The 56,913-nt window shown below is 70.8% G+C and carries 50 protein-coding genes (2 of these 50 only partly in view); 18 read left to right on the top strand and 32 right to left on the bottom strand.

What is annotated here, in order from left to right; all coding sequences use genetic code 11:
- Both ACGH52_RS25980 and ACGH52_RS25975 read left to right on the top strand, forming a co-directional pair.
- Positions 1-561, top strand: the 3' end of a protein-coding gene (locus ACGH52_RS25980; RefSeq protein ID WP_059301382.1) for a cell wall metabolism sensor histidine kinase WalK. It extends 564 nt beyond the left edge of the window; 561 of the gene's 1,125 nt are visible here — the last part of the coding sequence; its start codon lies beyond the left edge, outside the window; it ends in the stop codon at positions 559-561.
- A gap of 283 nt (positions 562-844) precedes the next feature.
- On the top strand, positions 845-4,666 hold the full coding sequence (locus ACGH52_RS25975; RefSeq protein WP_210974696.1) for a multifunctional oxoglutarate decarboxylase/oxoglutarate dehydrogenase thiamine pyrophosphate-binding subunit/dihydrolipoyllysine-residue succinyltransferase subunit: 3,822 nt from the start codon (positions 845-847) through the stop codon (positions 4,664-4,666).
- 77 nt (positions 4,667-4,743) lie between these two features.
- Here the strand turns inward: ACGH52_RS25975 and fxsT are convergent, their stop codons facing one another.
- The 9 genes from fxsT to ACGH52_RS25930 all read right to left on the bottom strand — a co-directional run bounded on the left by fxsT (position 4,744) and on the right by ACGH52_RS25930 (position 17,646).
- Positions 4,744-7,743 (bottom strand): FxSxx-COOH system tetratricopeptide repeat protein, encoded by a 3,000-nt coding sequence (fxsT, locus tag ACGH52_RS25970; protein WP_399942722.1) that lies wholly within the window; start codon positions 7,741-7,743, stop codon positions 4,744-4,746.
- Positions 7,744-7,818: 75 nt separating this feature from the next.
- Positions 7,819-9,108, bottom strand: a complete 1,290-nt coding sequence (locus tag ACGH52_RS25965; RefSeq protein WP_399942719.1) for an aKG-HExxH-type peptide beta-hydroxylase — start codon at positions 9,106-9,108, stop codon at positions 7,819-7,821.
- The gene (locus tag ACGH52_RS25960; protein ID WP_210974699.1) at positions 9,105-9,389 is read right to left on the bottom strand and encodes a hypothetical protein; all 285 of its coding nucleotides are present in this window, start codon (positions 9,387-9,389) and stop codon (positions 9,105-9,107) included. Before ACGH52_RS25960 ends, ACGH52_RS25965 begins: the two co-directional genes overlap by 4 nt.
- An 89-nt stretch (positions 9,390-9,478) precedes the next feature.
- Complete coding sequence (locus tag ACGH52_RS25955) at positions 9,479-12,766, bottom strand: SAV_2336 N-terminal domain-related protein (protein WP_399942716.1); 3,288 nt, start codon at positions 12,764-12,766, stop codon at positions 9,479-9,481.
- A 7-nt stretch (positions 12,767-12,773) separates the two neighbouring features.
- Positions 12,774-13,838: a MoxR family ATPase gene (locus ACGH52_RS25950; protein WP_210974742.1), complete on the bottom strand. Its 1,065-nt coding sequence runs from the start codon at positions 13,836-13,838 to the stop codon at positions 12,774-12,776.
- Positions 13,839-13,989: 151 nt separating this feature from the next.
- Positions 13,990-16,098: a trypsin-like peptidase domain-containing protein gene (locus ACGH52_RS25945; protein ID WP_121701146.1), complete on the bottom strand. Its 2,109-nt coding sequence runs from the start codon at positions 16,096-16,098 to the stop codon at positions 13,990-13,992.
- A complete protein-coding gene (locus ACGH52_RS25940) occupies positions 16,095-16,502 on the bottom strand; it encodes a CU044_2847 family protein (protein ID WP_238696653.1) in 408 nt (135 codons plus the stop codon). The genes ACGH52_RS25945 and ACGH52_RS25940 overlap by 4 nt, the downstream gene beginning before the upstream one ends.
- A 98-nt stretch (positions 16,503-16,600) precedes the next feature.
- Positions 16,601-16,786: a DUF6104 family protein gene (locus ACGH52_RS25935; RefSeq protein WP_030190019.1), complete on the bottom strand. Its 186-nt coding sequence runs from the start codon at positions 16,784-16,786 to the stop codon at positions 16,601-16,603.
- 47 nt (positions 16,787-16,833) lie between these two features.
- Positions 16,834-17,646 (bottom strand): hypothetical protein, encoded by an 813-nt coding sequence (locus ACGH52_RS25930; protein ID WP_121701147.1) that lies wholly within the window; start codon positions 17,644-17,646, stop codon positions 16,834-16,836.
- Between the two features lie 137 nt (positions 17,647-17,783).
- On the opposite strand from ACGH52_RS25930, the gene ACGH52_RS25925 reads away from it, so the two are divergent.
- Together ACGH52_RS25925 and ACGH52_RS25920 are read left to right on the top strand one after the other, a co-directional pair.
- Positions 17,784-18,734, top strand: a complete 951-nt coding sequence (locus ACGH52_RS25925; RefSeq protein ID WP_210974701.1) for a DUF4097 family beta strand repeat-containing protein — start codon at positions 17,784-17,786, stop codon at positions 18,732-18,734.
- A 1-nt stretch (position 18,735) separates the two neighbouring features.
- Positions 18,736-19,800, top strand: coding sequence for a PadR family transcriptional regulator (locus ACGH52_RS25920; protein ID WP_121701149.1), 1,065 nt, complete (start codon positions 18,736-18,738; stop codon positions 19,798-19,800).
- A 66-nt stretch (positions 19,801-19,866) separates the two neighbouring features.
- On the opposite strand, the gene ACGH52_RS25915 is transcribed toward ACGH52_RS25920, so the two are convergent.
- The 4 genes from ACGH52_RS25915 to ACGH52_RS25900 all read right to left on the bottom strand — a co-directional run bounded on the left by ACGH52_RS25915 (position 19,867) and on the right by ACGH52_RS25900 (position 23,257).
- Complete coding sequence (locus ACGH52_RS25915) at positions 19,867-20,433, bottom strand: Clp protease N-terminal domain-containing protein (RefSeq protein ID WP_210974702.1); 567 nt, start codon at positions 20,431-20,433, stop codon at positions 19,867-19,869.
- On the bottom strand, positions 20,433-20,642 hold the full coding sequence (locus ACGH52_RS25910; RefSeq protein ID WP_059300758.1) for a helix-turn-helix domain-containing protein: 210 nt from the start codon (positions 20,640-20,642) through the stop codon (positions 20,433-20,435). The genes ACGH52_RS25915 and ACGH52_RS25910 overlap by 1 nt, the downstream gene beginning before the upstream one ends.
- Positions 20,643-20,758: 116 nt before the next feature.
- Entirely contained in the window at positions 20,759-21,724 is a 966-nt protein-coding gene (locus ACGH52_RS25905; RefSeq protein WP_399942709.1) for a zinc-binding dehydrogenase, read from the bottom strand.
- Between the two features lie 303 nt (positions 21,725-22,027).
- Positions 22,028-23,257 carry an NADP-dependent malic enzyme gene (locus ACGH52_RS25900; protein ID WP_076976229.1) on the bottom strand — a complete coding sequence of 410 codons (1,230 nt, stop codon included), beginning with the start codon at positions 23,255-23,257 and terminating at the stop codon, positions 22,028-22,030.
- 640 nt (positions 23,258-23,897) lie between these two features.
- On the opposite strand from ACGH52_RS25900, the gene ACGH52_RS25895 reads away from it, so the two are divergent.
- The 3 genes from ACGH52_RS25895 to ACGH52_RS25885 are packed head-to-tail and all read left to right on the top strand — an operon-like array spanning position 23,898 to position 26,596.
- Positions 23,898-24,857: an ABC transporter substrate-binding protein gene (locus ACGH52_RS25895; protein WP_399942706.1), complete on the top strand. Its 960-nt coding sequence runs from the start codon at positions 23,898-23,900 to the stop codon at positions 24,855-24,857.
- A 30-nt stretch (positions 24,858-24,887) separates the two neighbouring features.
- Positions 24,888-25,838 carry an amino acid ABC transporter permease gene (locus ACGH52_RS25890; RefSeq protein ID WP_399942703.1) on the top strand — a complete coding sequence of 317 codons (951 nt, stop codon included), beginning with the start codon at positions 24,888-24,890 and terminating at the stop codon, positions 25,836-25,838.
- Positions 25,835-26,596, top strand: coding sequence for an amino acid ABC transporter ATP-binding protein (locus ACGH52_RS25885; RefSeq protein WP_399942700.1), 762 nt, complete (start codon positions 25,835-25,837; stop codon positions 26,594-26,596). The genes ACGH52_RS25890 and ACGH52_RS25885 overlap by 4 nt, the downstream gene beginning before the upstream one ends.
- A 65-nt stretch (positions 26,597-26,661) precedes the next feature.
- Here ACGH52_RS25885 and ACGH52_RS25880 read toward each other — a convergent pair whose 3' ends face one another.
- Entirely contained in the window at positions 26,662-27,462 is an 801-nt protein-coding gene (locus tag ACGH52_RS25880; RefSeq protein WP_399942697.1) for a class I SAM-dependent methyltransferase, read from the bottom strand.
- A 98-nt stretch (positions 27,463-27,560) separates the two neighbouring features.
- Here ACGH52_RS25880 and ACGH52_RS25875 point away from each other — a divergent pair, with 98 nt between their 5' ends.
- A complete protein-coding gene (locus ACGH52_RS25875; protein ID WP_210974704.1) occupies positions 27,561-28,190 on the top strand; it encodes an ABATE domain-containing protein in 630 nt (209 codons plus the stop codon).
- On the opposite strand, the gene sodX is transcribed toward ACGH52_RS25875, so the two are convergent.
- Entirely contained in the window at positions 28,094-28,531 is a 438-nt protein-coding gene (gene sodX, locus ACGH52_RS25870; RefSeq protein WP_399942694.1) for a nickel-type superoxide dismutase maturation protease, read from the bottom strand. The genes ACGH52_RS25875 and sodX overlap by 97 nt on opposite strands.
- Positions 28,532-28,676: 145 nt before the next feature.
- On the opposite strand from sodX, the gene sodN reads away from it, so the two are divergent.
- The gene (sodN, locus tag ACGH52_RS25865) at positions 28,677-29,072 is read left to right on the top strand and encodes a superoxide dismutase, Ni (protein WP_003973716.1); all 396 of its coding nucleotides are present in this window, start codon (positions 28,677-28,679) and stop codon (positions 29,070-29,072) included.
- Positions 29,073-29,079: 7 nt separating this feature from the next.
- Here sodN and ACGH52_RS25860 read toward each other — a convergent pair whose 3' ends face one another.
- On the bottom strand, positions 29,080-30,234 hold the full coding sequence (locus tag ACGH52_RS25860) for a site-specific integrase (RefSeq protein WP_215210236.1): 1,155 nt from the start codon (positions 30,232-30,234) through the stop codon (positions 29,080-29,082).
- Between the two features lie 24 nt (positions 30,235-30,258).
- Positions 30,259-30,759 (bottom strand): helix-turn-helix transcriptional regulator, encoded by a 501-nt coding sequence (locus ACGH52_RS25855; protein ID WP_215210235.1) that lies wholly within the window; start codon positions 30,757-30,759, stop codon positions 30,259-30,261.
- Between the two features lie 121 nt (positions 30,760-30,880).
- On the opposite strand from ACGH52_RS25855, the gene ACGH52_RS25850 reads away from it, so the two are divergent.
- The 4 genes from ACGH52_RS25850 (at position 30,881) to ACGH52_RS25835 (ending at position 35,413) form a co-directional block, all read left to right on the top strand.
- Positions 30,881-31,075, top strand: coding sequence for an AlpA family transcriptional regulator (locus ACGH52_RS25850; RefSeq protein WP_030207232.1), 195 nt, complete (start codon positions 30,881-30,883; stop codon positions 31,073-31,075).
- A gap of 506 nt (positions 31,076-31,581) precedes the next feature.
- Positions 31,582-32,835, top strand: a complete 1,254-nt coding sequence (locus ACGH52_RS25845; protein WP_399942689.1) for a DUF3631 domain-containing protein — start codon at positions 31,582-31,584, stop codon at positions 32,833-32,835.
- A gap of 315 nt (positions 32,836-33,150) precedes the next feature.
- The gene (locus ACGH52_RS25840; RefSeq protein WP_215210258.1) at positions 33,151-33,726 is read left to right on the top strand and encodes a MobC family plasmid mobilization relaxosome protein; all 576 of its coding nucleotides are present in this window, start codon (positions 33,151-33,153) and stop codon (positions 33,724-33,726) included.
- Positions 33,716-35,413: a relaxase/mobilization nuclease domain-containing protein gene (locus ACGH52_RS25835; protein ID WP_215210233.1), complete on the top strand. Its 1,698-nt coding sequence runs from the start codon at positions 33,716-33,718 to the stop codon at positions 35,411-35,413. The genes ACGH52_RS25840 and ACGH52_RS25835 overlap by 11 nt, the downstream gene beginning before the upstream one ends.
- A gap of 134 nt (positions 35,414-35,547) precedes the next feature.
- Here ACGH52_RS25835 and ACGH52_RS25830 read toward each other — a convergent pair whose 3' ends face one another.
- The 5 genes from ACGH52_RS25830 to ACGH52_RS25810 all read right to left on the bottom strand — a co-directional run bounded on the left by ACGH52_RS25830 (position 35,548) and on the right by ACGH52_RS25810 (position 40,114).
- Complete coding sequence (locus ACGH52_RS25830) at positions 35,548-36,849, bottom strand: hypothetical protein (RefSeq protein ID WP_308293840.1); 1,302 nt, start codon at positions 36,847-36,849, stop codon at positions 35,548-35,550.
- A gap of 250 nt (positions 36,850-37,099) precedes the next feature.
- Positions 37,100-37,645 carry an HAD domain-containing protein gene (locus ACGH52_RS25825; protein WP_166629624.1) on the bottom strand — a complete coding sequence of 182 codons (546 nt, stop codon included), beginning with the start codon at positions 37,643-37,645 and terminating at the stop codon, positions 37,100-37,102.
- 35 nt (positions 37,646-37,680) lie between these two features.
- Positions 37,681-38,373, bottom strand: a complete 693-nt coding sequence (locus ACGH52_RS25820) for a class I SAM-dependent methyltransferase (RefSeq protein ID WP_371233155.1) — start codon at positions 38,371-38,373, stop codon at positions 37,681-37,683.
- Position 38,374: 1 nt separating this feature from the next.
- Positions 38,375-39,286 (bottom strand): phosphotransferase, encoded by a 912-nt coding sequence (locus ACGH52_RS25815; RefSeq protein ID WP_215210230.1) that lies wholly within the window; start codon positions 39,284-39,286, stop codon positions 38,375-38,377.
- Positions 39,287-39,364: 78 nt separating this feature from the next.
- Positions 39,365-40,114 carry a hypothetical protein gene (locus ACGH52_RS25810; RefSeq protein ID WP_215210229.1) on the bottom strand — a complete coding sequence of 250 codons (750 nt, stop codon included), beginning with the start codon at positions 40,112-40,114 and terminating at the stop codon, positions 39,365-39,367.
- A gap of 223 nt (positions 40,115-40,337) precedes the next feature.
- On the opposite strand from ACGH52_RS25810, the gene ACGH52_RS25805 reads away from it, so the two are divergent.
- On the top strand, positions 40,338-41,693 hold the full coding sequence (locus tag ACGH52_RS25805) for a tetratricopeptide repeat protein (RefSeq protein WP_215210228.1): 1,356 nt from the start codon (positions 40,338-40,340) through the stop codon (positions 41,691-41,693).
- A 1-nt stretch (position 41,694) separates the two neighbouring features.
- On the top strand, positions 41,695-42,225 hold the full coding sequence (locus ACGH52_RS25800; RefSeq protein ID WP_215210227.1) for an NUDIX domain-containing protein: 531 nt from the start codon (positions 41,695-41,697) through the stop codon (positions 42,223-42,225).
- A 294-nt stretch (positions 42,226-42,519) separates the two neighbouring features.
- On the opposite strand, the gene ACGH52_RS25795 is transcribed toward ACGH52_RS25800, so the two are convergent.
- From ACGH52_RS25795 to ACGH52_RS25755, 9 genes are all read right to left on the bottom strand, one after another.
- Positions 42,520-43,002, bottom strand: a complete 483-nt coding sequence (locus ACGH52_RS25795) for a hypothetical protein (protein WP_215210226.1) — start codon at positions 43,000-43,002, stop codon at positions 42,520-42,522.
- Positions 42,999-44,000 carry a caspase domain-containing protein gene (locus tag ACGH52_RS25790; RefSeq protein WP_215210225.1) on the bottom strand — a complete coding sequence of 334 codons (1,002 nt, stop codon included), beginning with the start codon at positions 43,998-44,000 and terminating at the stop codon, positions 42,999-43,001. The genes ACGH52_RS25795 and ACGH52_RS25790 overlap by 4 nt, the downstream gene beginning before the upstream one ends.
- Positions 43,997-44,410 (bottom strand): TIR domain-containing protein, encoded by a 414-nt coding sequence (locus tag ACGH52_RS25785; protein WP_215210224.1) that lies wholly within the window; start codon positions 44,408-44,410, stop codon positions 43,997-43,999. Before ACGH52_RS25785 ends, ACGH52_RS25790 begins: the two co-directional genes overlap by 4 nt.
- A 297-nt stretch (positions 44,411-44,707) precedes the next feature.
- Positions 44,708-45,391 (bottom strand): DUF6338 family protein, encoded by a 684-nt coding sequence (locus tag ACGH52_RS25780; protein ID WP_215210223.1) that lies wholly within the window; start codon positions 45,389-45,391, stop codon positions 44,708-44,710.
- Positions 45,392-45,669: 278 nt separating this feature from the next.
- Complete coding sequence (locus ACGH52_RS25775; protein WP_371233150.1) at positions 45,670-48,660, bottom strand: toll/interleukin-1 receptor domain-containing protein; 2,991 nt, start codon at positions 48,658-48,660, stop codon at positions 45,670-45,672.
- A gap of 406 nt (positions 48,661-49,066) precedes the next feature.
- Entirely contained in the window at positions 49,067-49,651 is a 585-nt protein-coding gene (locus ACGH52_RS25770) for a dihydrofolate reductase family protein (protein WP_399942679.1), read from the bottom strand.
- Positions 49,652-49,726: 75 nt separating this feature from the next.
- On the bottom strand, positions 49,727-50,323 hold the full coding sequence (locus ACGH52_RS25765; RefSeq protein WP_121701468.1) for a GNAT family N-acetyltransferase: 597 nt from the start codon (positions 50,321-50,323) through the stop codon (positions 49,727-49,729).
- A gap of 212 nt (positions 50,324-50,535) precedes the next feature.
- Positions 50,536-51,696: a family 2 encapsulin nanocompartment cargo protein polyprenyl transferase gene (locus tag ACGH52_RS25760; protein WP_399942676.1), complete on the bottom strand. Its 1,161-nt coding sequence runs from the start codon at positions 51,694-51,696 to the stop codon at positions 50,536-50,538.
- 85 nt (positions 51,697-51,781) lie between these two features.
- Positions 51,782-53,188, bottom strand: a complete 1,407-nt coding sequence (locus ACGH52_RS25755; protein ID WP_399942673.1) for a family 2B encapsulin nanocompartment shell protein — start codon at positions 53,186-53,188, stop codon at positions 51,782-51,784.
- A gap of 338 nt (positions 53,189-53,526) precedes the next feature.
- Between ACGH52_RS25755 and ACGH52_RS25750 the strand changes: the two genes are divergently transcribed.
- Positions 53,527-54,105, top strand: a complete 579-nt coding sequence (locus tag ACGH52_RS25750) for an N-acetylmuramoyl-L-alanine amidase (protein WP_059300641.1) — start codon at positions 53,527-53,529, stop codon at positions 54,103-54,105.
- 73 nt (positions 54,106-54,178) lie between these two features.
- Positions 54,179-55,087: a 1-aminocyclopropane-1-carboxylate deaminase/D-cysteine desulfhydrase gene (locus tag ACGH52_RS25745; protein ID WP_399942670.1), complete on the top strand. Its 909-nt coding sequence runs from the start codon at positions 54,179-54,181 to the stop codon at positions 55,085-55,087.
- A 31-nt stretch (positions 55,088-55,118) separates the two neighbouring features.
- Here ACGH52_RS25745 and ACGH52_RS25740 read toward each other — a convergent pair whose 3' ends face one another.
- Positions 55,119-56,711 carry a Na+/H+ antiporter gene (locus ACGH52_RS25740; protein ID WP_399942667.1) on the bottom strand — a complete coding sequence of 531 codons (1,593 nt, stop codon included), beginning with the start codon at positions 56,709-56,711 and terminating at the stop codon, positions 55,119-55,121.
- A 61-nt stretch (positions 56,712-56,772) separates the two neighbouring features.
- Here ACGH52_RS25740 and ACGH52_RS25735 point away from each other — a divergent pair, with 61 nt between their 5' ends.
- A protein-coding gene (locus tag ACGH52_RS25735) for a UBP-type zinc finger domain-containing protein (protein ID WP_059300643.1) crosses the window boundary here: on the top strand, positions 56,773-56,913 show its 5' portion. The gene runs 120 nt beyond the window's last position; 141 of the gene's 261 nt are visible here — the first part of the coding sequence; its start codon is at positions 56,773-56,775; the stop codon falls past the right edge of the window.

The raw sequence follows: 56,913 nt of genomic DNA, 5'->3' as shown, positions 1-56,913 counted from the left end.
CTCTCCCGCCTGGACAACGGCGTCATACCGCTGCGCAAGCGGCGCTTCGAGGTGTGGCCGTACCTGTCGGGCGTGCTGAAGGAGGCCAACATGGTCGCCTCCGCGCGCGCGGGCATCGCCTCCGGTTCCGGCAGCCACACCCGCACCGACGTGCACCTGGCACTGGACGTCTTCCCGCCGGAGCTGACCGCGCACGCCGACCCCGAGCGCATCCACCAGGTCGTCGCCAACCTCATCGACAACGCCGTCAAGCACAGCCCGCCGCACGGCCGGGTGACGGTCAGGGCGCGGCGCGGGGAACTGCCCGAGTCCCTGGAGCTGGAGGTGCTCGACGAGGGGCCCGGCATTCCGCGCTCGGAGTGGCGCCGGGTGTTCGAGCGGTTCAACCGGGGTTCGGTGTCCCGGCCGCACGGTCCGGGCAGCGACGGCGGCACCGGTCTGGGCCTCGCGATCGCACGCTGGGCGGTGGATCTGCACGGCGGCCGGATCGGCGTGGCCGAATCCGAGCGGGGCTGCCGGATCCTCATCACTCTTCCGGGCCTGCCGTCGACGACCGGTTGACGTAGGGTTCGAAGCGGAGCGTCAAGATCCACTGCATCCGCGCTGGCGGACACGTGTGATCAGGCACGGACCCGCGTTTTCGTGGCGCCGGGTCCCGGTCTCCCGATCCCTCACACAGCAGAACCTCGCTTGTTTCCCGCCATTTCCAGCGCCGAAACGCGGTCTGTGATGTGACTTACGCGACGATGAACGGGCCCAGCCTGACCTTCCGGGGCCGGTAGGCGTAGCCTTGATTCCCGCTGTCCACCATCTTGTGAAGAAGCGGAAGAGGGCGGTTCTCGCCGTGTCGCCACAGTCCCCCAGTAACTCGAGCATCTCGACCGACACCGACCAAGCGGGCAACGCGGGCAAGAACCCCGCGGCCGCGTTCGGTGCCAATGAGTGGCTCGTCGACGAGATTTATCAGCAGTACCTCCAGGATCCGAACTCCGTGGACCGAGCCTGGTGGGACTTCTTCGCCGACTACAAGCCCGGAGCGGCGGCGCAGCCCGCGCCCTCCGCCGTGACCACGGACTCCGGCAGCACGCCACCGGCCGCCCCCGCCCCACCGGCGCAGGCCCCCGCCCCGGCCCAGCCGAAGGCGGCGGCGCCCGCTCCCGCGCAGCCCGCCGCGCCCGCGCAGCCCGCACCCGCCGCTCCGGCGGCGAAGCCCGCCGCCGCGCCCGCGCCGGCCAAGCCCGCCGCCAAGCCTCAGGCCAAGGCCGCCGCGCCCGCCAAGGACGGCGACGCCGCCCCCGAGGGGCCCGAGCTGGTCACCCTGCGCGGCCCGGCCGCCGCGGTCGCGAAGAACATGAACGCCTCGCTGGAGCTGCCGACGGCCACGTCCGTGCGCGCCGTCCCGGTGAAGCTGCTGTTCGACAACCGCATCGTCATCAACAACCACCTCAAGCGCGCCCGGGGCGGGAAGATCTCCTTCACGCACCTGATCGGGTACGCGATGGTGCAGGCCATCAAGGCCATGCCGTCGATGAACCACTCGTTCGGCGAGAAGGACGGCAAGCCGACCCTGGTCAAGCCGGCCCACATCAACCTCGGCCTCGCCATCGACCTGGTCAAGCCCAACGGCGACCGCCAGCTGGTCGTCGCGGCGATCAAGAAGGCCGAGACGCTGAACTTCTTCGAGTTCTGGCAGGCCTACGAGGACATCGTCCGTCGCGCCCGCGACAACAAGCTGACGATGGACGACTTCACCGGCGTCACGGTCTCGCTGACCAACCCCGGCGGCCTCGGCACCGTCCACTCCGTGCCGCGCCTGATGCCCGGCCAGTCGGTCATCCTGGGCGTCGGCTCCATGGACTACCCCGCGGAGTTCCAGGGCACCAGCCAGGACACCCTGAACAAGCTCGGCATCTCGAAGGTCATGACGCTCACGTCGACCTACGACCACCGGGTCATCCAGGGCGCCGCCTCCGGCGAGTTCCTCCGCCAGGTCGCCAACCTGCTCCTGGGCGAGAACGGCTTCTACGACGAGATCTTCAAGGCGCTGCGCATCCCCTACGAGCCGGTCCGCTGGCTCAAGGACATCGACGCCTCGCACGACGACGACGTCACCAAGGCGGCCCGCGTCTTCGAGCTGATCCACTCCTACCGGGTCCGCGGCCACGTCATGGCCGACACCGACCCGCTGGAGTACCAGCAGCGCAAGCACCCCGACCTGGACATCACCGAGCACGGGCTCACCCTGTGGGACCTGGAGCGCGAGTTCGCGGTCGGCGGCTTCGCCGGCAAGTCCCTGATGAAGCTGCGCGACATCCTCGGCGTGCTGCGCGACTCGTACTGCCGCACCACCGGCATCGAGTTCATGCACATCCAGGACCCGAAGCAGCGCAAGTGGATCCAGGACCGCATCGAGCGCTCGCACACCAAGCCGGAGCGCGAGGAGCAGCTGCGCATCCTGCGCCGCCTGAACGCCGCCGAGGCGTTCGAGACGTTCCTGCAGACCAAGTACGTCGGCCAGAAGCGGTTCTCCCTGGAGGGCGGCGAGTCCGTCATCCCGCTGCTCGACGCGGTCATCGACTCCGCGGCCGAGTCCCGCCTGGACGAGGTCGTCATCGGCATGGCCCACCGCGGCCGGCTGAACGTGCTGGCCAACGTGGTCGGCAAGTCGTACGCGCAGATCTTCCGCGAGTTCGAGGGCAACCTCGACCCGAAGTCGATGCACGGCTCCGGCGACGTGAAGTACCACCTGGGCGCCGAGGGCACCTTCACCGGCCTGGACGGCGAGCAGATCGCGGTCTCGCTGGTCGCCAACCCCTCGCACCTGGAGGCGGTGGACCCGGTCCTGGAGGGCGTCTCGCGCGCCAAGCAGGACATCATCAACAAGGGCGGCACGGACTTCACCGTCCTGCCGGTGGCGATCCACGGCGACGCGGCCTTCGCGGGCCAGGGCGTGGTGGCCGAGACCCTGAACATGTCGCAGCTGCGCGGCTACCGCACCGGCGGCACGGTCCACGTCGTCATCAACAACCAGGTCGGCTTCACCGCCGCCCCCGAGTCCTCGCGCTCCTCGATGTACGCCACCGACGTGGCCCGCATGATCGAGGCCCCGATCTTCCACGTGAACGGCGACGACCCGGAGGCCTGCGTCCGCGTGGCGCGGCTCGCCTTCGAGTTCCGCCAGGCGTTCAACAAGGACGTGGTGATCGACCTCATCTGCTACCGCCGCCGCGGGCACAACGAGACCGACAACCCGGCCTTCACCCAGCCGCTGATGTACGACCTGATCGACAAGAAGCGCTCGGTGCGCAAGCTGTACACCGAGTCCCTCATCGGTCGCGGCGACATCACCCTGGAAGAGGCCGAGCAGGCGCTCCAGGACTACCAGGGCCAGCTGGAGAAGGTCTTCACCGAGGTCCGCGAGGCCGTCTCGCAGCCGGCGTCCGCGGAGCCCTCGGAGCCGCAGGCGGAGTTCCCGGTCGCCGTGAACACCGCGATCAGCGCGGAGACCGTCAAGCGCATCGCCGAGTCCCAGGTCAACATCCCCGACCACATCACCGTGCACCCGCGGCTGCTGCCGCAGCTGCAGCGCCGCGCGGCGATGGTCGAGGACGGCACGATCGACTGGGGCATGGGCGAGACCCTCGCCGTCGGCTCCCTCCTCCTGGACGGCGTCCCGGTCCGGCTGACCGGCCAGGACTCGCAGCGCGGCACCTTCGGCCAGCGTCACGCGGTCGTCATCGACCGTGAGACGGGCGACGAGTTCACCCCGCTGCTGTACCTGTCCGAGGACCAGGCCCGGTACAACGTCTACAACTCCCTGCTCTCCGAGTACGCGGTGATGGGCTTCGAGTACGGCTACTCGCTGGCCCGCCCGGACGCGCTGGTGATGTGGGAGGCGCAGTTCGGCGACTTCGTCAACGGCGCGCAGACGGTCGTGGACGAGTTCATCTCCTCGGCCGAGCAGAAGTGGAACCAGACGAGCGGCGTGACGCTCCTGCTCCCGCACGGCTACGAGGGCCAGGGCCCGGACCACTCCTCGGCCCGCCCGGAGCGCTTCCTCCAGCTCTGCGCGCAGAACAACATGACGGTCGCGATGCCGACCCTGCCGTCGAACTACTTCCACCTGCTGCGGTGGCAGGTGCACAACCCGCACCACAAGCCGCTGGTGGTCTTCACCCCGAAGTCGATGCTGCGCCTGAAGGCGGCGGCCTCGAAGGCGGAGGAGTTCACGACGGGCCAGTTCCGCCCGGTCATCGGCGACGACTCGGTCGAGGCGTCCGCGGTGAAGAAGGTCGTCTTCTGCGCCGGCAAGGTCTACTACGACCTCGACGCCGAGCGGAAGAAGCGCGGCGTGACGGATACGGCGATCATCCGCATCGAGCGCCTGTACCCGCTGCCGGGTGCCGAGCTCCAGGCGGAGATCGCCAAGTACCCGAACGCCGAGAAGTACCTGTGGGCCCAGGAGGAGCCGGCGAACCAGGGTGCCTGGCCGTTCATTGCGCTCAACCTGATCGACCACCTGGACCTGGCGGTCGGCGCCGACGTCCCGCACGGCGAGCGCCTGCGCCGCATCTCGCGGCCGCACGGCTCGTCCCCGGCCGTCGGCTCGGCCAAGCGGCACCAGGCCGAGCAGGAGCAGCTGGTGCGTGAGGTCTTCGAGGCCTGAGCCCCGCACCGCCCGACCGACCGAAGAGGCCGGCCCCCGTCCGCGGGGCCGGCCTCTTCGGGTGGTTGCCCGGCGTCTCAGCCGAGGTAGGGCTCGAAGTCCCAGTACGGGCGGGTGCGCTGACGGGCGGAGAGGGTGTGCGGATGCTGGGCGCCGAGCGTCCGGGTCAGGCCCAGCAGCCCGTCCTCCTCCAGCTTTCCGGCCTCCTCGTGCTCCCGGGCCGCCCGCAGGTCGGCGGCGAGGGCGACCTGGCATGACAGCGTCAGCGGATGCTCGGCGCCCAGTGAGCGCTGCGCCCGGCGCACCGTGTCCCGGCCCAGCTCCACCGCGTCGGCGATCCGCCCGTTGAAGTTGCGCGCGCCGGATGCGCACAGGGCGCAGCCGAGCACCCAGGGGTGGTCGGGGCCCAGGGTGGCGGTGAGTCCGGCCAGGGCCGACTCGAACATGGACATGGCCTCGGCCCGCTCACCGGCCGCCTGCATGATCAGCCCGGTGTTGGCGAGCATGCCGGTGGCGACGGGGTGGGCGGGCCCGAGCAGCGCCCGGTACCCGGCCTCGGCCTCCTCGATCAGCTCGCGGGCGTGGGCGAGGTCTCCGTGTTCGCGCAGGTAGTTGCCGTAGTTGGTGATGAAGTTCAGGGTGCGGTAGTGCTCGCGGCCGTGCACCTGGGCCAGCTCTTCGAGCAGGCTCTCCATCGAGGGGCCCACGTCCTGGTACCCGCCTTCGCGGCAGCGGCACATCACCAGGTGGGTGCGGGCGCCCAGGGTCTGCGGGTGCTGCGCGCCGAGCACCTGCACATGGAGTCGGACCACCGGTTCCTGCCGGGCCATCGCCTCGCGGTAGCGCCCCAGCAGCCGCAGGTCGTGCGTGACGGCGATGGCGGAGTTGAGCGTGCTGATGTGCCGGACCCGCAGGACGCTCTCCCGGCTGCCGAGGTTCTGCAGGTCGAGTTCGTAGGCGTCCGCGTACCGGCCCAGCAGGCGCAGGCTGACCCCGAGGTTGTGGCGGGCGCGCAGCGTGACGGGCTCGTGGGTGCCGAGCAGTCCCCCGGTGCCGTCCAGGACCTCCTGCTGGAGCTGGTACGCCTCGTCGTAGCGTCCCAGGCTGCGCAGCGAGCTGGCCATGGAGTCCTGGGCGGCCAGTTCGGCGAGCATGTTGGTGTTGGATGCGGCGCGCAGCCGCTCCAGCACGGACCGGTCGAGTTCGTACGCCTCCCGGAACCGGCCGCTGGCCTGCACCAGGTTGCTCTCCTGCGCCGTCAGGTCGAGCATCGGCTGGGACAGCGGCGGAAGCACCTTGGCCCAGCGGTCGCGGATCCGCTGGGCCAGGGCCAGGCCGGTGGTGTACTCGCCGCTGCGGACGCAGTAGCGCAGGCTGTTGAGCACCGCCTCCTGGACGCGTGGCCGGGTGCTGTCGAACGCCCCCGAGGGTTCGAGGTGCGGCAGCAGTTCGGCGTACCGCGGCCAGTTCCGGCTGTCGAGGGGGTTGCCCGGGTCCGCCTCGGCGAGCAGGGTGCGTACGGCCTTGCGGTGGGTTTCGCGGCTGTCCGCGCCGATCAGCTTGGTGATGATGTCGTGGACGAGCCGGTGCATGTGCACCGACTCCTGGTGGGGCCCCATCTCGACGCCGACCGGTCCCCGGGTCTCACGGGTGAGCACGGAGTAGTTCACCAGCGTGTCCAGGGCCCGCGTCCAGGCCGGCAGGTCCGCCGTCATCCACCGCAGCTCCTCGGGGAGGTCGGCGTGCGGGTAGGCGCGGATGAGCCCGAGCGGAATGCGGCCGGGCGCGAACGAGGTGCACAGGCCGAGTACGTCGAGGGCCTGCGGCTGCGCCCGGCGCAGCCGGTTGAGCAGTATCGACCACGAGGTCATGGAGGACTGCGGGAACCCCTCGCCGGTCACGGGCTCGTCCACGGTGGAGAGCCGGCGCTCGCGCACCATCCGCAGGTACTCGGGCACCTCCATCCGGGACTCGCCGAGCCAGGAGGCCGCCTGCACCAGCGGCAGCGGTACGTCGCCGAACTCGGCGGCGACCTCGTCGGCCTCCGCGGCGGTGATGTGGGCGGCCCGGCGCATCAGGTAGCCGACGGACTCGGCGCGCACGAAGGCCGGCACCTCCAGGACCTCGGCCCGCTCGCTCCACCCGCGGTTGCGGGAGGTCACCAGGACGTGACCGGCGCCCTGCGGGAGCAGGGTGTCGGCGCCCGCGGTGTCGTCCCAGCCGTCGAAGACGATCAGCCACTTGGCGTGCGGATCCCCGCGGCGCAGCGCGTTGCGTACGGCACGGATGCGCTCGCCCGGTTCGCTGCCGCTGCGCAGCCCGAGTTCGACCGCGAGTTCGCCGAAGCGGTCGCGCTGGATGTTGCGGTCGTCGGAGTTGACCCACCAGACGACGTCGTAGTCGGTGCTGAAACGGTGCGCGTACTCGGTCGCGAGCTGGGTCTTGCCGATGCCGGACATGCCGAGCAGGGTGCAGACGGCGGCCCCGCGCTCGGCGTCGGCGAGACGCTGGTGCAGGGTGGTGAGCAGGTCGTCGCGTCCGGTGAAGCGCGGATTGCGGTGCGGTACCTCGCCCCAGACGTCGCAGCGGGTGTCCGGGTAGCGCACCGGGGTGGCCGGGGTGCGCGGGGTGCGCAGGCGGCTCAGGCCCAGCCGGGTGAGCAGCCGCTCCTCGGCGCCCTCCTCGCCGATCCCCCACAGGCTGGCCGGTTCCAGGACCGCCGTGGCCGGCAGGAGCGGGCGGTTGGTGAGGTTGACGGCCGCGATGCGGTCGGCGTGCGCGGCGACGAAACCGCGCAGCACGTCGTTCCACTCGCCCGCGGGGCGCGGGCCGAGTTCGAAGAACCAGTCGTCGAGGACGAGGAGCACGCGCCCGCTGGACAGGAGCAGGTCGCCGAACGAGTCCTCCAGGGGGACCTCGCGCGGCGGGTCCCAGCGCTGCAGGGTGGTGCGGTGGCCGTGGCGCTCCAGGCACTGCCCGATCCACGCCGCCCACGAACGGTGGTATCCGGGGAAGACCACCAGAATGTGCTCCGACGCCGTGGCGCCGTCCGCACCGGACCGCCGCTGTTCCGTCATCACCGCTCCCGTTCCCGCCGCGTCCGCCGCGCTCGCGCACACGCTAACGCAACGAGGTCAATGCTGTGCGCTCTGTCATGTGGAGTTCCGGACCGCCGTCCCGAGGCTCGAGTGGTGCCGGTGCATCTCCTGCACGAAGTGCCGTCCCGTACAGGTCAGTTCATCGGATCCCCGGAGTACGGACAAGGCCTCGCCGACCTGTTCCCGGTACCGCCCGTAGCGCTCCGCGGCGCGCTGCCGCCAGGTCGCGGGGGCAGCGGAGGCCCGTTGCGCCCTCCACCACAGGTCGAGCAGGGCGAGGTGGGCGTAGGTGCCCTGGAGGACCGCGGCGGCGGGCCGCGGGTCGGGGCGCCAGGCCACCCGGTGCAGGGTGCCCCCGGGCCGGCACAGGGGCACGGAGTCGTCGAGGGCGGCGAGCTTGGTGTGGTGGGTCTCGTGGACCAGTGTCTCCGCCAGCTCCGCGGCACCGGCCGGGAGCTGGGTCAGCACGGCGCCGGGCGCGGCGCGGACGGTGGCACCCGTGGGCACCGCGCCGTCGCGTCCCGCCGCGGCGAGCGGCACCAGGGCGTGCACCAGGGCGTCCGTCTCGGCGATCCGCCCCGGATCGGTCACCGACAGCAGGACGCGGGCCCGGCGCCACCGCCCGGCCCACGCCGGGTGGTCGGTGTGCGCGCGGTCGGCCGCGGGAACCGCCGTGGGCCCTATGCCGGGGTGCGGCACCCGGTAGGGGTCGAGGTCGTCGAGGACGGCCGTACCGCCCGGCAGGGCGCGCAGCGCGGACCAGCCGTATCCGTGGCCGGTCCGGCCCCGGGCCCCGTCCTGCGCCGGGGCCCGGCGTCGCGGCAGGTCGACGGCGCCCCGCCCGGCGTCCTCCACGACCCTCAGCCGGCCGTCCCGGTCGCCCACCCGGGCCCGGCCGGAGGGGCAGCGCAGTACGCCCAGGCCGGGCAGGCCCAGGAGGCCGGAGGGCACCCGGAGGGTGCCGGTGGCCGGGCAGCCCGCGCGGGCCGCGGCGACGACGGCGACTCCCGTCAGATGAGCCAGGTGCGCCTCGAATTCCGGTCCGGCCGGCGCCGCGAGCGCCTCGGTGAGCCAGGCGCCGGTCGTCGGGTAGTCGAGCACCTCGCGCACGGCCCCCGGGTCGGTCCGCTCGGCGCGCTCCAGCAGCGCCCAGTCGTCCTCGAAGCCCCGGCGCACCGGGTGGGGCAGGTGGGCGTGCTGCCGTTCGACCCGGACGAGGAGGGCCTTGAGCAGCAGCATGCGACGCGCGTGGACCGCGGCGCGCAGTGTCTGCGTACCGGCGTGGGTGGGCCGCGTCCCGGCGAGGGCGGTGAGGACATCGGGCGGGACGGACGCCCGTGTCATTCCCGGAGCGCCCGGATCGGGGCGGTGTCGTCGGGTACGGCTGAAAAGGTACGTGGCTCGGCACGGAGGCCGGAAGGGCTCGACGAGGGTTCGTTGCCGCCGGAGTACCAGACCTGCCGGGACCCGGCCGCCCCCGCCAGCACCAGGTCGACGGCCTCCAGGACTTCCGGACCGTCCATGGCACGCAAGGTTCGCAGGTCCACGCCGTCCAGCCCGGGTGGCAGCCCGGCCCACCCTGCGTCCCCGTCCCGGACGGCGGTCCCCTTTCCCTGCTCCGCCACGCTCGGCTCCTCCCCCCAAGTCCGCACCGCACGGTCGCAACGGTTGCCCAGTTCTTCCCGACCGACCGGTAACAGAAACCCCGACTGGATCAACTGCGCTGAAACTCGGCCGAGTCGGCTCCTGCCTCCCAGGCGTGCCAGGGCGGCGCGAGGCGTCTCCATTCCTCCTCGCTCATGGCCCGCGACGCGGTGGTGCCCCGCCCGCTCTCGAGCCCGCGCCGCAGGTCCCGCTCCGCACGCCGCGTGAGCTGCACCTCGTCCCAGTCGACCTCCCGCAGCGCCCCCGTGAGCCGCTGCCACTGCTCCCGCGCCGCCCGGTAGGCCGCACCGGCCGCGCTCGGCCGGCCCAGCAGCACCAGCACCGCGCCGCGCCCGTGCCGGGCCCGCGCCACCGTCACCGAACCGGGCTCCGCCGGGTAGGCCTGCCGTGCCTCGCGCTCGGCGTTCTCGTACGCGTGCAGCGCCTCGAACAGCACGGGCGCACCGGCCCGGTACCACCCTTCGAGGCGCACCCTGCCGAGCTGCAGCCAGGCCTCGGCCCGTACCCCGACGTCGGCCGCCACCCGCACGGCCTGCCCCAGCAGGTGCCGGCTCTCGAACAGGTCGGGCAGGAAGCCCAGGTGCCGGAAGCGCTGGGCGAGGGCGCTGCCCACGAGCGCCTGCAACCGGCCGCGCTGCGCGGAGCGGGCCGGCAGGTCCTTGAGCGCCTCCCGCAGGACGGACTCGGCACGGTCCACGAGACCCGCGCCGTCCCCTCGGGAGGCCCTGCGCAGCAGCGACTCGCCCCAGGTGGTGAGGAGCCCGCAGCGCACGACGCTCTCCGGCGGCGCGAGCAGCACGGCCGTCTCATACGCCTCGTCGGCCTCCTGGGCCTCGCCCGCCGTGTCGTGGAACGCCGCCCGGGCCGCGAGGCAGGGCAGCCGCAGCTCGGGGTCGTCACCGGCGGCCCGCTCCGCCCGCAGCAGCGCGTCCCGGGTGGCCTCCTCGTCCGCCGAGGCGCCGCGCAGCGCCCGCGCCAGGTCGAGCAGGGCCCGGCTGCGCACGGAGGCGGGGGCGTCGGACTGGTCCAGCAGGGTGCAGGCGGGGCCCAGGTCGGCGGCGGCCTCGCCGTGGCGTCCCAGGTCCAGCAGGAGACGGCCGCGGCGCAGCAGCCGGGCCCGGTGGACGGCGCGCCAGGTCTCGGCGCGGTGGCGGTCCGCGGCGGACCCGGCCTCCGTGGACGCGGTGGCGCGGCGGCCTGCCGCGGGCCAGGGGGACGCGTCGGGGGCCAGGACGGCGAGTGCTGCCGTGAGGTGGGCCGGGTCGCCGGTGACGCGCCACAACGCGTGCAGCCCGGCGGCGAGTTCGAGCGCGGCCTCCGCCTGCGCGGGGCTGTGGTCCGGCGCCGCGCGGTGGGCCGCGGCCAGCTCCGCGGTGGCGGCGGCGAGGAGGTCGGCCCGGCGCTCCGGCGCGCGGCCCGCCACCGTGTCGGCCTCGGCGCGCAGCACCCGGCCGAGGACCAGCCGGGCCCGTGCGCCGTCGTCCTCGTCGGGGGCGGTGGCAGCGTCGTCGGCGGCCCGGCCGGCGGCCCGCACCGCGGCTTCGGCGTGTTCCCTCGCCCGGTGCAGCACGTCCGGGTCGGCCAGCGTCCGCCACTGGCCGAGCAGCCGCTCCGCCTCCGTCAGGGGCTCGGGCGTGACCAGGTCGGGCAGGTAGAAGCGCAGCACCCGGGCGGGGACGCGGGCGAACAGCTCGGCCTCGGCGCTGTCCCCGGCGTTCGGCCCGAAGTCCTCGTCCGGGAGGGGCGTGGTGTCGGCGGCCCCGGCGTCCCGCCCGGCGAGACGGACGGCGGCCAGCGCGGCGAAGTTGCGGGTGCCCTTGCCGAAGCGGCGCTCCACGTAGTCCGAGCAGTGCTTGAGGACCAGTCCGGCGGTGTCCTGGTCGAGGGTGGAGAGCAGCAGGTCCTGCACCCGGCCCGGGTAGGTGAAGCAGGGCTGGTCCCCGGTGCCGGGCAGCCTGCGCAGCAGCCCACCCAGCAGGACCTCCGCCAGTTCCATGGGCCCGGTGTCGGGGAGCATGGCGCGCTGGACGAGTTGCATGACGGGCAGGGTGAGCGGGGCGGCGGCCAAGTACACGGCTAGGCGCAGCGCTCCCGGCGAGGCGGTCGCCCGGAACGCGCGGACGAGTTCGTCGTCGCCGCGCACGGCCGTGCCCGGCGGGGCCGCCGGTGCCGGGCGGTGCGCCGTCCGGGCGGCCCAGGCCCGTTCACTGGTGGGGCCGGTGCCGGCCAGCAGCCGCGCCCAGGTCTCGAACGCCTCGGGCGTGGGCTGGAGTACCGGTACCGCCGCGGGGGGCGCGGCGGGCTCGTCCCACGGCTCGTCGTCCGGGTGGAAGGTGAGACGCCCGCCGAACTCGGCCGGGCGGACCAGCAGTCCGGGCTCCGCGGGCAGGGCCGTACGGCCCCACAGGCGTGGCGGCAGTGGCTGGACGATGGCCAGGGGCGAGGAACGCGGCCACTGGCGCAGCAGCCGTTGCGCCCCGCCGCTCTGCCACAGGGTGCCCACGCAGTCGCTGATCAGCAGGGTGACGGAGCGGCCCGAGGGGTCGTGCAGTTCGTCCGGCGAGCGCAGCCGCGGCGGGCGGCCGGGCTCGGCGGCGGGACCGATGGCCGGGTTCCCGGCGGCGTCGGCGTACAGGTGGTGGACCCGGACGGCGGCGAACGCCCCCGACTGCTGGCAGGCCTGGCGCAGTTCCTCGGCCAGTTGTCCCCACACGGCCATCGCGGGCCCGGTGTCCATCAGGAGGCGGATGTCGCACCGTCTGCTGCGGCCCGGCCGCGGTACGGGCAGGACGAAGCCGGTCACGGCGGCGCGCTCGGCGGTCGCCTCCTCGTCGATGCCGCCGTCGGTGTACTCGGTGCTCGCGACCCGGTAACGGCCCAGGGTGCGCAGGGCCTTCTCCAGGCCGAGGAGACCGGGCAGCGCGGTGGCGGCGGGGGCCCGCACCGGGAAGGTGGCGTGGGGGCCGCCGCTGCCGTCGGCCCGGCCGGTGGCGGTGCCCGCGGCGCGCAGTGGTACCGGGGTGGACGCCCTTGTTCCGGGGGCGGTGGGCTCCTGGGCGGGCCGTGCCGCACCGTCCGCGGTGGCGGGGTCCGGCGGCGCGGGCGGCGGCGGGGCCTGTGCTCCGCTCTGCGACGTACCGGCCGGTTCGGGGTCGGAGTCGGAGTCGGGTCCGGAGTCGGGGTCCGCGGTGGGGTCGGGGCGGGCGGCGGTGGCGCGGGGCGGTGCCGCGCCGAGCCGCCGGGCGAGCCAGACGGCGTCCGCGACGTCCTCGGCGGTGACGTCGAGGCCGGCGCGGCGCAGTCGGCCGATCAGCTCCTCCAGCGGCGCCCCCTGCATCGGACCCTCACCTCGACCGGTCGAGCCGCTGCATGAGCAGGTCCGCTATGCGCTCGCGGGTGAGCCGTTCCGCGTGGGGCGTGTGCTGGGTGAGGAAGAGGGCGTTGAGGAGTTGGTCCGCGGCCATCACCTCGCCCGGTTCCCGGTCGAGGAACCTGCCGATCAGGTCCTGTCCCGCGGCGACCCCCTCCTCGCCGAGGTGCGCCTCGACCATGGCGGTGACCTGTTCCTCCCCCGGTGGCTCCAACTCCAGTTGGATGCAGCGCCTGAGCAGCGGCGCGGGGAAGTCCCGCTCGCCGTTGGAGGTCAGGACGATCAGCGGGAAGTTGGTGCAGGCGATCCGTCCGCCGTGCACCGCCACCCGGCCGCTGTCGTGCGACAGCACCTCCACGACGGGCTGCCGGTCGGCGACGCGCTCCAGCTCCGGGATGGCGAACTCGCCCTCCTCCAGCGTGTTCAGGAGGTCGTTGGGCAGGTCGAGGTCGCTCTTGTCGAGTTCGTCGATGAGCAGGACCCGGGGCAGTTCGGAGGGCAGCAGCGCGGTGCCGAGCGGTCCGAGCCGGATGTACGCCCCGATGCCCGGGTCCCGGTCCGCCGCGTCCTCCCCGGTGTCCCCGGTGCTCCCGGCGTCCGCGCCGCTTTCGCCCGTCGCGGTGCCGCGGGCGCGCTCCAACTGGACGTCCTGGAGCCGTCCGATCGCGTCGTAGCGGTACAGACCGTCCTGCAGGGTGGTCCGGCTGACGATCGGCCAGCGCAGCACCCGGCCCAGCTTCAGCTCGTGGGCGACGGCGTAGGCGAGGGTGGACTTGCCGGTGCCGGGGTTGCCGGTGACGAGGAGCGGGCGGCGCAGGTACAGGGCCGCGTTGACGGCGTCGACCTCGGCGGGGCGGGGCGCGTAGTTCTCCGCACGGCGGCGGCGGACGCCGAGCCGCCGGGTACCGCTGGGGTCCTGAGACCCGGTCGGCGCGCCGTCCTGCGCCCGCGTGAAGTCACGCCAGGGGGGTGGCTCCGGTAACCGCCGTACGCCGTCGTGCGGCTGACCCACTCCGCGGTAGATCCGCCAGTCGTTCACCATGGGCTCCTTCCAGCTCTGGTGATCTTGCAGCGGTCCGGGCCGTTCGAGTACGACGTTACCGCCCGGCCGCCGGGCCTGCCGAGACTCCCGGACGCTCCTGCTTTCCTGTTACCCGGACACCGGGGGATCGACGGTTGGTGAGGGGTCATCAGATGATCTGTGGTCCGGCCAGCGGGGGCGGCCGCATCGTCTCCGCCCCGTACGGCGGGCGGTCCGGCGGGTCGTAGAGGACGGCGATCCTGCCCGTGAGTCCCTCGCTCCGGGCGATATCGGGGTCGAAGGCACCGATGCGCAGGTCGCGCACGTGCGGGTGCAGGCCCTCGGCGCGGCCCGCGAGGGACAGCAGGCGGGCGGCGCTGCGGTGGAACGTCCGGCACTCGTCGTGGTCGTGGCCGTCCCTGCGCCACAGCACCAGGGGGTGCCCGGCGGCGAGGGCAACGTCCATGGCCTCCCGCCCGGCGCCGCTTCCGACGGGCCCGCAGAAGACCGGAACGCAGCCGTCACCGCTGCCCGACAGCCGGCGCAGGGTGCCGTACCTGCTCTCCCGGCGCGCGCCGGACGGGTGCCCGGTGTCCGTCGACTCGCCGCGCAGCGGGATGCCGGAGAGCGGCCCGCGCGCGGTGGCCGTCCAGCGCCGGCGCCATTCGGGGATGGGGGCCTTGGCGTTGCGTCGGCGGTCGCGGAGCAGCACGGTACGGCGCAGTCCGAGCGGCATGGACTGCTCGTCGAAGAAGTCGTCCTCCTCGTACTCGCCTCCCTCACCGGCCGCGCCGTCCGCACCGCCGTCGGGGACGAGCCGCCACTCGTCTATCGGCTCGTCGAGCAGGGTGCGGGGCAGGAACGCCTCGATCACCGCCAGGTGTTCACCGCGGTCGCCCAGCCGCAGGGCCTCGGCCAGCGGCTCCCTCAGGTGCTCCTGGAGTTCGTGGCGCCGTACGCCGAGGTCGTTGCTGTAGAGGGGGGTGACGTCCCGGCCGTCGTACAGGAGGCGCACGCTCAGCGGGTAGCGCTCGCCGTAGACCGGCTCCCCGATGTCGACGAGGACGTCGGCTCCGGTGCGGGAGGGCGTCTCGCGGGCGAGGGCGGGAGCGGCGGGCCGGGTGCCGGCCGGCTCGCTCACCTCGCGGAGCAGCCGGACGATGTCCTCGCGGATCACCGGCTGGGCGTACAGGACCGCCTGCTCCCCGATCCACCGGGTGAAGTGGCCGAGCGGCTCGGGGTCGGTGTCGCCCGGGCGTTCCAGCGCGGTGTGCCGGGCCACCTTGGCGGCGTACAGCAGTACGGCGTCCAGGTCGAGTTCGGGCCTGCCCGCCTTGTCGCCGAGGTCGCGCAGCCCGTGCAGCAGGGCCGCGCCCTCCCGCCAGGTGCGCAGGTCCTCGGGGAACGGCGAGCGGAAGTCGGACTGCACCACGCGGGACTTGGCCTCCTGCACGAGGTCCGCGATCTCGCCCGGGCCGCTGGGCGGCGGCAGTTGGGCGAGGTGGCCGTAGAGGTGGAGGCGCTGGGCGGGGGTGAGGCCGGGGGTCGCGGGATCGCGCAGCCCGGCCTGGACGCGCGTCCAGTCGGTGTCCGCTCCGGGCCCGTTGAAGCGGGCCAGGTGGTGCAGGTCGTGCTCGCGCATGACGGTGTGCAGGATGTCGCCCCCGCGCAGGTCGTGCAGCTCGCGCAGCGCGGTGACGGGGACGGCGGCCCCCTCGGTCTGCCGGACGCCCTTGTTCATGGCGATGACGGAGCCGTGGCGCAGGTCGACCACGGGTCCGCCGGACAGGCCCTCGACCGGCAGGGCGCCGGTGAGCAGCAGGGCCTTGCCGTCCCGGCCGCTCGCCTCACCGACGCCGTGCCTCAGGCCGAGGGCGCCGGTCTGCCGCGACCAGCCGTGCAGCGAGACCGGGGCGGGGATGGTCGGGGCCCGGTCGCTCAGCCAGACGCAACGGGCGTCGTCCGCGCCGTGCACCCGGACGAGGGCGATGTCCGGGAAGTCCCAGCGTCCGCGACCGGCGTGCGCCGGCTCGGGCCGCGGTTTGGCGAGCACCACCTCGCCCGTGGTGGTGCCGCCCTGCCAGGTGACCCCCACGGGGCTCCGACTCCGCCACACCTCCGCTCCCCCCTTCCCCACCACGTGGGCACAGGTCAACAGCCAGCCCGGCGCTATGAAGAATCCCGATCCCCAGTACTCGCCACGCTCCGGTGCATACCCGTCACCCGGTGCGACGATGCGCGCCAGCGAGGGGCGCACCAGGTCTTCGAGGGCGCTCATACGACGCCGGACGCCGGGGGTCCGGACGGCGGAACGGCACCGCCCTCCGGTCCGGGTCGCGGTGCGCCGTCCCGACGGGCGGGTTCGGTCCAGGTCAACGACACGGTCAGTGAGGCGTTGCCGCCGCCCCCCGCGATGGCGCCCACGACGGTGCCCGCCTGCGCCGACAGCTCGATGCCGAAGCCGACGGAGACCTCGACGGATTCCTCGGTGTCCAGTCCGGCGCGCAGGGAGCGCACGACACCGCCGACCGTGTCGGCGAGGCCCCCGGCCATGTCGATGACGCGGTCCCGCACTCCGGTGTCCTCGAAGCCGTCCCCGGCCGCCGCGTCGTCGGACGCGCTCACTCTGGCCCAGACGACGGTCCCGTCGTCGAGCCGTATCTGTTCGATCCCACCGGCCACGGCGCCCCCGTCCGTTCGCTTCCGGCTCCCCCGCTGCTGTGGAGGTGTCTTACCCCACCGGGGGGAGCAGGTTAAACCCCGGGCCGTGCCGAGTGGTTCTACTCCTCGTCCTCGTCCTCGTCGTCCAGCCGGGCGAGCCAGGTGGCGAGGCGTTCGACGGGCACCTCGAAGTCCGGGTTGAGGTCGACGAACGTACGCAGCTGTTCGGCGAGCCACTCGAAGGTGACTTCTTCCTCTCCGCGCCGCTTCTCCAGTTCCTCGATGCCGCGGTCGGTGAAGTACATGGTGGTGTTCTCCTGCGTGCGTCCGTGTTCCGAATCCGCCCCCAAGCCTATGCAAACGGCGCCGCGCGGGTGCCGGGGCGCAGGAGGAGCGACATGCCGTGTACGGCGAGCAGGGCGCCCACCGTGGTCCAGCCGCCGCTGTGGTGCCGCGCGCCCCAGGCCAGGAGCGGGGCCCCGGCCGCCACCTCGGCCAGGGCGAGGGTCCGGCCGGCCGGGCCGTACGCGCCGGGCGGCCGGACGGCGGGGCGGGCGGCGGCGCGCCCTCGCGCCGCCCCGGCGGTCCACCGGGCGTCGGGCAGGGCGCGGGCGCGCTCCAGGAGGCGACCGGCGGGTGCGCCCGGGTCGAGTCCGGCCGGAAGCGTCACTCCCGCGCGCGTGAGGACCGCGAGCAGACCGCGCATCCGCGCGCGGGCGTCGGTCTCGGGGTCGGGCCTGGTCAGCCGCTCCAGCGACTGCACGTCGAGGACCGGGTCCAGGCCCAGCCGGGCGGCGAAGGTGCGCATCGCCTCGTCCTCGCCGGCCGGCGTGCCGTTCGCGAGCCACACGTAGCTCACCGGGCGGCGGAATCCGGACGCGAGGGTGTACCCGGCCCGGTCGGCGTCCCACCACAGGGCGACGACGGGCCAGGGGGCTCCGACGGCGAGCGCCGCGGCCCATCCGGTGACGACGCGGTCGACCGGCTCGGCCCCGTCCCGCCAGGGCCCGCCCTCCGGCACGAGCGCGCTCCACTCCCCACCGGCCCCGACCAGCGGCATCCGTTCGCCCAGCAGGGGTGCGACGGCGGCGACGGAGTCCGGCTCGGCGCGGCAGAGCAGCAGGGCGCCGGGAGCGGGCGCGGACACGGACTCTTCCGTCGACATAGTGACAAGTTAGGGCAGATCGACCCACCCGGCCGATCGCTGATCACCAGAACGGGTGTCTTGACTTTCCATGCCCGCGATATATCGTGAATCGGGAGGGACGCGATATGGCGCGTTCGGTCAAGGAGGTCTGCACCATGTCCGAGTGGTCCGTCGCGGAGCCCAGGAAGCTCACCTTCGACGAGTCCGTGAGCCGGCTCCACGTCCGCATCGTCGGCGGAACGGTAAACGTGGTGGGCACCGACGAAGGTTCCGCCCGTCTGGAGGTCTCCGAGATCGAGGGGCCACCCCTCGTCGTGACCCACCAGGACGGCGTGCTCACGGTGGCCTACGAGGATCTGCCCTGGAAGGGCTTCCTCAAGTGGCTGGACCGCAAGGGCTGGCGCCGCAGCGCGGTGGTCTCCCTCGCGGTGCCGACCGGCACCCGCGTGGAGGTGGGCGCGGTCAGCGCCGCGGCCGTGGTCTCGGGCCTCGACGGAGCCGCCGAGGTCAAGGGCGTCTCCGGGGACACCACCCTGGTGAGCCTCGCGGGCCCCGTCCGCGCGGACACCGTCTCGGGGAACGTGGAGGCCCAGGCCCTCACCGGCGACCTGCGCTTCAACTCCGTCTCCGGCGACCTGACGGTGGTCGAGGCGGGCTCCTCCGTGCGGGCCGACTCGGTGAGCGGATCGATGATCGTCGACCTGGACCCGGTCGGTGGGCCCACCGACATCAGCCTGAACAGCGTCTCGGGCGAGATCGCCATCCGGCTGCCCCAGCCGGCCGACGCCCGGGTCGAGGCGAACACGGCCAGCGGCATGGTCAGCAGCGCCTTCGAGGACCTCCGGGTGGGCGGCCAGTGGGGGGCCAAGCGCATCACCGGCCGGCTCGGCGCGGGCAACGGGCGGCTGAAGGCCACCACGGTCTCCGGCTCGATCGCCCTGCTCCGCCGCCCGGCGGAGCAGGAGACCCCGTGGGAGCGGGAGCCGGAGGACTCCGACCCGGCGGGCCGGACGCAGGGCGACTCGGGGGACAATTCCGCTTCCGTCCGGGACCAGGGCGCCACCGACGCCCCTTCCGACGGCACGACCGACAAGAAGGTGCTCTGACATGCCCCCCGTCTTCGCCCACGGCCGCCTCCGGCTCTACCTCCTCAAGCTCCTGGACGAGGCCCCGCGCCACGGTTACGAGGTGATCCGGCTCCTCGAAGAGCGCTTCCAGGGCCTGTACGCCCCGTCCGCGGGCACCGTGTATCCGCGCCTGGCCAAGCTGGAGGCGGAGGGCCTGGTCACCCACACCACCGAGGGCGGCCGCAAGGTGTACGCCATCACGGACGCCGGGCGCGCCGAGCTGGCCGACCGCAGCGGCGAGCTGGCCGATCTGGAGCTGGAGATCCGCGAGTCCGTCGCCGAGCTGGCCGCCGAGATCCGGGCCGACGTGCGGGGCGCGGCCGGCGATCTGCGGCGCGAGATGCGGGCCGCGGCCACCGCGGCGCGCCGGAACACCTCGGGGGCGCACGACGAGGGGAGCGGCTCCGCCGACGGTGCCGGGGACACCGACGAGAAGGAGGCCTGGCGGGCCGCGAAGGAGGAGATGCGGCGGGTCAAGCAGGAGTGGAAGGAACAGGCCCGGCGCGCCAAGGACGAGAGCCGCCGCGCCCGTGACGAGGCCCAGCGGGCCCGGCGCCAGGCCAAGGAGGCCCAGGAGCGGGCCCGGGCCCAGGCGCAGGAGGAGGTCCAGCGCATCGCCCAGCGCGTGCAGGAGCAGGTGCAGGACCACTTCTCGCGGGGCGACTGGCCGACGGGACTGCGCGAGGGGCTGAGCGAACTGGCCAAGGAGGTCGGCGACTTCGGCAAGGACTTCGGGAAGGAGTTCGGCAAGGACTGGGGCTTCGGCCGCACCGACACCGGGAGCACCGCCCACCGGCCCGAGTACTCCGGCACGCCCGAGGACTTCCCCGCCGGATACACCCCGAGCTGGGCCCACGAGGACGCCGCGGAGTCGACCGGCGACCCGGCCCGCGACCTGGACCGGCTGCTCGACCGCTTCCGGGACGACATCCGCGACGCGGCCCGGGACCACGGTGTGACGGCCGACCAGGTCCGCGACACCCGCCGCCGCCTGTCCGAGGCGGCGGCCCACATCGGGGCGATCCTGCGCACCCCGAAGAGCTGAGCCCGGCAGGGCACGACACGGCGCCCCGCCGTCCCCCAGGGGCGCCGCGCGGCCGGGGAGGCGCCGTCAGGCGCAGGCCTCTCCGGCGTCGCCGCCCAGCACCCTGGTCAGCGACTCGTGGGTCACCCCGTGGTCGGCGAGCACCTCGGCGGGCACACCGGGGCGCAGGACCAGGGCGAGGAGGAGATGCTCGTCCCCGATGTGCCGGTCGCGGCGGGCGACGGCGACCCGCAGCGCCTTCTCCAGGACCTCCTTGGCGCCCCGGCTGAAGCTCCGGTGCCCGGTCCACCAGCGCCCGCCCTTGCGGTCGCCGACGGACATCGCCCCCACGCCGTGGGCCTCCTCGACCTTGGCGACGATCTCCGTGACGTCGATCCCCAGTCCGGCGAGGGCCTCCGTCTCGGACTGCGACAGACCCGCTCGGCGCCGCGCGTCCCGCAGCGCCCGACGTACCGCCTCCCGGTGCTCGTCGACGCCGAGTGCCGCCAGGGCGAAGGAGGCGCGGCTGCCCTCCCGGTCCAGCAGGGCGAGCAGCAGGTGCTCGGGCTCGACGGCCCCCGCCCGCACCTCCTCGGCATGCCCGACCGCCCCCTGCACGACCGCGCGGGCGTCCTTCGTGAATCGCTCGAACATCAATGCCTCCCGTACTTCTTGTGCACGGCCTGCCTGCTGACCCCGAGTTCCGTGGCGATCTCCTGCCAGGACCACCCCTGCTGCCGCGCGCTGCGCACCTGTACGGCCTCCAGCTGCTCCACCAGCTTCCGCAGGGCGGCGACGGCTCGCAGGCCGATCCGGGGATCGCGGTCCCCCGCACGCGTGGCGAGATCCGTTGCTTCACTCATAGTGTCAACGTAAGTTGACATCCCGTAATTGTCAACCCTGGTTGACACGCGAGGCCGGGCGGCGCACGCGAACGGCGGGCCCGGGGAACCGGACCCGCCGCAGGTGAGAAAACGCGTCAGGAGTTGCTGAGCACGATCTTGCCGAACTGCTCCCCGGAGGCCATCCGCTCGAACCCCTCACGGGCCCGGTCCATCGGCAGCACCTCGTCGATGACGGGCCGTACACCGGTGGCGGCGCAGAACGACAGCAGGTCCTCCAGCTCGTCCTTGGAGCCCATCGTGGAGCCGACGACCTTGAGTTCCAGGAAGAAGATCCGGGTCAGCTCGGCGTGGGAGGGCCGGTCGCCACTGGTAGCACCGGAGATGACCAGCGTGCCGCCCGGCCGGAGCGACTTGATCGAGTGCGACCAGGTGGCGGCGCCCACGGTCTCGATCACGGCGTCCACCCGCTGCGGCAGGCGCGCACCCGTCTCGACGGCCTCCACCGCACCGAGTTCCAGGGCCCGCTTGCGCTTGGCCTCGTCCCGGCTGGTCGCGAAGACCCGCAGTCCCGCCGCCTTGCCGAGCACGATCGCAGCCGTGGCGACCCCGCCACCGGCGCCCTGCACCAGCACCGAGTCACCGGGACGCACCCCGGCGTTGGTGAACAGCATCCGGTACGCCGTCAGCCAGGCGGTGGGCAGACAGGCGGCCTCCTCGAAGGAGAGCTCCTTGGGCTTGGGCAGGATGTTCCAGGTCGGCACGGCGACCTGCTCGGCGAACGTCCCCGGGTAGCGCTCGGTGAGGATGGAGCGGGGCTCCTCGGGGCCGACCCCGTGGCCGGTCTGGCCGATCACGGAGTGCAGGACGACCTGGTTGCCGTCGGCGTCGATCCCGGCGGCGTCGCAGCCGAGGATCATCGGCAGCCGGTCCTCGGGGAGGCCGACGCCGCGCAGGGACCACAGGTCGTGATGGTTGAGGGAGGCAGCCCTGACATCGACGACACTCCAGCCGGGCCGGGCCTCGGGAGCCGGAAGCTCTCCCAACTCCAGGCCGGCCAGCGGCTGGTCGCGGTCGATTCGGGCGGCGTAGACAGCGAACATGACCTTGACGATAGGTTCCCCACCGCCCAACGGGAACCACAGCCCCGTGTGACACACCCCCTCTTGCGCCCCGTAGCTGCGGGCAGTCGTGCCGCTGGGGCGATGGGGGTCCCCCCGCTCGAGCGAAGCCGAGAGTGGGGGAGGGTGGGCGCAGCGGCACCCGGCCGGCGCCGGTCAGCGCCGCCACCCCCGCCCAGCACCAACGCACCCGCACCGCACCCCGCACCCGCACCCGGAAGACAAGCGGCCCCGCCCACCAAGGACGAGGCCGCTCACCACAAGCCACACACAGGGCTCACACCGTCACCGGCGCGCAACCCCCTCCGCCCGCGCCGCCGCGGCCACAGCGGCCGTCACGGCCGGCGCGACCCGCTCGTCGAACGGCGACGGAATGACGTAGTCCGCGGCAAGGTCGTCCCCCACCACGGAGGCCAGCGCCTCCGCCGCAGCCAGCTTCATGCCCTCGGTGATCCGAGACGCCCGCACCTGCAGCGCGCCCGCGAAGATGCCCGGGAAGGCCAGCACGTTGTTGATCTGGTTCGGGAAGTCCGAGCGCCCCGTCGCGACGACCGCCGCGTACTTGTGGGCGACCTCCGGATGCACCTCGGGGTTCGGGTTGGCCATCGCGAAGACGAACGCGCCCTCGGCCATCGAGGCCACCGCCGGCTCCGGCACCGTACCGCCGGAGACGCCGATGAAGACGTCGGCACCCGCGAGGGCGGCCTCCAGCGGGCCGGACAGCCCCGCCTTGTTGGTGAAGGAGGCCAGCTCCTGCTTGACCGGCGTCAGGTCGTCCCGGTCGGCCGAGACGACGCCCTTGCGGTCGGCGACCGCGACGTCCCCGATGCCGGCCTCCACCAGCATCCTGGCGATGGCGACACCCGCCGCGCCCGCGCCCGAGATCACCGCCCGCAGCTCGCCCAGCGTCCGCCCGCTCAGCCGCGCCGCGTTCCGCAGGGCGGCCAGCGTCACGACGGCCGTGCCGTGCTGGTCGTCGTGGAAGACCGGGATGTCCAGGCGCTCCTGGAGCTTGCGCTCGATCTCGAAGCACCGCGGCGCCGAGATGTCCTCCAGGTTGACACCGCCGAACGAGGGCGCGAGCCGGACCACGGTCTCGACGATCTCGTCGGCGTCCGTGCAGTCCAGGGCGATCGGGACCGCGTCCACTCCGCCGAACTGCTTGAAGAGGATGGCCTTCCCCTCCATCACCGGAAGGGACGCCTCCGGCCCGATGTCACCGAGTCCCAGCACCGCCGTACCGTCCGTCACGACCGCGACGACCGAGGACTTCCAGGTGTAGTCGTGGACGAGGTCCGGCTGCTCGGCGATCGCGCTGCACACTTTCGCGACGCCGGGCGTGTACGCCAGGGACAGGTCGTCCTTGTCGCGGATCGGCACGGTGGCCTGCACGGCCATCTTGCCGCCGCGGTGCAGCGCGAACGCGGGGTCGAAGGAGTCGAGCGGCTCGGCGCCCTCCCCCTGCTCCGCACCGGCTTCGCTGTCGCTGCGAGGATTGACGATCTCCGCTGCCACTTTGTCTTACCCCTTAAGAGTTCATGGTTTGAGGGTTTGTCCACTCCTGGTGAGGAATGGGCGGGCACCGCACAGGGAGATGGCTGTCTGGGCCACGTGGACCCTGCGCGACGGGCGCGCCGCACACGCGCCCTGAGCCCCTGATGAGGGGTGTAAAGAACCTTCTTACCCGACGGACGCCTCCCGCGACGAGTCCGATAAGCGCAAGCTCACATGCCGGACCCCGAACGCCGCATGTCGGTGACATGGCTCATAGCCGGGGTTCCGGACAACCTCCCGAGACCTCTTGACAGACTCGCCCCCGACTCCTTCAACAGCCCCGTGCACCCGCGATCCATGGCGGGATAACGAGAAATTCCGCAGATCTTCCGGCCGGAGGGGCAGATTCCCGTAAAGGTTCGGTCGTGATGTACCGACCTGGTGCGGTTCGGGGGCCGACCCGTTATCCGATTTTGACATGACGGCCCCCCTGAACGGCCGAGTCCGAATGGCAAGATGCCGTAATCACACGAGGTCGCGGCACTCGAAGGTGTGTGCTCTCGTCGACCCACGGCACCGGCCGGTCCCCCGGCCGGCGTCTCGTCCCACCGGAACTCCACCGTCCCCATCGGCAACTCCCTCATCCGCCGGAGGAACCACCATGACCGCACGCTCCACCCGTCGTACGACCGCCGCGCACTCCCGGCTAGCAGCGGTCGGTGCGATCGCGGTCGCAGGCGCTCTGCTGCTCACCGGATGCGGCGACCAGACCGAGAACAGCGACTCCGGCAGCGACAACCAGTCCGCGGCGGGCGCTCCGCTCGCCGACAAGCTCCCCCAGTCCATCCGCGACAAGGGCACCGTCAAGGTCGGCTCCGACATCGCGTACGCCCCGGTCGAGTTCAAGGACGACTCCGGCAAGACCGTCGGTATCGACCCGGACCTCGCGGACGCGATGGGCAAGCAGCTCGGGGTGAAGTTCGAGTTCGAGAACGGCACCTTCGACACCCTCATCACCGGTCTGCGTTCCAAGCGGTACGACATCGCGATGTCCGCGATGACCGACACCAAGGACCGCCAGGAGGGCATCGACTCCGACACCGGCAAGAAGGTCGGCCAGGGCGTCGACTTCGTCGACTACTTCACCGCCGGTGTCTCGATCTACACCAAGAAGGGCGACGACCAGGGCATCAAGACCTGGTCCGACCTGTGCGGCAAGAAGCTCGTGCTCCAGCGCGGCACGGTCTCCGAGGACCTCGCCAAGGCCGAGAACGAGAAGTGCCCGGCCGGCAAGAAGATCTCCATGGAGGCCTTCGACAACGACCAGCAGGCCCAGACCCGCCTGCGCGCGGGCGGCGCGGACGCCGGCTCCTCCGACTTCCCGGTGGCGGCGTACGCGGTGAAGACCTCGGGCGGCGGCAAGGACTTCCAGCTCGTCGGCAAGCAGGTCGAGGCCGCGCCGTACGGCATCGCGGTCGCCAAGGACAACACGCAGCTGCGCGACGCCCTGAAGGCGGCGCTGGACGCGGTGATCGCGAACGGCGAGTACAAGAAGATCATGGACAAGTGGGGTGTGGCGGAAGGCGCCGTCACCCAGGCCACCGTCAACGGCGGCAAGTGACCGCGCGGCGGGCGCTGAAAGGCAACATCCGTGACTGTTGACATCGACAAGACGGCGGGCGGCCCGGGTGGCACCCCGCCGACCCCGCCGGAGGCCATCAAGGCCATCCCGGTCCGGCACTACGGACGGTACGTCTCCGCGGTGGTCGCGATCGCGCTGCTGGCCGCGGTCGTCTACGCGTTCTCCCAGGGCAAGATCAACTGGGGCACGATCCCGGACTACTTCTTCGACGACCGCATCCTGTCCGGCGTGGGCAAGACGCTGCTGATCACCGTCCTGGCCATGCTGATCGGCATCGTCGGCGGCATCCTGCTCGCCGTGATGCGGCTGTCGAAGAACCCGGTGACCTCGACCATCGCGTGGTTCTACATCTGGTTCTTCCGCGGCACGCCGGTCCTGGTGCAGCTGATCGTCTGGTTCAACCTGGGCCTGGTCTTCGAGTACGTCAACCTGGGTCCGGTCTACCGCGACGAGTGGTCGGACTTCATGACGCCGTTCCTGACGGCGCTGCTCGGCCTCGGTCTCAACGAGGCCGCGTACATGGCGGAGATCTGCCGCGCCGGTCTGCTCGCGGTCGACGAGGGCCAGACCGAGGCGGCGCACGCGCTCGGCATGAGCCACTCCAAGACGCTGCGCCGGATCGTGGTCCCGCAGGCGATGCGCGTAATCGTGCCGCCGACGGGCAACGAGGTCATCAACATGCTGAAGACGACCTCGCTGGTCTCGGTCGTCCAGTACCCCGAACTGCTACGCGCGGCTCAGGACATCGGCCAGACCTCCGGCGCCCCCGCCGAGATGCTGTTCCTGGCCGCGGCCTGGTACCTGCTGCTGACCTCGGTCTTCAGCATCGGCCAGTACTACCTGGAGCGCTACTACGCCCGCGGCTCCAGCCGCAGTCTGCCGCCCACCCCGCTGCAGAAGATCAGGGCGAACCTGTTCTCCCTGTCGAACCGCTCCAGCACGACGGGAGGTGCGGCATGACCGCCATGGTCAAGGCCGAGGGCGTGCACAAGTCCTTCGGCGCCGTCGAGGTCCTCAAGGGCATCGACCTGGAGGTGAAGCAGGGCGAGGTGTTCTGCCTCATCGGCCCCTCCGGCTCCGGCAAGTCCACCTTCCTCAGGTGTATCAACCACCTCGAGAAGATCAACGCCGGGCGTCTGTACGTCGACGGCGAGCTGGTCGGCTACCGCCAGAAGGGTGACAAGCTCTACGAGCTGAAGGACAGCGAGGTCGCCGTCAAGCGCCGGGACATCGGCATGGTCTTCCAGCGCTTCAACCTGTTCCCGCACATGACGGCCGTGGAGAACGTCATGGAGGCGCCGGTCCAGGTCAAGGGCATGAGCAGGCCCCAGGCCAGGGACCGCGCGTGGGCGCTGCTGGAGCGCGTGGGCCTGGCCGACAAGGCCGGCAACTACCCCTCGCAGCTCTCCGGCGGCCAGCAGCAGCGCGTCGCCATCGCGCGGGCCCTGGCGATGGACCCGAAGCTGATGCTGTTCGACGAGCCGACCTCGGCGCTCGACCCCGAGCTGGTCGGCGACGTCCTCGACGTCATGCGCGACCTCGCGGAGTCCGGCATGACGATGGTCGTCGTCACCCACGAGATGGGCTTCGCCCGCGAGGTCGGCGACAGCCTGGTCTTCATGGACAACGGCGTGGTGGTCGAGTCGGGCAACCCGCGCGCCGTCCTGACCGACCCGCAGCACGACCGGACGAAGGCGTTCCTGTCCAAGGTCCTCTGACCGTCCGCACGATCACACGCCGAGGGGCGGTACGGGTTCCCGTGCCGCCCCCTCCGCGTGTGGTCCTACTTGACCGCCAGCAGCAGGGTGTCCGACGGCGAGCACCACACCGGCCGCGCCTCGCCGAAGCCCTTCTCGCGCAGCACGCGCGCGTGCCAGGCCGCCGAGGGCATCTCGCCGTCGGCGTGCTCGCCGTAGATCTCGAAGCGGCGGGCGGTGGGCCCGGCGAGCACCGGGTCCTTGGCGGCGAGCTGCCACCACTCGGCCCAGTCCAGGGCGCCCTCGCCCTTGGCGGCGTCCATCCGCGCGTGCCGCCGGGCGCGCTCGGCCGCGTTGATCCTCGGCGTCGTGTCGTCGATCATGTGGTCCGCGTTCATGAAGACACCACCGTCGCGGACCAGCTCCGCGACCCGGCCGTAGAGATCCGCGAGGGGTTCGGCGTGGAACCAGTGCAGGGCCGTCGCGGTCAGCACGGCGTCGTACGAGCCGTACGGCAGCTTCGACGGCCAGTCGGGGTCCTTGAGGTCGGCGGTGACGAAGGAGACCCGCTCGTCGTCCGCGAAGGTGCCCTCGGCGATGGCGAGGAGCGCGGGGTCGAGGTCGACCCCGGTGCTCGTGGCCTTGGGGAACCGGGCGAGCAGCCGGGCCGTGATGGTGCCGGTGCCGCAGGCCAGGTCGAGCACGCGCGGCGCGGGGCCGACGAGGGCCTCGACCATGTCCAGCATGATCCGGAACCGTTCCTCGCGGTCCGGCATGTACCACTCCTGCTGCCGGTCCCAGCTCTGCTGCCAGGCCTGCCAGTCGGCACCCCCCGCGGTGGTCGTGGTGGCGGTCGTGGTGGCCGTGGTGCTGTCCGCGTTCGTCATCGAGCCCCTCCGTGTCGCGTCGCGTAATACCCTGGAAGCACGATCAGCTGTTACCTGACCGCAGGCATGACCATAGAGCCCCTTCGTAAGGACTACAAGTGGAACTGGCCTATTACTCGGATTACGCCGTACGTCTCGTCAACACCGAGGAACCGTCGCGGGGACAGGACTCCCTGACCTCGGTGGAGGCCGTCCGTGAGCTCTTCGGCGCCAACCAGTCGGCGGCCCGGCGCGCGTCCGACGCCGACGTGACCCGGTTCCGTTCGGTCCGGGGACGGCTGCGCGCGGTCTTCGAGGCGGCCGACGGCGGCGACGAGACCCTCGCCGTGGACCTGCTGAACTCACTCCTCCTGGAGTTCCCGGTGAGCCCGCAGATCTCCGGGCACGACCACCGGGCGGAGGACGGCAGCCCGCTGTGGCACATGCACCTGGCGGACCACCCCTCCAACGCGACCGCCGGTTTCGCGGCCATCGCGGCGATGGGCCTGGCCTTCCACCTCACCGAGTACGGCGTGGACCGGCTGGGCCTGTGCGAGGCGGCCCCCTGCCGCAACGCCTACCTGGACACCTCCACCAACCGCTCCCGGCGCTACTGCTCCGACCGCTGCGCCACCCGCGCCAACGTGGCGGCCTACCGCGCCCGCAAGCGCCTGGAGGCGGACCGGTCGGCCGGCACCGGCCTGACCGCCGACAGCGCCCAGCGGACCGCGGCGAGCGGCGAACGCTGACCCGGCCGCGGCGGCCGGTACCGGAAGCGGACCCTGCCCAGCACCAGGTCCTGCGGGACCACCCCGTAGTCGGTGCTGTCCCCGCCCGCGAACGCGTTGTCCCCGAGCACCCACCAGCCGGTCCCGCGCCGTTCGGCCGCCCGCTTGACCACGAGCAGGTCCTGCTGGAAGGGATGCCGCAGTACGACCACGTCACCCGGCCGGACCCGCGCTCCCCAGTGCACGAGCAGCACGTCGCCGTGGTGCAGCGTGGGCACCATCGACGGCCCGGTCACCTCGGCCGGCCCGAAGGGCAACGCCCCTCTGGCGCGCTCGGTCTCCTGCGACAGTTGCTCCGGCATCACCCGGCACCTCCCCGGTCTTTCCTCCACCAGTCTCAGTCTCACCCCGGACTTTTGTCCTAAGCCCACGGGGGCACTCGCGAAATCGGGCTTCCCAGGGAGTAATGTCCCCCCTGAGAAGACGATCACGAGGAAGGAACGCTTCATGCTTTCCCGCCTGTTTGCCCCCAAGGTCACGGTCAGCGCCCACTGCGACCTGCCCTGCGGCGTGTACGACCCGGCCCAGGCCCGCATCGAGGCGGAGTCGGTGAAGGCCGTCCAGGAGAAGATGGCCGGCAACGACGACCCGCACTTCCAGACGCGTGCCACGGTCATCAAGGAGCAGCGCGCCGAGCTGGCGAAGCACCACGTCTCCGTGCTGTGGAGCGACTACTTCAAGCCCCCGCACTTCGAGAAGTACCCGGAGCTGCACCAGCTGGTCAACGACACCCTCAAGGCCCTGTCGGCCGCCAAGGGCTCGAAGGACCCGGCGACCGGCCAGAAGGCCCTGGACTACATCGCCCAGATCGACAAGATCTTCTGGGAGACCAAGAAGGCTTGATCTTCGATCATGCCATCTGACCTGCGATTTTCTTGGTTGCAGTGTCTCCGAGTCCGCACCCGGTCCGCAGGCCGCCGAGCACGGCGTCCATGACGGCCCGGGTGCGGTCTTCTTCGCCCGGCCACAGGTGCGCGTAGATCCGCAGCGTGATGACGGCGGACGCGTGCCCGAGGACCAGCTGCACCTGCTTGACGCTCGCGCCGCCGGCGATGAGCGCGGAGGCGTAGAAGTGCCGCAGGTCGTGGGTCACCATGTGCGGCAGGTCGACGGGCTTGCGGCCCTCGCGCTTGGCCGCCTCGCTCTCCTCCCCCTGGAGCGCCCTGCGGGCGCAGTTCCACTCCGTCTTCCAACGGCGGTAGTTGAGGGGCTCGCCCTCCTCCATGGTGAACAGCCACTCCTTGGAGGGGCGTGCGGCAAGGTGCGCGAGGAGCGCGTCGGTGACGACTTCCCCAACCGGGACCGTACGCCGGGACTTCGCGGTCTTCGGCGGGCCGATCTTCCCCGACTGGAGCCGTTGCCGCTCGACGCGGATGGTGCCGGCCTTGAAGTCGACGTCCGACACCTTGAGGCCGAGCAACTCACCTATTCGCAAGCCTGACCCCGCGAGCGTGACGATCGCCGCGCGGATGTACGGCGGCATCACCCGGGCCATGGCCTCGACCTGGGCGACCGTGGGCGGCGTGACCTCCTCGTCCGACGTGGGCGGAAGGGTGATCCGGCGGCACGGACTGGACGCGATGACCTTGTCCTCCACGGCCGCGGTCATGACGCGTACGAGGACGTCGTAGACGTTCCGCACGCTGCCGGGGCCGAGCAGTTCGGACAGGTTTTTGAACAGCACCTGGATGTCGTTGCGGCGTATCGCCGCCATGGCGCGGGAGCCGAGCGCCGGGACGAGGTGCAGCCGCAGCGCATTGTCGGTGATGCGCTCACCCGCCTCGCCGGCGATGAGCGACTCCTCCCACTTCTTCGCGTACTTCTCGAATGTGATCCGTCCGGCACGCGGGTCGACGTACTGGCCGGTCACGATGCTGGCCGTGACCTCGTCGAGCCAGCGCTGGGCGTCGAGCTTCCGCTCGAAGTGGCGGGCGTGCTCCTTGCCGTCGATGTCGCGGTAGCGGGCCCGCCATTTGCCGTTGGGGCGCTTCTGGATGTTGGCCAAGTGACCTCTCCTTCGTGTCGGTTGTCAGTAGTGACCACCGTCCTCGATGTCACTGCTGAGCGTGCGAGCGTCGCGCTCGTCGCCCATGAGGCGGAGGCACTGCTCGTGGATCGCCCGCGAGCTGTCGGGATGGGCCTTGATGTGGTCGGCGATGGCGACCACGGCGTGGTGCAGCCGGTCGCGCGCGTCTCGGGACTCGTAGAACGCCTCAACGGCTTCTTGGACGAGCCGCCGGCTGTCGATGTCGAGCCCCTCCAGGGGTGGGGACATCAACTCTTCGAGAGGAAGCTCGAAGACGCGGGAGAAGGCGAGGGCCTCGTCGAGGTTGATGCGCCGGCGAGGAGAGCCGTTCTCGATGCGCCAGACCGCTGTCTGGTTCATCTTGACGCCGGCCCTGGTCACCCGCTCGGCCAGCTCGGTCGTGCTCCACCCTCTGACCTCGCGCTCCAGCGCCACGCGCGCGGCCACGTTTCCCTCGCTGTAGAGCAGCGGCACCTCGCCGCCCTCGGGCTTGTCGCCTGCCATCGAACCTCCATCGTCACCGTAGCTATCCCAATTGAAACATGAGCTTCCCGATTTGGGTAACCGCCGATCCTGGGGTACAACTCTATGCAGATCGAATCGCCACTTAGCCGAATGGGAATGTATGCGATACCTGACCACCGCCGAGGTCGCCGAGCGCTACCGCACGGCCGAAAGCACCGTCCGCTACTGGCGCCAGATCAAGAAGGGGCCGCGCGGCATCAAGGTCGGCAAGCGGGTGCTGTACCCCGAAGCCGAGCTGCTGCGCTACGAGCGCACGCTGATCGACGGCCGGGACGAGTGGGGCCTGGCCTCGTGAGCCGCCGTCAGCCCCGGACACAGCATCGGCCCCCGGCGCGCCAACGCCGAGGGCCGGAGATTCCCCTGCACGTCGCCCATCCCTGAACGAACGAACCGGTGAGGGGGCGGGACCTTGCCCGTCCCAACCCTCACCTGAGAGGAACGTCTATGGAGGACTCTACGTCCCCCGCCACCTCGAACGCATCCGAGGTTGTCTGGCCCACCACCGCGGTCCCCGGCCAGGGCATCCCCTGGCGCAACGGGGACCGAACGGAGTCACGGTCCCCAGCTGCACCCTCCAGCGGCGATACTTCGACGGGTGTTCCGGTCGGGGACCGAAGCACCCCCAACGCGGCACCTGTGCAGGTCAGTGCGCTGGGGACCGGTCCCGCTGGAGCGGAAGCCGGGGACCGGGCGGAGCCTTCCGGTCGGCTGGCCCTCGAACCCGGTCCCCGAATCCCGGGCGGGCACGCCGTACTCCGATCCGATGGTGAGGGCCACGGTCCCCACTCTTCTGCGGGGACCGTGGTCTCCGACGGCGGATCGGGGACCGGGGACCGCGCCGGTGCGAGCGACGAGACGACCGACGAAGGAGCTGCGCTGCTGGATGACCTCCGTGCGGCGATCGGCCGGTACGTGGTGCTGCCGAGCGACGAGGCCCTGACGGCGGTCACGTTGTGGGTGGCGGCCTCCCACATCCAGCCCGCCCTCCAGCACGCCCCACGGCTGGCGGTGGTGGGACCGACCAAGGGGTGCGGCAAGTCCCGCGTCCTGGACGTGCTCCACGAGACCGTGCACCAGCCGATGATGACGGTGAACACCTCGCCTGCGGTGGTCTTCCGCGTCATCGGCAAGAACCCGCCGACGCTGCTGGTGGACGAGGCCGACACCATCTTTGGCCCCAAGGCCGGCGACAAGGAGGACCTGCGCGGCCTGCTGAACGCGGGGCACCAGCGCAACCGGCCCGCCTGGCGAATCTCCGGGCCGGAACACAAGCCGACGGCATTTCCCACCTTCGCCATGGCCGCGCTCGCCGGGATCGGCGACCTGCCGGACACGATCATGGACCGGGCGGTCGTCCTCCGCATGCAGAAGCGCAAGCCGGGCGAGCGCATCGCTCCGTTCCGCTCGCGGTACTCCGTTCCGGAACTGAACGCGCTGCGCGACCGGCTGACCACCTGGCTGACCCCGCTGCGGAGCACAGCCGCGGGATTGGTCCCGCAGATGCCGGTCGAGGACCGCGCCGCCGACACGTGGGAGCCGCTGGTGATCGTCGCCGACCTGGCCGGCGGGCACTGGCCCTCGCGGGCCCGTGCCGCCTGCCTGGCGATGACGCGCAACGAGGTGGTCCAGGACGAGCAGACGACGCTGAAGACGCGGCTGCTGCGAGACGTCCGCCGCGTGTTCGAGCAGGAGGGCCACAAGGAAGCTCTGCGCAGCCAGGACCTGCTCGCCGCCCTCCTCCAGGACGCGGAGGCGCCGTGGGCCGAGTACGGCACCAAGGGCCTGAACGCCTACCACCTGGCCAATCTGCTGCGCGACTTCGGCATCAGCCCGGCCAACCACCGCTTCGAGAACGGCAGGCAGGCCAAGGCGTACGCCCGCAACCAGTTCCTCGACGCCTGGGCCCGCTACTGCCCCGACCCCGCCCAACCGGCACCCACAGCCGAGGAGACCGTGCCCGCACATCGAGCCCAGGGCAAGCCACCGGCCCCTCCGTCCGGGACGCTGCCCATCGGCCCGCCCGGCGGGCCTGCCGGCCCCAAGCCCACTCGCTGACACCAGCTCCGTATCAATCCGTCGCATCCGTCCCCGCGCAGGTCAGCGCGGGGACGGAGTTCCTTGCCGATACGGATCACTCCGTACCTGCGACCGCCTCCGTACCTGTCCTGACCAGCTAAGGGACGGATGCAACGGACGTGACGAAGCCCCACCGCACACGACTACCGGAGCACCACCATGCCCGACACGAGCACCGAGAACTCCCCCACCCGCCGCCGCAAGCGAATCTTTGGCCTGACCCGCCGATCAGCAGCAAGCTGGAGCGAACGAGCCTCTAACGAGGCTTCGTCCGCGCTTGCCCCCGCCCCAGGGGTGGCGGAGGAGAAGGCCGAGCGCCAGGGGGCGCCCGTGCCGAAGGAGGGTGTAGCCGAGACCAACTGTCAGCCCGCAGGCGACTCCGTCGCCCCGAGCACTCAGCCGCCAGCGGATGTCCAACAGCCCGCCGAGCAGCCCTCCTGGCGGGATCCCGATGCTCCCGTCCTGCCCGCGCTGATGAACCGCAAGCGCACGGTGGAGAAGCGCGACCAGGAGAAGACCATCCGCTTCACGCGGACCGCGGTCCGCGTGATCGGCGCCGCCGCTCATCAGCGCGGTCAGAAGTTCGCCGGATTCGTCGGCGACGCCGCCCTGGCCGTTGCCCTCGGCAAGGCGGGGCTGGTCGGCAGCCCTGAGGACGATCCTCTCCGCCCGCTGATCGAGGCCGTTGAGGCACACACGGTCGCGCTGAACCGCATCGGCGGCAACCTCAACCAGATCACCGCAGCCATCCACCGAGGAACGGTGCCCGAGCGTGCCGAGGCCGTGCTGGACCGCGTCGAGCAAGCCGCCGAGAACAGCTACCGACTGATCGACCAGCTCCTGACGGAAGGCACCGCGCATGGTTCCTGACGTCTCTACCGGCTCCGACACCCGCGGGCTGATCGTCTACCTTTTCGGCCCTGGCCGCCGGGACGAACACACCGACCCTCACATCGTCGCCGCCTGGGACATCGCCGGCGCCCCAGACCCCGGCCGCGACCCGGCAGCCACCTACTCCCAGCTCGCCAAGCGCCTCGACCACCATGTCGACCTGCGCACCCGCGAACTGGGCGGCAAGAAACCACCCCAGCACGTCTGGCACTGCCCAGTCCGCACCGCGCCCGGCGACCGCTACCTCACCGACGCCGAGTGGGCCGAGGTCGCCCGCCGCATCGTTCGCGCCACCGGAATCGCCCCCGAAGGCGACGAGAAGGCATGCCGGTGGATCGCCGTGCGCCACGCCGACGCCCACATCCACATCATGGCCACCACCGTCCGCGCCGACGGGCGCCGCCCACGCACCCACCGCGATGGACAGAGGGCCCAAGCCGAATGCCGCAAGATCGAAGCCGAGTTCGGCCTGCGCCGCCTGAAGTCCGGCGACCTCACCGCGCCCCGCACCCCTACCGGCGCCGAACGCGCCAAGGCAGAGCGCCAGGGCCAGACGGTCACGGCACGGCACTGGCTGCGCGAGCAGGCGTACGCGGTCGCCGCCGCCGTACACAACGAAGCCGACTACTTCACCGTGCTGCAGTCCCTCGGCATCAAGGTCAAGACACGACTCGGCCCCGAGACCGGCGACGTGATCGGCTACAGCCTCGCCGCACCCGGCGACACCAACGCGGCCGGCGAACCCGTCTGGTACGGCGGCTCCAAACTCGCCCCCGACCTCTCCATCAACCGCCTACGCGAACGCCTCCCCGACCAGAAGGTGGCCGACCACCCGCGGTATGTGGCGGACCCCGCCGACCCATGGCGGCACACCACCACCGTCATACACACAGCGCACACCGTCCTCGACTCCGGTGACGATGCCGCCGCCCAGGGCCACCTGGCCGCCTTCGGCGACGCCCTGTACAACATCGCCAGCGCCACGACCGGCCCCCACCGGGCGGAACTGCAGGCGGCGGCGATGGCGTTCAACCGCGCCCGCCGCTCCGTCACCCGCGCCGATCACCAGGCAGCCACTGCCCTGCGCAAGGCCGCCAAGGAACTCGCCTACGCCTCCGGCGAGCCGGGCGGGCTCGCCATCGCCCTGCTCTTTGCCACCGTGCACCTGGCCCGCGCCGCCGCCAAGTGGCATGAGCAACGCGGCCACGCACAGCAGGCCGCCGCAGCCGAAGAAGCCTTCCGCCACCTCCAGGCGGCCTACCAGCAGGCCGCCACACCCGTCTTGGCCGACTTGGCCCGCCGCGCACCACGAGCCGCAACCGCCCGCCGCTTCGAGCAAGACGTGCGCGCGGCCCTCCCCAACCACGCCGACCGGATCCTCGCCGACCCCACTTGGACTGCCCTGACCACCACCCTCGCCCACGCCGAGACCGCCGGCCACAACCCCCGACGTCTCCTGGCCGAGGTGGGTACCCAGCGGGAACTCGACAGCGCCGAGCACCCCGCCGAGGTCCTCAACTGGCGCATCACGGCTCAGCCGAATCGGCGGATGCAAGCGGCTCGCATGCGAAGCGCCACCAGCGGCACCTCGGCCATGTCCGCCACGCCACACCCTCCGGCCACACCAGTGGCCATGAGGTCCGAAGAACGCAGTCGACACCGCTGACCCCGGCCAGCGCAGAGCTGCTCACGTTGATTCCCCACTCGGCCGGTGGTCTACGTCCCTGATATCGCTTGAGTGGACGAGATGTCGCTCCGGTCGGCCTCGCACTCAGGTGAGGCCGACCGGCGAACAACGCTTCACGAGCAGTTCCACTCCTCGCTGGGCAGTGCGTGCCACAGGTCGAGCCAGTCGTGGAGCAGGAAGAGGGGGCGGGTCAGGACGATGTCGCCGGCCCGCTGGGAGCGGATCGCCAGGCCGAGGTCGGCGAAGACCGGATCGCCGGCGACGCTGTACGCCAGGCTGCCGCGCCGTGTGGTGCGGTGGATGAGCCAGTCCTCCACGTGGGAAGGCGCGCAGCCGGTCAGCGGGGCTGCGTCCAGTCTCACCTGGGGGCCGGTGAAGGCGTCTGCGGCGACGCACCCCAGGCGGCCGTCGTGGAAGAGGGCCCTGATTCCGCTCTCAGTGAAGTCGGCGTAGTTGAGCTGCTGGTTTTCGCCGTGGTGGGAGTAGGACGAGACGGCCGGTCCTTCGCCGAGGACGCGGGTGATCTCTTCCAAGGTCATCCCGAAGTGCAGGGGGCCGACTCCTACGTACGGCGTGAACGTCCACTCGGCGCGCTCGTCCTCCCGGGCGATCCGCCACGGGCCGCGGTACCCCGCCTCGCTTCCAGCGGCGGCCACGGGCGGCTCGGGTGCTGGCTCGTGCAGGGCGGCCGGTACGGGAGCTGTTCGGTCCTCACGCCGGCGGCCGAGTCGTTTCGGAGCCGCGGTGTCCTCGGGTTGCTCTTCCAGCCAGCGGATCGCCTGCTCCTGCTCCTGGCCGCCGAACGGATCCTCCGCCAGCGCGCCTGCCCGGTCCAGTGCCGCGCGGCGCTCCTTCTCCGCAGTGACGAGACCAGTGACATCCTCCCCCCAGGAAGCCAGCCGTTCCCGGGCTATCCACCGGTAGTACGAGTCCGCGCTCACGGCAAGGGCCTCGCGAACGGCGGGCGCGTACCGGGGTACGGACGAGGCGAGGGCGGGGTCGGCCAGGAGCAGGGCGGTGGCCGCGAGCGCGGCCTCCTTCACCAGTGGATCGTCGGCGTTGCAGAAGTCCGCGATGCGGTCGTGGAGTATTGGCCTTGCCGCACGGGCGGCGGCCAGATTCTGCGCCGTGCCGACGCCGTTCTCGACGTCCAGGCGGGCGATGTCGGCGAACGAAGCCAGCCAGTTCAGCAGTTCGGCGCGAAGCGACCGCCGACCGGCCCTGCGCTCCCACCGGTCTTCGGCGAGGGTGCGTGGATCGTCGAGAAGACCGGCCAGGACCAAGGCTGCCGGAGCGGTCGCCGGAAACACCTGCTCCTGATTGAGGAGCAGCCGATACAGATCGCCTACCGCCCGTACCCGGGGGGCCGGTTCGGCGGCGAGCACAGCGCCGAGGACGTCCGGTGTGTCAGGCACACCGTGCTGGCCCGTACAGACGTGCGGTAGCTCTTCCCAGGCGGTGCCGGCGAGTTCTGCCTGTGCTCTGGGTGGCAGGGAGCTGGCGGGAGCACCAGAAAGGTCTGGGGTCATCTCGTTGATCACGACCGCAGTGTTCCAGCCGACTCCGACATCAGCGCCGCCGATACGTGCCGCAGACCGCAGACGGCTCACGCTGGAGCAACACTCTGATGCCCTCGCTACTCGTGGCAGCGGGGGCATCTTGGCGTCAGGCGGCGCGGGCTGTGGGTAACTGCGAGACCCACGTCGTGAGCCCGGTCAGGTGCTCGGGCTGCAGCCCGTGGTGTGGGTCGGGTTGAATGAGGAGGGTCGACGTTCCCTTCGCAGTGCGCTCCGCCGCCCATTCATGGTCGAGGCCGGTGAAGTCGTCGTCGATCCAGACGGCGGGGGCGTCGCCCAGCCAGGCGTCGACGTGGTCGCGCTTCCACAGGTAGCCGTTGGGGTGGCTGGTGGTGATCTGCGGACGCGGGAGATCGACGTACGACAGGGTTGGAAGGCCGAGGAGCGGGCCGATGAGGGTGGTGGCGTCCTGGCGCCAGCTGGTGCACCAGACCGGGGTGACCAGGCCGGTGCGGATCACGTCCATGAGCATGGGGCCGTGGGCAGGGTCGAGCCAGACGGTGACCGGGTTGTCGGCGCTCCGGCCGGTGGGGACGACGTCGTGGCGGGCGTGGGTGGCCGGGGTCGAGCCGTCCGCGTTGGGGAAGGGTATGAGGACGCCGTCGATGTCGAGGAGCAGGTAAGGCGGGCGCATCGCTTCCTCCGGGGGAAGCCGGGGCGAATGGCTGGTCAGAGCTTGCGGGCGCGGATCAGCAGGGTGGTGGGCCAGTGGCCCATGCGGGGGTCGTTGAACTCCTGGGCCGAAGTGAGCCAGAAGCCCGCTCGGCTGAGGTGCCTCTCCCAACGGTCGGTATCGAACTCCCATCGGGCGATGGGGAGCCGAGTGCGGTCGGGCAGGGTGACGTGGTCGCGACGAGGCCGGTCGTCGCCGGAGGGGCTTCGACCGCCGCGCTGCGGGTGGGGGACAGAGAAGGCCAGCACTCGCCCGGGCGGGAGGCGTTGGGCGACGGCCGGGAGCAGGAGCTCGGGGGCGACGAGACTGATGGCTCCGAAGACGGAGTAGATCGCGTCGAACTGCTCGTCGGAGGCTTGCAGGTAGTGCAGGGCGTGGCCGGCCACGAAGGTGAGGTTGTTCAGCCGTCCGTAGTGGGAGCGGGCGCGGCGGACCTGGAGGCCGACCAGGTCGACGCCGGTGACGTGGGCGCCGTGTCGGGTGGCGAGGTGGGCGGCGTTGTGGCCGGGGCCGCAGCCGAGTTCCAGCAGTCGCTTGCCGCGCAGGTCGGGGCCGAGGGCGTCGGCTCCGGGTCCTTGGCCGGGTCTCGTGGTCCATTCCATCCGGGCGGGTACGGCCAGAGGTTCGGCGAGTCCGGCGGCGGTGCGCTGGGCGGCGTGGGCGTGCCAGGGGGATGCCTGGGCGAGCACGTCAGATCTCCAGGAGGCGGAGGACGTCGGTGAGGTGGCGGCGGACGGCCTTGATGTAGGCGGGGTCGGTGACCGGGTCGTCGATCCAGCGGATGGACTGCTCCATGAACCACTCGACGGCCCACACGCGGTGCCAGCCCAGGGCCCAGTTCTCGGCGGTGAGCCCGCCGCGTGAAGCGAGGGCGTCGGGGGTGCCGCCAGCGGTGACGTACTGCTCCAGGAAGACGCGCAGGCGCACGGGGTGCGGGGGATCGATGGTTCCGTGCCAGCTGGCGAGGTCGAGCAGGCCAGGGCCGGTGAAGGCGCGGGCGAAGTCGAGCAGCCGCCACCCGCGCTCCCCGATGTGGAGGCTGGTGGGGTGGAACTCGGAGTGCACCCAGCCGAACGGTTCCAGCGTCGCTCCGGCCGAGCGGGCCTCGGCGGCCTGGGCGATACGGTCGAGCGCGTCCTCGACATCGTCGGCGTCCTGCCACCGATCGGCCTTGCGCAGACGTTCGAGATGCTCAAGCGCCCTGGCCGGCAGCGTCCGCAGCCGGTCCCGGTCGAGTACGGGCAAGGGAGGAGCCGTACGGGTGCCGTGCAGGACCACGGCCGCGGCGACGCCGTCGAGGTCGTCGGCCACGCGGACGGACGGTCCGAGGTCCTCCATGAGCATGCCGAGCCAGCCGTCCAGGACGGCGGAGGCGTGGACCTGAGGGACGGGTACGCCGAGGGTGTGGGCCAGGCGGAGGGCCTGGTCCTCGCTGTCGAAGGGCTTCTTGGCGTACTTGAAGATGGCCGTGGAGCCGTCGGGGAAGGTCACGCGCTCGACGCCGGACATGGACCACACGCGTACCTCCTCCCGTACGGCGGTGGTCTGGCCGGTCGCGGTGAGCAGGTTGTCGAGGAGTTCGGCGCTGGGGTTCGTGGTCACGTGGGAGCTCCGGGGAGGGATGGTGGCGTCCGGGGCGGGCGAGGGATGTCGGCCCGCCCCGGAGCCTGATCGGGTGGGTTACGCGGCGGGGTTCACGCGGTGGGCGTAGACCTGCTCGATCCAGCCCGCCTTGAAGGCCGCGAGGTCGTCGCGGAAGTTCGCCATCGAGGCACCGTAGGGCGCGACCACGCCGCCGGACTGGTCCGGCACGGACTGGCACCCATGCACGAGCCGGCCGCCGAGCGCCGCGTGGGCCTTGATGGACTCGATCCGGCGGTGCTCGTTGAACCAGCCGCCGTGGTAGACCTCGTCGAGCATCCCGCCCATTTCGTCGTCCAGGTCGAAGACGACGGAGGTGGCGGCGGGGAAGAACCAGCACGGGCCGACGTTGGAGATGTGCCCGTCCAGTTCGACCTTGTTGAGCGCCATGAGCGTGGCGGCCTCGCGGAGCATCCGCAGGTGGTCGGCGGTGATCTGCGGCAGGCCGAGGCCGGCCAGGTGCTCGTCGCGGAAGAGGTACGCGTACATCTCGTACGCGGTGGCCAGAACGCGGGCCGCGTCGGAGGTGGACTCGCTGTGCTGCTTGATGAAGTCGAGCGCGAGCTGCTCGACCGCGCTCTCGGTCGTCTCTTCCACGTCCAGGAGCTGGGACTTGACCAGCTCCCAGTCGGCGACGAGCCAGGTGTTCGACTCGAAGCGGAAGAAGTACTCGGCCGGGTCGATCGTGATGCGCCGGCCGTCGACCTGGATGCCAGCCAGGCGGCTCCAGCGCGCGTCGAACGCCTCGGACAGCTCGACCGTGATGGCCGCGGTGTCGATGGTGGTCACCGTGTCTCCGTCTCTGATCGGCCGGGTTCGGGCACAGGAATGCCCGAGCCCGGTGTGGGCGTACGGAACTTCGGGGTGCTGCCCGGACCAAGGGGGAGCCTGGATCACGGTTGCGCCGTTCCGGGCGGCTGCTGATAAGTGAACCGGTGGTCACGCTCAGTGGGTACGGTGGAAGGCAGTTGAAGCGGTATACGCGGTTTACAGCTCCGGAGTGGAGGCGATCGTGGCGGCGCAGAGAGAACCCAACTCCCGTCTGCGTGACGTCATTGAGGCGGTCGACTGCACCTACGAGGCTCTCGCCAGAGACGTGCGGCGTATCGCCGCCGAGAACGGCGAGATCCTCCAGACCAACAAGTCGGCCATCTCGCACTGGGTGAAGGGCACCCGTGCCCCGTCCGGGCGGGTAGGTCAGTACCTGGCCGAGGCGCTGTCCCGTCGAGCGGGGCGCACGGTCACCCAGATCGAGATCGGCCTCCAGGCCGGTGATGACGAAGAGCCGGCGGAGTCCGACCCTGTCCTCGCCGTCACCGACCTGGGCCGCGCCGACGTCGAGCGCCGCCGCTTCCTCGCCATCGCGGCCTTCACCACCGCTGGCGTCGCGATGCCGCTCGGATACGACCACGAAGCCACCGCCCGCATGCTCCGCGCCCGCACCGGCGCGTCCCTGGTCGGGGCGGAGGACGTGGACGTCGTACGGCAGATCACGGCGGCCTTCAGTGCGGCCGACGAGCGCCTCGGCGGCGGGCACGGCCTGACCACCGTCACCGCGTACCTCGCCGACACAGCCGCCCCCATGCTGCGCGGACGCTTCCCCAGCGAAGCCTTACGCCGGGCCGCCTTCGGCGCCGTCGCCGAACTCGCCTACCTCGCAGGGTGGAAGCACCACGACCTCGGCCAGGAAGGCGCCGCCCAGCGCTACTACCAGGTCGGCTACAAGCTCGCCTGCGAAGCCGACCCCCACGGCCACGCCGCCTGGATGATGCGCGCCCTCGCCCACCAGGCCCTGAGCCTCAAACAGCCCCACCACTGCGTCGACCTCGTCGAAGGCGCCCTACGCACGGGGCTCGGCTACGTCGACGGTCAGACCGAGGCTCTCCTCCACATCACCCACGCCCGCGCCTACGCCGCCACCGACGAGAACCCGTCGGCCGCACGCGCCCTGCTCGCCGCCGAGGACGCCCTCCTACGGGACGACGGCCCCCAGCCCAGCTACTCCCACGTGAGCGGCCCCGCCGCTGGCACCGTGGCCAGCCACACCGCCCGCACCCTGACCGACCTCGCCGACCACATCGGTACCGAGCAGCAGCACCGGGACGCCCTCACTCGCTGGGACCCCGAGAAGTACAAGCGCGTCCACGCCCTCACCCACGCCGACCTCGGCGACAGCCTCGCCGCCCAGGCCCGCGCAGACGAAGCGGTTGCCGCCTGGACCCAGGCCCTTGTCCTCATGGAGGGCATGACCTCCGACCGGACCCGGAAGGCGATCTCCTCGATCCGCTCCACCCTCGCGGTCTACCAGCGCCGCCGCGTCCCCGGCGCCGCCGGTCTCGCCCGCCGCGCCCGCGAAGCCCTCGCCTAACATGCCCAACAACCCGCCCGACGAAGGGAACACCGTGGCCCAGCAGACCGACGACCAGCCGAAGGCCCTCAAGCCAGCGTTCGAATCGATGACCCTGCTGGTCGCGGCCGTCATCGTCCACGACAAGGCCACCAACCGCGTCGTCCTCCTCCAGCGCAGCGAGAACGCCAAGTTTGCCCAGGGAATGTGGGACCTCCCCGTCGGCAAGAGCGAGCCGGGCGAGCCCATCACGGAGACGGCGGTCCGCGAGCTCTACGAGGAGACGGGCCTCACCGTGAAGCCCGAATCCCTCAAGGTCGCCCACATCATCCACGGCGCCTGGGGCGTCGAAGCCCCCAACGGCTTCCTCTCCGTCGTCTTCGCCGCCCACGAATGGACCGGCGAACCTGAGAACCGCGAACCCCGCAAGCACTCTCAGGTCCGCTGGATTGACGCCAATGCAATTCCCGAGAACTTCGTGGACACCACAGCTAGCGCCCTCCACTGCTACCTCGGAGGCGGGCCGCAGGTCTCCCTAGACGGATGGGGCTAAGGGCTCGTAGGGAATCAAGGTGTTGCCTCCACCGGCCGACCTGTCACTTCGACCACCTCGGCGCCCCACACGCTCGCGAGGTCGTCGACGAGAACCCAATGAGCTTCTGACTATTGGATCCGCTCCACCGGGTCTTGAGGCCGGGACCGCACCGCCAGCCAGCCAGGGCCGGTCGTTCTGGCCTACGCTGTCACCGCCCCGGGCAACATGCGCAACCCGGCCACCAGTCGCCAGCGCCCATACTCGATCGGATTGAAATACCAACCGAACTGCGGTAGACGCCAGGCGTCCTGCTTATTCTCTCGTCGCTCCCGTTGGCCAGATGATGCGGACGTCTGTGCCCCGACGCTGCGCGTAGGCCACTACGTCGGCGGTTCCGCCTTTTCCACCTGCCGGCTTACCGTCCCAGACAGCCAGCAGAATGTCGCTCTGATCGACCACTTCTTGCCCCGCTGCCATGTAGGCATCTTCTCCGGGCGCCGGGAACGCGAGTTCGGATCGTGACGCAGCGAGTCGGAGCAGACACTCGTAAGCTGCTCGTGGCTGCTCGCTCTGGAAGCTAGTCTCGTAATTCTTACTGGGGATGACAGCGTGCAGTTGGGCTCCGGCAGCCAACATCGCGAAAGCAAAAATCTGGTCTGCCCCCTCTGCAAAACATGTTAGCCCCAGAAGCTCCTCTTCTTTATGGTTCGCTATCTCTGCCGTCATAGCTTTGACTACATCAAGGCGTGTGGCGGCACTCAGCGCCTGGTGTCCTGTGCAACCGATACGCTTCATAGGACCTTCCTTTTGGCCAGGTTCCAGAAGTAGCGACCCATAGCGGTCAAATAAACCTCGCCGCTCTCCATAGCGACCCAGTAGTGGTCACGTTGGCCGTCCGTAGTGACCAGGTTGGCGTTACGCAACCGCCCCAGGTAGTCGAACTGCTGTTGTTCCGGGGTCCCCTCGATACCGGGGGGTAGAGGCCGTCCTTCACCTTCATGTTCCGGGCTCAGCCGTACTCGGCTGTTCGCATCGGGGAAGTGGTTGGGTAGTTGGCGCAGCAGGTTGGCATCGAGCCAAGGCGGCCCGATACGCAGCGTAACAGGCTCGGTCAGGCTGGTTTTGAGGACCGGGCGTTGCTGCCAGGCATCGAAGGCCGCACTGACGTATCCGTAGAGGCTGAGTGCAGTGACTTTTCCCAGATGGTCGGTAGCTCCGCCTTCTAGGCCGTCCAAGAGAATGCGAGTGAAAGCACCGTGTCCGCTTACCTCCTGGGAAGGTTCTGTTCCGCGACTCGCGGCCAGGACCGTGACATTCTCCCGCAGGATGCTTTTGTTTAGGCGGAAATTTTCAGCAACGGCCGCTGTCTGTTGTCCTGGTGTGTTGCCAAGGTCGCCGCTGAAGCAGCAGTCGAGTATCAGCGTCACGCTTCGTGCAGGGGAGTCGTTAGCGAGGGTAATCAAGTCGCTCATGGACACCCCCAAGCTGTGCTCTGTAGCGTCCTGAGTGACTAGATCAGCACCCCAGGCGGTCTGAGCACCATGGCCGGCGAAGAAGAAGAGCAGGTCGGTGTCACGAGCGTTGGCGAACAACTGCGTAAGGGCCTGCCGCAGGCTGTCTCGTGTTACTTCGGCTCCGCCTTCTTCTCCTGTTATCAGCTGCGTGCGCCAGTTGGGACTGCCGTCAGCGTGCGTGGCCAGGAGGTCGTTAAGGGCTATTGCATCCGCGACGCACCCTGCCAACGATCCACCAAGCGGGTAGTGATCGATGCCTACGAAGATGGCCCGCTTCACGCGTTCTTGCCCTCACCCATCATCTGCTGTACCGCCGCTGCGATATAGCTCCACTTCCACGCCATGGTGCGGTTGCGCTGTAGGCCGACGGGCAGCGTACTGGCCAATCCAGCTCCGTCGACGTACACGCCGAAGACGGGGACTCGGAGCTCCTTGGCCATGGCGATCTCTTTAGCCACACCAGTGGCAGATGCCATGTGTCGGCCTACCAGCACGATGCACATGTTGGTGTGTGCCATCTTCGTCTTGATGAGTGCTTCCCACTGTCTCTGCGGCAGGTGGGTCTTGCTGGACCAGTCCTGCACAGTGAAGGGTGTGGGCGAGTCGCTCCGCGCCTGTCCGGCGAACAGCCTCTTCTGTATCTCGTTGTGATCAAAGTCGAAGCTGAGGAACGCACGGGGGTCGACCATGATCTTTTCCCTACTCTCGTACCGGACCGGCTGTGACTCACATGCTAGACGGCTGGTCTGACAGTCAAGTCAGTTCTGGAAGCCGGGCATAGGCAGCAACGCCATGGACATTGTTACGCGGCCGAGCTGCTCTCGGTAAGGTGTCCGATGGAAGGCTTTGATCGTTCTCGCCACAGTCGTCAGAAGACGGATGCCCGTGAAGGAGGCCGCTCGTGGCTGATGAGCCGAAGGTGCCCCGCTCAGGTGACCAGCCCCAGACCAAGCCATCAGACGAGTCTGATAATCGTGGCCACAAGCCTACGATGCAGCCGGGGCGGACGCCTGCGTCGCCGCCGCCTCCGCCTCCCCCTCAGGGACAGGGGGGTAGCTGACGAACATAGCCACGATCCGGCGGGCCGAGATGCACGCGGCGCCCCAGGGAAACGCATGCATCTCGGTCGTGCCGGGCGCTCGATACTTCAGCGGCTCCACCAGCACCAGGTCTCTGTCTGGCGAGTCGTCTGAACTGACGTTGAACGATGCCTGGCGTCCCTCGATGTAGGAGCCGTCCTCGAGGATGCAGCCAACGATGGGGTTCTCTCCGGGGAACCAGCGGTCGAACATGACCCACCATGCCGACATCGCAGACGCATGAGGCCTGTCTCCTGTGAGCGCTGCGGCAGTTGCGGCCAGTGCACATGAGAACAGCAGCAGACCAACAGCCCACCACCCGAGCTCGGCGTAGTGATCCCGCGCATAATCAGCGCCTTCACGGACCAGTCGGCCGACATCTGGCGTCAGCCCGGGCATTAGCCCGCGTGCCACCGCGAAGAGTATGAGCGTGGCGAGCTCGGTGAGGACGCTGCAGAACACCACTGCACCTGTCTCACGGAACGGTGTAGGGCGACGTTCACTCCCCCGCCGCTCGCGGATGATCACAAAGGTCAGTCCCGGAAGCAGAAGAACAACCAGCAACACGAGACCTGTGACAGTGGTGGGCACGATGGGCTCTTCATGTCTGTAGGCGGACAAAAGCAGTTAGTCACCGTACAACCTTCGGCTCTGCTGCACGGTGTCAATCGATATCCCGCTAACTCGTCGATCAGGTGTGCTGCGCCGCCAGAGAATGTGTCTGCCCAGCGCACAGCTCTTGCCGATGGACGGGCAAGCTGTTGAGTCGCCCTGCTCTTGGCCTTCCCACTAACCCGGCCTCTGCGGGGCAGATCTGGCCCCCAGCGGCATGTCCCAAGGTGGCTGCTAGCGCGGAGAGCACCGTGACCTCACTGCCGGGCACAGGGGTTGTGCGCCCGCGTGGTCGGTGCATCGGAAGCGCGTTGCAAAGTGCCCACGCGCGGGCTTCCGACAATGTCGCATACCGAGGAAAGCCAGGCGGCCGGAGTGAGTTTCCATGCGGCAACCGGGCCGTCCCACTCAGCCACTACCGCGGTGCGGCCGTCAGGCGCCGCGTCCACGGTGCTGGTGAGTACACCGGTGCTCTCCGGCACCCGCCACCGGGCGAACGGCTCGGATGACCCTCGCCGGTGAAAGGAGATGCCCGTTTCTTTGAACCATGTAAGCGTCTCTCCTGGGCCGGCCACTAAGTCGTCGAGCGTAGTTGTTGAGCCCAGCTCAGTGCGCGCGATGCGCTTGCCGGTAGCCATGTTCCAGTGCTCCACCCCGTACCAAAGGTCTTCGCCATCCTCGGGCCCGCGATAGAGGCTGATCAACAGTGTGGTGGAGCCAGTTATGCGCAGACCGATGACCGTCCCCTGCGGAGTGATACGGCGTACCGGCGCCGGGACACTCGTGGGAACAATGCCATTTGTGTTGCGGATCTCGATTACCGCGTGTCCCGTCGGGCTACCAGTGGACGTCAGGACGGCACTCCAGTTGCCCGTGGCATCGGTGTCGACCAGGCTGCCGGGCACAGAGCCCATCCACCTGCCCTCCGCACTGAGGAAGATCACGTCGCTCAACTGCGGGACCAGGAGATAGCCGTCAGCCGCGGTCACTCCGTTGAAGTCGTCAACATTGAGTTGGCCTGGGGACACAATCCACTGCGTAACGAGCGACGCCGCATCCCTGGAGACGAGCTGGCTCTCCTCGTGATGGCTCTCCACGCTCAGCAATCGGCTGCCATCCGGTGAGAAGTCGACATGACTCCTGCCAGGCCAGGCCACAATGCCCCGACTCCTGCCATTAGGCGCGGCGTCCGGCCGACGGCGTACTGTCAGCTCACGCTCACTCAGGACGGCGAGAGATTCACCTGCGGACATAGAAACATCCACAGCTTCCGCCGCGTTGGGAATCAAGGTGCGCCGGTGATCACGTTCAGGATCAACAACAGCGGCGCGCCGTGTCCCGTTAACCGCGAGCATGTCGCTCCCCAGAGCGCGTGCCATGCCGTGCAGGCGCTCGCCAGCCCTGAAGATCTCCTCGCCTTTCCCAGCGGTCAAGTCCCAGGAGGTGATCCTGCCTTCAACATCGGCGGTGAACAGCGTGCTTCCCGAACGGGAGAAGACCGCGAAGGCGCTCTCCGCTCGGGACAACCCCGGCGCGAGTTCGGGAGACTTCCCCATGCGCTTGCCTGTCAGTGTCTCGTATAGCTGGACTCGTCCGTCATTGACAACAGCCAACGCCTTACCGTCGTCACGTACTGCAGACGCCTGGCCAGCGGGGACCCACCTCACGGACGCCTCAGCGCCCCGCCAGTGCTGACGGTCCACATCCCAGACCCGCACCGCGATCTCGTTCGTTGCTGGACGGCTCAGTCGGCAGATGATCTCCCGGCCGGAGGGTGAAAAATGCACATCGGTGACGGCCGCACCAGGAAACCCCCTGCTGGAGCGCACCAGCCGCTCATCCCCAGCCCGTCGGACTTCCACTCCGTTGTCAACCAGTTCCTCAGCGGCCACGACGCCTTCTGATTCCTGGGCAAATGCCCCGGGCCAGGCGATGTCTCCAGACCGAGAGATGTCAAAAGAGCTGACTCCGTCGCCCAGTCTCTGCGGTGCTACTCCTGCACTGTTCAGATCCCACCGCACCGTCGGGCCGCTGATCTGAGTCGCAAACAGTGAACGGCCACTCGCGTCGAATCTCAATTGCGTGTACTCGCCCTCCCAACCCGTTGCGGGCGGGGATTCCGATTCCGGTTTAGGAAGCTGCAAGTCTGCCAGTCGCGACCCATCAGGTCCCAGGACTCTGATGCTCTGCCCGTCACCGTGCGTGTACGCCAGCTCTCCCTTAGGCCCGACGGCGGTGGTGGTGAAATCGCGGTCAGGGTCCTCACCGATATCCACCAGCCGGTGTACATGCCGTAGCTCGTACACCCGCTCGGCTAGCGCTGCCTCATGCCCCGGATCCTTCTCGCCCGTGTCCAGGCCCGCCGCCGCCAGAGTCAGTCTGGCCGCCCTCAGCGGATCGCTCTGTGCCGCTTGACCCGCATCAACCAGCAGCCTCCTGGCCGCCGCCCGTGCTTGTTGCTGCTCTCCCACCTCTTGGGCAGCATTCACCCGTGCAAGGAGCACACTGGTACCTACCGCCGCTGCAGCCAGAAAGACCCCTACGGTGGACAAAAGCCGTCGGCGATAGCGACCATCCTCATCGAGAAGCGGTTCCATGTCGACGTCGCGCAGAAAGGCGGCGATCTTGGCTACTGGCTCGCGGACCCGCTTGCGATGCAAGGAGCGCCACCTCAGCGCACGCACCGCCACCAGGTCAACGATCACGGGCGAATCGTCGAAGCATCCCGACAGCGCACGCGGAATGGCGGTGCTGTGATTCCAGTCGAAGTCACTGGTGACAGAGTCCCAGCGGTGCGTGCCCGCCGTGATGGCGATCTGAATTCTCCGGCTTCCAGGGAGGCTCCTCCAGAGCTTAATCTCCTCGTTTACCCAGTGCGACTCGGCGGCCTGCGGCGAGGCTAGGAGGATGAACTCCCGTGACTGGCGCAACGCTCTCTGGAGTTCCAGGGGAAGTGAGTCCCCCATCCGCGTTCCCGACCGGTCCACGTAGATCTCGGTACCCGGTCGAGGACGGAACCGGGATACTCCGATCCTCCGCAGAAGCCGCCTGAGACCAGGGGCGAAGGCCGCATCGGCCTCCCAGTTGTACGAAATGAACGCGTCATAGCGCGGACGTTCGTCCACAGAGCCGGGGCCTGCAGCCGCAGCATGCCCCGCCCCAGCCCGCCTAGAGCTCCTGTGATGCGCCCCTTGCCACAAGTTCCAGCGCCGCGCGGATCCCGCGCGGCTCCCCTCCCCGCGCTTCATCCAGCCCCTCCCAGTCTTGTTGCGCCGACCCTTCCCGTATCACAAGCCAGTTATACAAGTGGCTGTAGGTGCTGCGGCAGCATGCCCTGCACCAGACAACCGAACGTGTGGCAGGAAGCATGAACCGACCGGACAGGCGCAGCAGTCCGCACACAGTCCGCAAGACACCCACTCAAGACCGTCGCACCCCATCGCTACCCATCACCAAAAGGCCAGGCCAGCGACCTGCGGCACCCATCCCCGCAGGTCACCGACCCGCCCCGTTACTAGGAGACCAAGAAGGCCTGACGCACGTCAGCATCCCGGGGCCGGCGATCGGTGCACCATCGCAGGCCGCAGGGCAGCCCGAAGGGGCCCGGCCGTCATTCGGCCGGGCCCCTTCGGCGTTGTCGGGGGCAGGGCGGGCTCAGCGCTTGCGGTGGTACGTCCGCACCACGACGCCGTTGCCGAAACTCCGCACCGAGTCCGGTACGAACTCGGCGACCTCGAAGCCGGAGGCGAACATCGGCATGCCGGTGCCGAGCACCACCGGGTAGGTCTTGACGACCAGCTCGTCCACCTCGTCGACCAGTTCGCCGGCGACGGCCGATCCGCCGCACAGGTAGATGTCGAAGGCGCTGTCCTCCGCCTTCAACTCCCTGACCCTGCCGACCAGGTCCGTCGAGATGATCTCGACGTTCGGGTCGGGCGACTCGGTGAGCGTGCGCGAGGCGACGTACTCGCGCAGATGCGCGTACGGGCTGGTGATGCCCTCCTTGAGGGCCAGGTCGTAGCTGGCCCTTCCCTGGACGACCGTGTCGAACCGCTGGTTTCGCAGGTCGTCGAGGCCGAGCGCCCGGCGGCCCTGAGTGGCCATCGTCTCCGGGTACTCCGCCTTCAGGAACCCAAGGAACTCCTCGTCGACGTACGGGTACATGAACGACGCGTCGCCGTCCGGACCGCCGATGAAGCCGTCGATCGAGCAGGCGATGAAGTACGTGAGTTTGCGCAAACCGGTTTCCCCCTCAGATTGACCACTACAGTCACAGTACTCCATACGTAGTGGTGTGGGGAGTGGATTATGCGATTACCGGGTCCGGGGCTCGCGCCACATCGGCCACATACGGGGGCCGTCCGGCAGGTCCAGGGCCTGGCCGGCGAACTCGAAGCCGAGGCGCTCGTACAGCACCTTGCCGCGGGCGCTGCTCGCCTCGAGGTAGGCGGGCAGCCCCTCGCGGTCACAGCGGTCGAGGACGCTCTCGATCAGCGCGGTGCCCAGTCCCTCGCCCTGCCGTCCGGGGAGCACGCCGATCATCCACAGGTACTCGTGGGCCCGGCCGGTGGGGTGGATGCCGCCCGTGAGCCGGGCTATCAGCTCCACGCGCTCGTTCCCCGGGTCGACGGCCTCGCGGAGCCGTGCGGGATCGTCGTCGGCGCCCTCGTGCTCGTCCGCCCGGACGGGCAGCCACAGCGCGCAGGCGGCGCCGTCCTCGGTGAGGTCGATGCGGCCGTCGGCGAAGACGGCGTCGGCGAACGAGGCCATGAGCCGGTGATGCGTCCGGCGCCGGTACTCCTCGCCGGGAAAGACCCAGCTGCTCACCGGATCGTCCTGGAAGGCCTCGTCCAGCAACCGGACGACCAGATCCCGGTCGTCCTCACCCGCCGTCCGGATCACCACACCCATGCCTCGCCCCTTCGACTCAACACCGCTCGCATGTACGGCGGTTGAGCCTAGCCGCTGGGCACCGCGCCCCCAGCCGGAGAGACAAGAAGGCGGGCCCCGCACACCGTGGGGAAGTGCGGGACCCGCCCAACCGGAGCCGTCGGCGGTGCGGCCGTACGTCGGTCAGGTGCCGTACGGCCCTGCACGGGCTCCGGGGTCTTGCGTGGCGGCGCTCAGGTGCTGCGCCGGGTCACGAACTCGGCCAGCGCGAGCAGGCCGCCCGCCGCCTCCGGCTCGGGCACGGCACGGGCCAACTCCTGCATGGCCCTCGCCATCCGGTCGGCCGCCTGGGCCTGCGCCCAGTCCCGGCCACCGGCCCGCTCCACGGCCAGGGCGGTGCGCTCCAGGTCCTCCTTGCCCTCGTCGTACGGCGCCGCGTACAGCTCGGCCAGTTCGGCGGCGGCCGGGGTGCCGGAGTTCAGGGCGGCGACCACCGGCAGGGACTTCTTGCGGGCGGCCAGGTCCGCACCGGCCGGCTTGCCGGTGTGGCGCGGGTCGCCCCATATGCCGATGACGTCGTCGATGAGCTGGAAGGCCAGCCCGGCCTCACGGCCGAAGGCGTCCAGCGCCTCGACGTCCTCCGCGGTCGCACCCGCGTACAGCGCGCCGAGGGCGCAGGCGCAGCCCAGCAGGGCGCCCGTCTTGGCCTCGGCCATGGCGAGCGTCTCGTCGAGCGTGACCTCGCCCGGCGGGCGCCGCTCCATGGCCGTGTCCGCGTGCTGGCCCTCGCACAGCTCCATGACGCAGTCGGCCAGGCGGGTGGCCGCCGCCGCGGACGCCGGGTGCGGGTCCGCGGCGAGCAGCCGCAGGGCGAGTGCCTGGAGGGCGTCCCCGGCGAGGATCGCGTCGGCGTCGCCGAACACGGTCCACGCGGTCGGCCGGTGTCGCCGGGTGGCGTCCCGGTCCATCACGTCGTCGTGCAGCAAGGTGAAGTTGTGGACCAGTTCCACCGCCGCGGCGGCCCGACCGGCCGCCGCGCGGGCCGCCGGTCCACCGAGCGCAGTCGCCGCGGTGAGGACGAGCGCGGGGCGGATCGCCTTGCCCGCGTTGCCCGCCGCCGGTGTGCCGTCCGCGTGCTGCCAGCCGAAGTGGTAGAGCGCGATCCGGCGCATCGACTCGGGCAGCGAGGCGATGGCGGACCGCAGTTCGGGGTCGACCGACGCCCGTGACTCGCTCAGCAGTACGGCCGCCTCGTGTCCTTCGGCCACCGCCTGTCCCTGCCCGTCGGACGACACCCCCGGCTCCTTCTCGCGCTGTGTGCCGATGGGTCCGTGCCTTTCCGGCGTACCGGTGGGACGGCGCGTCGCGGTGGCGCCGCGCCAAGTCTCCGTCATGGACTCACCTTCCCCCTGGGCCCGCCCGTACCCCGGGGGTGTACCCGCCCGGGAGGGCGGGGACACGGCGTTCGGGACAGTGGGGTCACTGCCAGCGGCCGATCTCGACGTTCTCCAGGACGCCGAGCGCGTCCGGTACCAGGACGGCGGCCGAGTAGTAGGCCGTGACCAGGTACTTGATGACGGCCTGTTCATTGATGCCCATGAAGCGCACCGACAGACTCGGCTCGATCTCGTCCGGGATGCTGGTGGCCCGCAGCCCGATGACGCCCTGGTCCTGCTCGCCGGTACGCATCGCGATGATCGACGACGTGCGGGCCTCGGTGACCGGAATCTTGTTGCACGGGTAGATGGGCACACCGCGCCAGGTCGGGATGCGGTTCCCGGCGACGTCGATCGTCTCGGGGACGAGACCGCGCCTGTTGAGCTCGCGGCCGATGGCGGCGATGGCGCGCGGGTGGGCGAGGAGCAGCTTGGTGCCGCGCCGGCGGCTCAGCAGTTCGTCGAGGTCGTCCGGACCGGGCACGCCGTCGTGCGGCTGGATGCGCTGGTCGTACTCGCAGTTGTGGAGCAGGCCGAACTCGCGGTTGTTGATGAGCTCGTGCTCCTGACGCTCCTTGAGCGCCTCGACCGTCAGCCGGAGCTGCTGTTCGGTCTGGTTCATCGGCTGGTTGTACAGGTCGGCCACGCGCGAGTGGATGCGCAGCACGGTCTGCGCGACGCTCAGTTCGTACTCACGGGGCCGGGCCTCGTAGTCGACGAAGGTGTGCGGGATGTCCGGCTCGCCGGTGTGGCCGGCCGCGAGGTCGATCTCCTTCTCACCGTGCTTGTTGGTGCGCTGCTCCGGGATCGAGCGCTGCTGCTCCAGGTGCTCGCGCAGCGAGTCCGACCGCTCCGCGACCTGCTCCACCTCCTGGCGGGGCAGCACCAGCACCGTGCAGGCGGTGACCGTGCGGGCGGTGAACTCCCAGATGGCGTCCCCGTCGAGGAGCGCCTGGTCGCCGAAGTAGGCGCCGTCGGCGAGGACGCCGAGCACCGCGTCGTCGCCGTAGGGACCGGTGCCGACCTTCTCGATCCTGCCGTGTGCCAGCAGGTAGACCTCGTCGGCCCGGCCGCCGAACGAGGCGAGGACCTCGCCGGGGCCGAACTCCCGCTGCTCACAGCGCTGCGCGAGTTCCGACAGGACCTCGTCGTCCTCGTACGACCGCAGGGCCGGCAGCTCGCCCAGCTCCGCGGGGATGACCTCGACGCGGTCGCCGGTCTTCACGAACGTCACGCGACCGTCGCCGACGGCGAAGGTCAGACGCCGGTTGACCCGGTACGTGCCGCCCTGGATGTCCACCCAGGGGAGCGAGCGCAGCAGCCAGCGCGAGCTGATCTCCTGCATCTGGGGAACGGACTTGGTGGTGGTGGCCAGGTTCCGCGCGGCCGCCGTGCCAAGGCTCTGCTGCGGCCTGGTCTGCTCGGTGCGGACCTCTTCGCCTACCGACATAAGGAAATGCCCTCCCGGTCATGCCGGACGGCTGCGCCCGGCATCGATGTGCAAGGACCAGCCTTCCTCACGGAGCGTGCCGGTGCTATTACACGAAAGAGCGGGAATGGATCACGTGCGGCCGGGGCAGATATGGGGGCTTGTCCGGCGTCTCGGCGACTTGTCCGGCTCCGTCCGGCCCTGTTCGGCACCGCTGGCCGGGATGAGATTGGCTGAAACGATTCGCACACCGACCGAGCAAGTAATAGGAGGTGCTCCGTTTCGGTACAAGCTCCGTACGAGGCGGTCGCGTCGGGCGGTCGTCACGCAGCGTGAAGGAGCCGGCCGTGGCCTCACCCATGTCCGCAGGCAGTTTCCTCAAGGCACTCAAGGCGGAGGGGCTCACCGTCGTCGAGGTCGGCGACTGGCGGGACCACAACCGCAACCACAAGGGCGCCTGGGGCCCCGTGCACGGTGTGATGATCCACCATACGGTCACCAGGGGCAGCGCGCGGACGGTGGACATCTGCCGCAAGGGTCACGAGAGCCTGCCCGGCCCCCTGTGCCACGGCGTCATCACCAAGGACGGCCGCGTGCACCTGGTCGGCTACGGCCGCGCCAACCACGCCGGTCCGGGCGACGACGACGTCCTGCGCGCGGTGATCGCGGAGAAGGCCCTGCCCCGGGACAACGAGGCGAACACCGACGGCAACCGGCACTTCTACGGCTTCGAGTGCGAGAACCTCGGCGACGGCGACGACCCTTGGCCTGCGGCGCAGCTGGAGGCGATCGAGCGGGCCGCCGCGGCCGTGTGCCGCCACCACGGCTGGAACGAGCGGTCCGTCATCGGTCACCTGGAGTGGCAGCCGGGGAAGGTGGACCCGCGCGGGTTCACGATGACCTCGATGCGGGAGCGGATCCGGGACCGGCTGAAGTGATCCGGGACCGGCCCGAGTGACCAGGGGACGAGCGAACGAGGTGTCCACCGCGCGGCGGCGCGACAATGACGGGGTGACCGGCACCGACACCCCCGACCTCGCCGCCCTGCGGCCCCGGCTGCCCTCTCCCCTGCACGAGGCGGCCGACGGACGGTTCGAGCGGCACGGTGTCAGGTTGCTGCTCAAGCGGGACGACCTGATCCACCCCGAGCTGGTCGGCAACAAATGGCGCAAACTGGCGCCGACCCTCGCCACGGCGGGCGGCCGTGCCCTCGTCACGTTCGGCGGCGCCTACTCCAACCACCTGCGGGCCGCGGCCGCCGCGGGTCGGCTGCTCGGGCTGCCCACGGTGGGCGTGGTCCGCGGTCACGAGCTGTCCGGCCGGCCGCTCAACCCCTCGCTGGCCCGGTGCGCCGCCGACGGGATGCGGCTGCACTTCGTGGACCGCTCGACGTACCGGCGCAAGTCCGAACCGGAGACGCTCGCGGCCCTCCTGCGCGCGGTGGACGCCGAGGACGCCGTGGTCGTCCCCGAAGGGGGCAGCAACGCGGAGGCCGTGCGCGGCTGCCGCGCCCTGGGCGAGGAACTGGGCGAACACGCCGACGTGGCCGCCATCGCCTGCGGCACCGGCGGCACCCTCGCCGGACTGGCCGCCGGGCTTCCCCGGGGGCGGCGGGCCCTGGGCATACCCGTGCTCAGAGGCGGCTTCCTGAAGGCCGACATAGAGCGGCTCCAGGAACGCGCGTTCGGCGGGCCGCGCGGCGCCTGGAGCCTGGACGACCGCTTCCACCACGGCGGCTACGCCCGCACGACGCCCGGGCTGGACGCCTTCGCCAAGGACTTCGAACACCGCCACGGCCTCCCCGTGGAGCGCGTCTACGTCGCCAAGTTGCTGTACGCCCTGCTCGCACTCACCGAGGAGGGCGCCTTCCCGCGCGGGACGACCCTGGCGGCGGTCGTCACCGGCCGCCCCTTCCCCTGAGGGGCCCCGGCCGCCGCGCCGGTGCGCCCGCTCAGGTGCTCTCCCGGTAGGCCGCCGCCTCCTCCAGGTCCAGTCGGCGCAGCAGTGTCCGGAGCATCTCGTCGTCGATGTAGCGGCCGTCCCGCAGCCGGACGAAGACCTCCCGTTCGGCGCTGATCATCTCCCGGGAGAGCCGCCGGTAGGTGTCGTCGACGGTCTCGCCGGTGACGGGATTGACCTGTCCGAGCCGTTCCCAGACGGCGTTGCGGCGTCGCTCCAGGACCGTGCGCAGGCGGTCGGCGAGGGGGGCCGGCAGCGTGTTGCGCTCGTCGGCGAGCAGGTCGTCCAGGCGCTGCTCGGCGACCCGCGATGCCTGCGCCTGCGCGTTGGCCTCCGCCAGCGTCTCGGCCTGCACGTCGTGCGCCGGGAACTTCAGCAGCCGGATCAGCGGCGGCAGGCTGACGCCCTGGACGACCAGCGTGCCGATGACGGTCGTGAAGGTGAGGAACAGGATGAGGTTGCGCTCGGGGAAGGGCTCGCCGCCGTGCACGGTGAGCGGGATGGAGAAGGCGATGGCCAGGGAGACCACGCCCCGCATCCCGGCCCAGCCGATCACGAACGGCCCCTTCCAGGAGAGGTCGCCCTCGCGCGCGCGTACGCGTGCCGACAGCCGGGGCAGGAAGGTCGCCGGGTACACCCACACGAACCTCGCCACGGCGACCACCAGGAAGACGGCGAGGGCGTACCAGGCGGCGTCGATCCCCTCGTACTCCCCCAAGCCCTTGAGGACGACGGGCAGCTGGAGTCCGATGAGGGCGAACACGGCCGACTCCAGGACGAACGCGACCATCTTCCACACCGCCTCCTCCTGGAGCCGGGTGGCGAAATCGACCTCCCACGCGCGGTGCCCGAGGTAGAGCGCGACGACGACCACCGCGAGCACCCCCGAGGCGTGCACCTGCTCGGCGACCGCGTAGGCGACGAAGGGGATCAGCAGAGAGAGCGTGTTCTGCAGCAGCGCCTCCCTGAGGTGGGTGCGCAGCCAGTGCAGCGGCACCATCAGGACCAGTCCGACGCCGACGCCGCCCACCGCCGCGATCAGGAACTCGCCGATCCCGCCGGCCCAGGTCGCGCCCTCGCCGACGGCCGCCGCGAGCGCCACCTTGAAGGCGGTGATGGCGGTGGCGTCGTTCACCAGGGACTCGCCCTGGAGGATCGTGGTGATCCGGGAGGGCAGCCCCACGCGGCGGGCGACCGCCGTGGCCGCGACGGCGTCCGGGGGCGCCACCACCGCGCCGAGCACCAGGGCCGCGGTCAGCGGCAGGCCCGGCACGATGACGTAGGCGGCGCAGCCGACGACGAAGGTGGCGAACAGGACGTAGCCCACCGACAGCAGCGCCACGGGCCGCGCCTGCGCCCGCAGGTCCAGGTACGAGCTGTCGGTGGCCGCCGTGTGGAGCAGCGGGGGCAGCAGCAGGGGCAGGACGATGTGCGGGTCGAGGGTGTAGTCGGGCACGCCGGGCACGTAGCTCACCGCCAGGCCCGCCGCGACCAGCAGCAGCGGCGCCGGTACCGGTACGCGCAGTCCCGCCGCGGCGATCGCGGCGCTGCCCGCCACCAGCAACAGCAGCGGCATCACGTCCATGGTCCTCGCCCGCCCTCGTCTTCCGCGCGGTCACCCGCACGCCCGTCGTAACCTGGCAATCATGAAACAGTGCACGCACGCCGACGCGCTGCCGCACCCGGAACCCGAGCCGTGCGGCGAGACCTGCCCGGAGTGCCTGGCAGAAGGCACGGACCCGGTGCAGCTGAGGCTGTGTCTCAGCTGCGGCCATGTCGGCTGCTGC

This window comes from Streptomyces sp. BBFR25 (genome assembly GCF_044590125.1).
Taxonomy (GTDB): domain Bacteria; phylum Actinomycetota; class Actinomycetes; order Streptomycetales; family Streptomycetaceae; genus Streptomyces; species Streptomyces canus_D.
The sequence above is the reverse complement of the archived record's forward strand: the minus strand, read 5'-3'. Positions and strand labels throughout refer to the sequence as shown.

Bases quoted from the DNA above. Each gene is read 5' to 3' on its own strand.
- fxsT (WP_399942722.1), bottom strand. From the start codon at position 7,743: ATGACGGAACAGCGGCGGTCCGGTGCGGACGGCGCCACGGCGTCGGAG.
- ACGH52_RS25965 (WP_399942719.1), bottom strand. From the start codon at position 9,108: ATGACACGGGCGTCCGTCCCGCCCGATGTCCTCACCGCCCTCGCCGGG.
- ACGH52_RS25955 (WP_399942716.1), bottom strand. From the start codon at position 12,766: ATGCAGGGGGCGCCGCTGGAGGAGCTGATCGGCCGACTGCGCCGCGCC.
- ACGH52_RS25945 (WP_121701146.1), bottom strand. From the start codon at position 16,098: ATGAGCGCCCTCGAAGACCTGGTGCGCCCCTCGCTGGCGCGCATCGTC.
- ACGH52_RS25935 (WP_030190019.1), bottom strand. From the start codon at position 16,786: ATGTACTTCACCGACCGCGGCATCGAGGAACTGGAGAAGCGGCGCGGA.
- ACGH52_RS25930 (WP_121701147.1), bottom strand. From the start codon at position 17,646: ATGTCGACGGAAGAGTCCGTGTCCGCGCCCGCTCCCGGCGCCCTGCTG.
- ACGH52_RS25925 (WP_210974701.1), top strand. From the start codon at position 17,784: ATGTCCGAGTGGTCCGTCGCGGAGCCCAGGAAGCTCACCTTCGACGAG.
- ACGH52_RS25920 (WP_121701149.1), top strand. From the start codon at position 18,736: ATGCCCCCCGTCTTCGCCCACGGCCGCCTCCGGCTCTACCTCCTCAAG.
- ACGH52_RS25915 (WP_210974702.1), bottom strand. From the start codon at position 20,433: ATGTTCGAGCGATTCACGAAGGACGCCCGCGCGGTCGTGCAGGGGGCG.
- ACGH52_RS25910 (WP_059300758.1), bottom strand. From the start codon at position 20,642: ATGAGTGAAGCAACGGATCTCGCCACGCGTGCGGGGGACCGCGATCCC.
- ACGH52_RS25905 (WP_399942709.1), bottom strand. From the start codon at position 21,724: ATGTTCGCTGTCTACGCCGCCCGAATCGACCGCGACCAGCCGCTGGCC.
- ACGH52_RS25895 (WP_399942706.1), top strand. From the start codon at position 23,898: ATGACCGCACGCTCCACCCGTCGTACGACCGCCGCGCACTCCCGGCTA.
- ACGH52_RS25885 (WP_399942700.1), top strand. From the start codon at position 25,835: ATGACCGCCATGGTCAAGGCCGAGGGCGTGCACAAGTCCTTCGGCGCC.
- ACGH52_RS25880 (WP_399942697.1), bottom strand. From the start codon at position 27,462: ATGACGAACGCGGACAGCACCACGGCCACCACGACCGCCACCACGACC.
- sodX (WP_399942694.1), bottom strand. From the start codon at position 28,531: ATGCCGGAGCAACTGTCGCAGGAGACCGAGCGCGCCAGAGGGGCGTTG.
- sodN (WP_003973716.1), top strand. From the start codon at position 28,677: ATGCTTTCCCGCCTGTTTGCCCCCAAGGTCACGGTCAGCGCCCACTGC.
- ACGH52_RS25855 (WP_215210235.1), bottom strand. From the start codon at position 30,759: ATGGCAGGCGACAAGCCCGAGGGCGGCGAGGTGCCGCTGCTCTACAGC.
- ACGH52_RS25850 (WP_030207232.1), top strand. From the start codon at position 30,881: ATGCGATACCTGACCACCGCCGAGGTCGCCGAGCGCTACCGCACGGCC.
- ACGH52_RS25835 (WP_215210233.1), top strand. From the start codon at position 33,716: ATGGTTCCTGACGTCTCTACCGGCTCCGACACCCGCGGGCTGATCGTC.
- ACGH52_RS25825 (WP_166629624.1), bottom strand. From the start codon at position 37,645: ATGCGCCCGCCTTACCTGCTCCTCGACATCGACGGCGTCCTCATACCC.
- ACGH52_RS25800 (WP_215210227.1), top strand. From the start codon at position 41,695: ATGCCCAACAACCCGCCCGACGAAGGGAACACCGTGGCCCAGCAGACC.
- ACGH52_RS25795 (WP_215210226.1), bottom strand. From the start codon at position 43,002: ATGAAGCGTATCGGTTGCACAGGACACCAGGCGCTGAGTGCCGCCACA.
- ACGH52_RS25785 (WP_215210224.1), bottom strand. From the start codon at position 44,410: ATGGTCGACCCCCGTGCGTTCCTCAGCTTCGACTTTGATCACAACGAG.
- ACGH52_RS25775 (WP_371233150.1), bottom strand. From the start codon at position 48,660: ATGAAGCGCGGGGAGGGGAGCCGCGCGGGATCCGCGCGGCGCTGGAAC.
- ACGH52_RS25765 (WP_121701468.1), bottom strand. From the start codon at position 50,323: ATGGGTGTGGTGATCCGGACGGCGGGTGAGGACGACCGGGATCTGGTC.
- ACGH52_RS25760 (WP_399942676.1), bottom strand. From the start codon at position 51,696: ATGACGGAGACTTGGCGCGGCGCCACCGCGACGCGCCGTCCCACCGGT.
- ACGH52_RS25755 (WP_399942673.1), bottom strand. From the start codon at position 53,188: ATGTCGGTAGGCGAAGAGGTCCGCACCGAGCAGACCAGGCCGCAGCAG.
- ACGH52_RS25750 (WP_059300641.1), top strand. From the start codon at position 53,527: ATGTCCGCAGGCAGTTTCCTCAAGGCACTCAAGGCGGAGGGGCTCACC.
- ACGH52_RS25740 (WP_399942667.1), bottom strand. From the start codon at position 56,711: ATGGACGTGATGCCGCTGCTGTTGCTGGTGGCGGGCAGCGCCGCGATC.